The sequence below is a fragment of the Cupriavidus necator N-1 genome (assembly GCF_000219215.1).
GTDB classification, from domain to species: domain Bacteria; phylum Pseudomonadota; class Gammaproteobacteria; order Burkholderiales; family Burkholderiaceae; genus Cupriavidus; species Cupriavidus necator.
In genome coordinates, this window is record NC_015726.1 from 949,792 (window position 1) to 1,006,143 (window position 56,352).

The 56,352-nt window shown below is 66.8% G+C and carries 50 protein-coding genes, 1 tRNA gene and 1 riboswitch (2 of these 52 cut by a window edge); of the genes, 22 read left to right on the forward strand and 29 right to left on the reverse strand.

Going from position 1 to position 56,352, the window contains the following annotated elements; all coding sequences use genetic code 11:
- The 3 genes in view from CNE_RS04520 to CNE_RS04530 are tightly spaced (each overlapping or abutting the next) and all read left to right on the forward strand, a layout consistent with a single transcriptional unit that may run on beyond the window.
- A protein-coding gene (locus CNE_RS04520) for an OmpA family protein (RefSeq protein WP_013955958.1) crosses the window boundary here: on the forward strand, positions 1 to 1,246 show its 3' portion. The gene continues 125 nt to the left of window position 1, outside the view; 1,246 of the gene's 1,371 nt are visible here — the last part of the coding sequence; its start codon lies beyond the left edge, outside the window; its stop codon occupies positions 1,244 to 1,246.
- On the forward strand, positions 1,246 to 2,010 hold the full coding sequence (locus CNE_RS04525) for a lytic transglycosylase domain-containing protein (protein WP_013955959.1): 765 nt from the start codon (positions 1,246 to 1,248) through the stop codon (positions 2,008 to 2,010). Before CNE_RS04520 ends, CNE_RS04525 begins: the two co-directional genes overlap by 1 nt.
- Entirely contained in the window at positions 2,007 to 2,348 is a 342-nt protein-coding gene (locus CNE_RS04530; protein ID WP_013955960.1) for a hypothetical protein, read from the forward strand. The genes CNE_RS04525 and CNE_RS04530 overlap by 4 nt, the downstream gene beginning before the upstream one ends.
- 390 nt (positions 2,349 to 2,738) lie before the next feature.
- Here CNE_RS04530 and CNE_RS04535 read toward each other — a convergent pair whose 3' ends face one another.
- A complete protein-coding gene (locus CNE_RS04535) occupies positions 2,739 to 3,875 on the reverse strand; it encodes an IS110 family RNA-guided transposase (protein ID WP_013951806.1) in 1,137 nt (378 codons plus the stop codon).
- A 99-nt stretch (positions 3,876 to 3,974) separates the two neighbouring features.
- On the opposite strand from CNE_RS04535, the gene CNE_RS04540 reads away from it, so the two are divergent.
- From CNE_RS04540 to CNE_RS41685, 3 genes are all read left to right on the forward strand, one after another.
- Complete coding sequence (locus CNE_RS04540; RefSeq protein ID WP_013955961.1) at positions 3,975 to 4,781, forward strand: hypothetical protein; 807 nt, start codon at positions 3,975 to 3,977, stop codon at positions 4,779 to 4,781.
- Between the two features lie 140 nt (positions 4,782 to 4,921).
- Positions 4,922 to 6,535, forward strand: a complete 1,614-nt coding sequence (locus tag CNE_RS04545) for a DUF342 domain-containing protein (protein ID WP_013955962.1) — start codon at positions 4,922 to 4,924, stop codon at positions 6,533 to 6,535.
- Between the two features lie 255 nt (positions 6,536 to 6,790).
- Positions 6,791 to 6,946 carry a hypothetical protein gene (locus CNE_RS41685; protein WP_013955963.1) on the forward strand — a complete coding sequence of 52 codons (156 nt, stop codon included), beginning with the start codon at positions 6,791 to 6,793 and terminating at the stop codon, positions 6,944 to 6,946.
- Positions 6,947 to 7,007: 61 nt separating this feature from the next.
- On the opposite strand, the gene CNE_RS04550 is transcribed toward CNE_RS41685, so the two are convergent.
- On the reverse strand, positions 7,008 to 8,120 hold the full coding sequence (locus tag CNE_RS04550; protein WP_238553044.1) for a CapA family protein: 1,113 nt from the start codon (positions 8,118 to 8,120) through the stop codon (positions 7,008 to 7,010).
- A gap of 245 nt (positions 8,121 to 8,365) precedes the next feature.
- Between CNE_RS04550 and CNE_RS04555 the strand changes: the two genes are divergently transcribed.
- Together CNE_RS04555 and ppk2 are read left to right on the forward strand one after the other, a co-directional pair.
- Positions 8,366 to 9,754, forward strand: a complete 1,389-nt coding sequence (locus CNE_RS04555) for an FAD-binding oxidoreductase (RefSeq protein WP_013955965.1) — start codon at positions 8,366 to 8,368, stop codon at positions 9,752 to 9,754.
- A gap of 130 nt (positions 9,755 to 9,884) precedes the next feature.
- Positions 9,885 to 10,802 carry a polyphosphate kinase 2 gene (ppk2, locus tag CNE_RS04560; protein WP_013955966.1) on the forward strand — a complete coding sequence of 306 codons (918 nt, stop codon included), beginning with the start codon at positions 9,885 to 9,887 and terminating at the stop codon, positions 10,800 to 10,802.
- Positions 10,803 to 11,144: 342 nt separating this feature from the next.
- On the opposite strand, the gene CNE_RS04565 is transcribed toward ppk2, so the two are convergent.
- The 3 genes from CNE_RS04565 to pepN all read right to left on the reverse strand — a co-directional run bounded on the left by CNE_RS04565 (position 11,145) and on the right by pepN (position 15,181).
- Positions 11,145 to 11,220 (reverse strand) — tRNA-Thr (locus CNE_RS04565).
- A 150-nt stretch (positions 11,221 to 11,370) separates the two neighbouring features.
- Positions 11,371 to 12,387 carry a class 1 fructose-bisphosphatase gene (locus CNE_RS04570; RefSeq protein WP_013955968.1) on the reverse strand — a complete coding sequence of 339 codons (1,017 nt, stop codon included), beginning with the start codon at positions 12,385 to 12,387 and terminating at the stop codon, positions 11,371 to 11,373.
- A 97-nt stretch (positions 12,388 to 12,484) separates the two neighbouring features.
- Positions 12,485 to 15,181, reverse strand: a complete 2,697-nt coding sequence (pepN, locus tag CNE_RS04575) for an aminopeptidase N (protein ID WP_013955969.1) — start codon at positions 15,179 to 15,181, stop codon at positions 12,485 to 12,487.
- A 270-nt stretch (positions 15,182 to 15,451) separates the two neighbouring features.
- Here pepN and CNE_RS04580 point away from each other — a divergent pair, with 270 nt between their 5' ends.
- Positions 15,452 to 16,075: a DUF4136 domain-containing protein gene (locus CNE_RS04580; protein ID WP_013955970.1), complete on the forward strand. Its 624-nt coding sequence runs from the start codon at positions 15,452 to 15,454 to the stop codon at positions 16,073 to 16,075.
- 342 nt (positions 16,076 to 16,417) lie between these two features.
- Positions 16,418 to 18,739: an NADP-dependent malic enzyme gene (locus CNE_RS04585; protein ID WP_013955971.1), complete on the forward strand. Its 2,322-nt coding sequence runs from the start codon at positions 16,418 to 16,420 to the stop codon at positions 18,737 to 18,739.
- Between the two features lie 110 nt (positions 18,740 to 18,849).
- On the opposite strand, the gene CNE_RS04590 is transcribed toward CNE_RS04585, so the two are convergent.
- From CNE_RS04590 to CNE_RS04615, 6 genes are all read right to left on the reverse strand, one after another.
- Positions 18,850 to 19,095, reverse strand: coding sequence for a hypothetical protein (locus tag CNE_RS04590; protein ID WP_013955972.1), 246 nt, complete (start codon positions 19,093 to 19,095; stop codon positions 18,850 to 18,852).
- A 240-nt stretch (positions 19,096 to 19,335) separates the two neighbouring features.
- On the reverse strand, positions 19,336 to 20,400 hold the full coding sequence (locus CNE_RS04595; protein WP_013955973.1) for a porin: 1,065 nt from the start codon (positions 20,398 to 20,400) through the stop codon (positions 19,336 to 19,338).
- 183 nt (positions 20,401 to 20,583) lie between these two features.
- Entirely contained in the window at positions 20,584 to 21,102 is a 519-nt protein-coding gene (uraD, locus tag CNE_RS04600; RefSeq protein WP_013955974.1) for a 2-oxo-4-hydroxy-4-carboxy-5-ureidoimidazoline decarboxylase, read from the reverse strand.
- Positions 21,099 to 22,049: an allantoinase PuuE gene (puuE, locus tag CNE_RS04605; protein WP_013955975.1), complete on the reverse strand. Its 951-nt coding sequence runs from the start codon at positions 22,047 to 22,049 to the stop codon at positions 21,099 to 21,101. Before puuE ends, uraD begins: the two co-directional genes overlap by 4 nt.
- Positions 22,050 to 22,174: 125 nt before the next feature.
- Entirely contained in the window at positions 22,175 to 23,581 is a 1,407-nt protein-coding gene (locus CNE_RS04610; protein ID WP_013955976.1) for a nucleobase:cation symporter-2 family protein, read from the reverse strand.
- Positions 23,582 to 23,760: 179 nt separating this feature from the next.
- The gene (locus tag CNE_RS04615; RefSeq protein ID WP_013955977.1) at positions 23,761 to 24,531 is read right to left on the reverse strand and encodes a GntR family transcriptional regulator; all 771 of its coding nucleotides are present in this window, start codon (positions 24,529 to 24,531) and stop codon (positions 23,761 to 23,763) included.
- Between the two features lie 297 nt (positions 24,532 to 24,828).
- Between CNE_RS04615 and uraH the strand changes: the two genes are divergently transcribed.
- Both uraH and CNE_RS04625 read left to right on the forward strand, forming a co-directional pair.
- Positions 24,829 to 25,182, forward strand: a complete 354-nt coding sequence (gene uraH, locus CNE_RS04620) for a hydroxyisourate hydrolase (RefSeq protein WP_013955978.1) — start codon at positions 24,829 to 24,831, stop codon at positions 25,180 to 25,182.
- 31 nt (positions 25,183 to 25,213) lie between these two features.
- Positions 25,214 to 26,425, forward strand: coding sequence for a urate hydroxylase PuuD (locus tag CNE_RS04625; protein ID WP_013955979.1), 1,212 nt, complete (start codon positions 25,214 to 25,216; stop codon positions 26,423 to 26,425).
- Between the two features lie 162 nt (positions 26,426 to 26,587).
- On the opposite strand, the gene CNE_RS04630 is transcribed toward CNE_RS04625, so the two are convergent.
- The 7 genes from CNE_RS04630 to xdhA form a co-directional block, all read right to left on the reverse strand.
- Positions 26,588 to 27,163, reverse strand: a complete 576-nt coding sequence (locus tag CNE_RS04630; protein ID WP_035819898.1) for a TMEM165/GDT1 family protein — start codon at positions 27,161 to 27,163, stop codon at positions 26,588 to 26,590.
- Positions 27,164 to 27,277: 114 nt separating this feature from the next.
- A riboswitch (yybP-ykoY riboswitch) is annotated at positions 27,278 to 27,438 on the reverse strand.
- Positions 27,439 to 27,485: 47 nt separating this feature from the next.
- Positions 27,486 to 28,661, reverse strand: a complete 1,176-nt coding sequence (locus tag CNE_RS04635) for a fatty acid desaturase (RefSeq protein ID WP_013955981.1) — start codon at positions 28,659 to 28,661, stop codon at positions 27,486 to 27,488.
- Between the two features lie 193 nt (positions 28,662 to 28,854).
- Positions 28,855 to 30,177, reverse strand: coding sequence for a guanine deaminase (gene guaD, locus CNE_RS04640; protein WP_013955982.1), 1,323 nt, complete (start codon positions 30,175 to 30,177; stop codon positions 28,855 to 28,857).
- Positions 30,178 to 30,253: 76 nt separating this feature from the next.
- Positions 30,254 to 31,309, reverse strand: coding sequence for an adenosine deaminase (locus tag CNE_RS04645; RefSeq protein ID WP_013955983.1), 1,056 nt, complete (start codon positions 31,307 to 31,309; stop codon positions 30,254 to 30,256).
- A gap of 55 nt (positions 31,310 to 31,364) precedes the next feature.
- Complete coding sequence (xdhC, locus tag CNE_RS04650; protein ID WP_013955984.1) at positions 31,365 to 32,354, reverse strand: xanthine dehydrogenase accessory protein XdhC; 990 nt, start codon at positions 32,352 to 32,354, stop codon at positions 31,365 to 31,367.
- A 181-nt stretch (positions 32,355 to 32,535) separates the two neighbouring features.
- Positions 32,536 to 34,884 (reverse strand): xanthine dehydrogenase molybdopterin binding subunit, encoded by a 2,349-nt coding sequence (gene xdhB, locus CNE_RS04655; RefSeq protein ID WP_013955985.1) that lies wholly within the window; start codon positions 34,882 to 34,884, stop codon positions 32,536 to 32,538.
- A 25-nt stretch (positions 34,885 to 34,909) separates the two neighbouring features.
- Positions 34,910 to 36,412 (reverse strand): xanthine dehydrogenase small subunit, encoded by a 1,503-nt coding sequence (gene xdhA / locus CNE_RS04660; RefSeq protein ID WP_013955986.1) that lies wholly within the window; start codon positions 36,410 to 36,412, stop codon positions 34,910 to 34,912.
- A gap of 232 nt (positions 36,413 to 36,644) precedes the next feature.
- Here xdhA and CNE_RS04665 point away from each other — a divergent pair, with 232 nt between their 5' ends.
- Positions 36,645 to 37,592 carry a LysR substrate-binding domain-containing protein gene (locus CNE_RS04665; protein ID WP_010809162.1) on the forward strand — a complete coding sequence of 316 codons (948 nt, stop codon included), beginning with the start codon at positions 36,645 to 36,647 and terminating at the stop codon, positions 37,590 to 37,592.
- A gap of 26 nt (positions 37,593 to 37,618) precedes the next feature.
- Here the strand turns inward: CNE_RS04665 and CNE_RS04670 are convergent, their stop codons facing one another.
- Positions 37,619 to 38,461, reverse strand: coding sequence for a substrate-binding domain-containing protein (locus CNE_RS04670; RefSeq protein ID WP_013955987.1), 843 nt, complete (start codon positions 38,459 to 38,461; stop codon positions 37,619 to 37,621).
- 145 nt (positions 38,462 to 38,606) lie between these two features.
- Here CNE_RS04670 and CNE_RS04675 point away from each other — a divergent pair, with 145 nt between their 5' ends.
- From CNE_RS04675 to CNE_RS04695, 5 genes are all read left to right on the forward strand, one after another.
- On the forward strand, positions 38,607 to 39,704 hold the full coding sequence (locus CNE_RS04675; RefSeq protein ID WP_013955988.1) for a substrate-binding domain-containing protein: 1,098 nt from the start codon (positions 38,607 to 38,609) through the stop codon (positions 39,702 to 39,704).
- A 121-nt stretch (positions 39,705 to 39,825) separates the two neighbouring features.
- Complete coding sequence (locus CNE_RS04680; protein ID WP_013955989.1) at positions 39,826 to 40,428, forward strand: DUF4126 domain-containing protein; 603 nt, start codon at positions 39,826 to 39,828, stop codon at positions 40,426 to 40,428.
- 76 nt (positions 40,429 to 40,504) lie between these two features.
- Positions 40,505 to 43,111 (forward strand): ABC transporter permease, encoded by a 2,607-nt coding sequence (locus CNE_RS04685; protein ID WP_013955990.1) that lies wholly within the window; start codon positions 40,505 to 40,507, stop codon positions 43,109 to 43,111.
- Between the two features lie 24 nt (positions 43,112 to 43,135).
- The gene (locus CNE_RS04690; RefSeq protein ID WP_010809157.1) at positions 43,136 to 43,552 is read left to right on the forward strand and encodes a group II truncated hemoglobin; all 417 of its coding nucleotides are present in this window, start codon (positions 43,136 to 43,138) and stop codon (positions 43,550 to 43,552) included.
- Between the two features lie 43 nt (positions 43,553 to 43,595).
- A complete protein-coding gene (locus CNE_RS04695) occupies positions 43,596 to 44,192 on the forward strand; it encodes a DUF924 family protein (RefSeq protein WP_013955991.1) in 597 nt (198 codons plus the stop codon).
- A 24-nt stretch (positions 44,193 to 44,216) separates the two neighbouring features.
- Here CNE_RS04695 and CNE_RS04700 read toward each other — a convergent pair whose 3' ends face one another.
- The 10 genes from CNE_RS04700 to CNE_RS04745 all read right to left on the reverse strand — a co-directional run bounded on the left by CNE_RS04700 (position 44,217) and on the right by CNE_RS04745 (position 51,701).
- A complete protein-coding gene (locus tag CNE_RS04700) occupies positions 44,217 to 44,801 on the reverse strand; it encodes an LOG family protein (protein ID WP_013955992.1) in 585 nt (194 codons plus the stop codon).
- The gene (locus tag CNE_RS04705) at positions 44,798 to 45,499 is read right to left on the reverse strand and encodes a TetR/AcrR family transcriptional regulator (RefSeq protein ID WP_013955993.1); all 702 of its coding nucleotides are present in this window, start codon (positions 45,497 to 45,499) and stop codon (positions 44,798 to 44,800) included. The genes CNE_RS04700 and CNE_RS04705 overlap by 4 nt, the downstream gene beginning before the upstream one ends.
- A gap of 103 nt (positions 45,500 to 45,602) precedes the next feature.
- Positions 45,603 to 46,088, reverse strand: coding sequence for a diacylglycerol kinase (locus CNE_RS04710; protein ID WP_013955994.1), 486 nt, complete (start codon positions 46,086 to 46,088; stop codon positions 45,603 to 45,605).
- A complete protein-coding gene (locus CNE_RS04715) occupies positions 46,015 to 47,136 on the reverse strand; it encodes a glycosyltransferase family 4 protein (protein ID WP_013955995.1) in 1,122 nt (373 codons plus the stop codon). Before CNE_RS04715 ends, CNE_RS04710 begins: the two co-directional genes overlap by 74 nt.
- Before the next feature lie 61 nt (positions 47,137 to 47,197).
- Positions 47,198 to 48,175, reverse strand: coding sequence for a UDP-2,3-diacylglucosamine diphosphatase (locus tag CNE_RS04720; RefSeq protein WP_013955996.1), 978 nt, complete (start codon positions 48,173 to 48,175; stop codon positions 47,198 to 47,200).
- 113 nt (positions 48,176 to 48,288) lie between these two features.
- Positions 48,289 to 49,269 carry an esterase/lipase family protein gene (locus CNE_RS04725; protein WP_013955997.1) on the reverse strand — a complete coding sequence of 327 codons (981 nt, stop codon included), beginning with the start codon at positions 49,267 to 49,269 and terminating at the stop codon, positions 48,289 to 48,291.
- Positions 49,266 to 49,802, reverse strand: coding sequence for an RDD family protein (locus CNE_RS04730; RefSeq protein WP_013955998.1), 537 nt, complete (start codon positions 49,800 to 49,802; stop codon positions 49,266 to 49,268). The genes CNE_RS04725 and CNE_RS04730 overlap by 4 nt, the downstream gene beginning before the upstream one ends.
- Positions 49,803 to 49,922: 120 nt before the next feature.
- Complete coding sequence (locus tag CNE_RS04735; RefSeq protein WP_013955999.1) at positions 49,923 to 50,705, reverse strand: DUF3106 domain-containing protein; 783 nt, start codon at positions 50,703 to 50,705, stop codon at positions 49,923 to 49,925.
- Position 50,706: 1 nt separating this feature from the next.
- Entirely contained in the window at positions 50,707 to 51,138 is a 432-nt protein-coding gene (locus tag CNE_RS04740; protein ID WP_013956000.1) for a DUF3619 family protein, read from the reverse strand.
- Positions 51,135 to 51,701 (reverse strand): RNA polymerase sigma factor, encoded by a 567-nt coding sequence (locus CNE_RS04745; protein WP_013956001.1) that lies wholly within the window; start codon positions 51,699 to 51,701, stop codon positions 51,135 to 51,137. Before CNE_RS04745 ends, CNE_RS04740 begins: the two co-directional genes overlap by 4 nt.
- A gap of 379 nt (positions 51,702 to 52,080) precedes the next feature.
- On the opposite strand from CNE_RS04745, the gene CNE_RS04750 reads away from it, so the two are divergent.
- The 4 genes from CNE_RS04750 to CNE_RS04765 all read left to right on the forward strand — a co-directional run.
- Entirely contained in the window at positions 52,081 to 53,844 is a 1,764-nt protein-coding gene (locus CNE_RS04750; RefSeq protein ID WP_013956002.1) for an acetolactate synthase 3 catalytic subunit, read from the forward strand.
- Entirely contained in the window at positions 53,844 to 54,335 is a 492-nt protein-coding gene (ilvN, locus tag CNE_RS04755) for an acetolactate synthase small subunit (RefSeq protein WP_010809144.1), read from the forward strand. Before CNE_RS04750 ends, ilvN begins: the two co-directional genes overlap by 1 nt.
- A 123-nt stretch (positions 54,336 to 54,458) precedes the next feature.
- Positions 54,459 to 55,475 (forward strand): ketol-acid reductoisomerase, encoded by a 1,017-nt coding sequence (gene ilvC, locus CNE_RS04760; protein WP_013956003.1) that lies wholly within the window; start codon positions 54,459 to 54,461, stop codon positions 55,473 to 55,475.
- Positions 55,476 to 55,722: 247 nt separating this feature from the next.
- A protein-coding gene (locus tag CNE_RS04765; protein WP_013956004.1) for a phosphatidylserine decarboxylase crosses the window boundary here: on the forward strand, positions 55,723 to 56,352 show its 5' portion. The gene runs 21 nt beyond the window's last position; the window shows 630 of its 651 coding nt (coding positions 1-630); it begins with the start codon at positions 55,723 to 55,725; the stop codon falls past the right edge of the window.

Below are 56,352 nucleotides of genomic sequence, written 5' to 3' on the forward strand. Positions count from 1 at the left end.
GCCCGCAGCGGCCTCGGCCCAACCCGCGGCATCGGCGCCGGCGACGCCCGCGCAAACCAACGTTGCCGGCCTGTGGTCCGGTGCATTCGTGGTCAACCGCGACAAGGAAGACCGCTCGTGGTATCCGCTGCTCAATGAGATTCCGGACCATGCCGGCTTTATGCGCAACGGCAGCCGGCAGGAGCTGGTGATTGCGCTGGCGCAGGCGTCATCTGTCGACGTGCTGCGCTTTCGCGGCCTGTCCGATGCCGGGGCGCGCAGCAATGCGCGCCATGCCCGCGTCGAAGCCTCCGCCGGCGGCACGCAAGGCCCCTGGACCGTGATCTACGATGCGGACCTGCCGGGGCAGGATGGCTACGATACCCGCGTGCCGCTGGCTCAGCCCGTCAAGGCCGGGGCACTGCGCCTGACGCTTACCGGCAACCGCTGGTCGGGCGACCAGGACGAGGGCCAGATCGGCCTGCAGCAGTTCATGGCCTATGGCAAGCCCGAGGCCGCGGCCGACAAGGTGCGCCAGGTGGGCGGCATCTACCAGTTCCCGGTGGAATTCGGTTCGTCCGGCTACGTGCTGCTTCACCAGGACGGCGCGGCGGTGGAAGGCTGCTATGTGGAAGGCGACTACAGCAACAAGCAGATGAAGATCACGCAGGTGCTGGGCACGATTTCCGGCGGGCTGGAAAACGGCGCCCTGCTGGCCTTCCGGCGCACCACCGAGGGCGCGCCGGAGAAGGGCGCAATGGCATTCAGCCCGGACGGCAGCCATGCCTACGCCGCGCTGGTGAAGGGCGATGCGCGCACCTTCGACAGCGTGCGCGAAGCCGGCGGCTGGCGCCTGGCGGACCAGGCGCCGCCGTGCTTCCCGAAGGCCGAGGCCGCCCCCGATCCCATCGGCCAGGCCCTTGAAGGCGCAGGCCGCGTGCAACTCTACGGCGTCAACTTCGAAACCGATTCCGACGTGCTGAGCGCGGCGGCCCGGCCGCTGCTGGACCGTGCCGCCAAGGCGGTGCTGGCGCATCCCGACTGGCGCCTGCGCGTGGAGGGGCATACCGACAGCACCGGTGGCGACGCGCGCAACCAGCCGCTGTCCGAGCGCCGCGCCGCCGCCGTCAAGCGCTACCTGGAAAGCGCCGGCGTGCCCGCCGACCGCCTCGATGCCAAGGGCTATGGCGCCACCCATCCGCTAATGCCCAACGACACGCCATTCGGCCGCGCGCAGAACCGCCGCGTGGAGCTGGCCAAGCAGTGATGCCAGCGCTTGTGGCCGCGCCGGCGCGCGGTGTGGTGGCGGCAATGCTGCTGGCGGGCGCGGTGCCGGCCGGCGCCGAGATCGTCATGCATGCCGACCGCGGCAGCGGCGTGACCTTCCTCACGTCGCGCAGCGCCGGGACGGCAGAAGTGGCTCCCACTGCGGCGCCCGCTGCGTTGCCGGCGCGGGCGTTTATTGGGCTGCCGACGCAGCCGGTGGCAAAGGCTGCCGTCGTCGCTGGCAAATCCCCACCCTCTGAGCTGGTTGCCCTCGCGCATCGCGCGGCGCAGGCCGCGGCAGTGGACCCGCATCTGCTGATGGCCATGGTGGAGGTGGAGTCAGGCTGGAACCCGCAAGCTACTTCCGTCAAGGGTGCCATCGGCCTGAGGCAGCTGATGCCGGCCACGGCACGCATGCTGGGCGTGACCGATGCCTATGATCCGGCCCAGAACCTGCAGGGCGGTGCGTCCTACCTGGGCGGCTTGTTGTCGCGCTTCAACGGCGACACCAGCCTGGCCCTGGCGGCCTACAACGCGGGCGAAGGCGCGGTGCTGCGCCACGGGTCGCGCATCCCTCCGTTTGCCGAGACCCAGGCCTACGTGCCGCAGGTGCTGGGTCGCTATGCGCGCTTGCGCAGCGGCCAGGACGACAGCGCTGCAGCGCCCTTGCGCCAGCCGGCGGCGCCGGCGCAGCGAAGCGGCCTGGTCATTGTCTCGTTCCAGAAAACCCCCGCCTCCGTGGTGAAGAAAAAGGAGAAATCATGAAGTCGTACTGGATCCCGCGTGCCTGCCTGCCGGTCATGCTGGCGCTGGCCGTTGCCAGCTGTGGCAAGGAAGAAGGGCGTTCCGCCGCGGCCAGCGATGCCTTGCCGAAAGCCTGCCAGGAAGTCGAGGCCGCGCAACGCGCCTGCACCGAGAACATGGCGGCCAAGCTCGACAAGTCGGGGCAGGCCGCGGCCGCCCAGACCCTGCGCGACGGGCTGCCCGGCGAGCTGGAATCGATCCGCACGCGCTGGGCCGGCGTCTCCGACAAGGATGGCCTGGCGCAGTCCTGTGCGACGGTGCGCGACAGCTTCCGCGACATGCCGCAGTGCAAGGATTGACGCCTGTCCGCCGCAGCGCCAGCGTGCCGGCGCCTTGTTGAACAGACCCTTCTATGAGGGCGAGGATGTCAAGCTCCTCCGGGATTGAATTTCCATAGACATGACTGGCGCGATGCTTTCTCCTTGCAAGCCTCGAATCTTCGTGGGCTGACACGGCGTGAAACCGAGGTCGGGGTTACTTAAGGCCGGGACCCAGCCCCGGTCTACCTTCTATCCGTGCCCGGCGCAAGGCCGGGTCACCACATACCGCATGCGCGAAGCGCTGGAACACCCCTGTTACCTGCGCGCGCCCCATCTAGAAGAACGGCTACCCGCTGGGGGCAGCCCGAGTCTGTTACGGGCGCGCTGACCTGCGATCGTTACCGCTTAGCCTTCCATACTCAGGCGGCATCACGTTGCGACTGGTTTGAAGCTGGCCTGGACTGGAATCTCGCCGTACTCGAGATAGCGCCACAGGCCAATAGCCAATCGCCGTGCCAGTGCCACAATACCGATGCGCCGCATGCGCTTGCCACCTGGCGCAAAGCGCTCATTGAACCATTGGGTGAGCTGACTTGCAGGCTGGTAGCGTAACCAGCTCCACGCCAGTTCAATCATCAGCCAGCGGGCTCGTTTGTTGCCAGCCTTGCTGATGCCTTGCTCGACCTGGCTTTCGCCGCTGCTGTAGGGCGTCGGCGCCAAGCCCAGGGAGCTGGCGACTTCGCGTCGGTTGTGAAAGTTCCGCCAGCCAAACAGTTCCTTGACCAGGATCCAGGCACTGCCGACGCCAATCCCGCGCAGCCGCGCGAGCAGGGCGATCGCCGGCTGCGCGCCGGTCTTTACGGTCGCGTGCTGCTGGGCTTCGATCGTCCTGATCTGCGTAACCGCCAGTGACAGTCGCGCGACACTGCGCTCGATCTCGGCGCGCAGCCCCACAGGCAGTTGCGCGCCATGATCGTTCCACCAGTGCGCCCAGGAACGGCCGCCGACGTGGGCGACCCGCAGGTTGTGCAATACCAGCAGCGAGCGAATTCGGTTGCTGAGGGCGGTGCGTTCCTGCCTGAGTCGCCCCAGTTCCCGGTGCAACCGCCGCTCGTCTTCTTGCTCCGGGGTGGGAACCCGCGCGACGCCCCACACGCGTCGCTCCCCCGCGTGATAACGCAGCAGCATCGAGAGCAGCTTGTCGCCGTCGAGCCGGTCGGTCTTGGCACGTCGTGCACGCCGGTTGACTTCGATACTGGACGAGTCCACCACCAGGTTATCAATGCCTTGTTCGGTCAGCCAGCGGTGCAGCCAGAAGCCATCGCGGCCAGCCTCGTAACAGCTGCGGACCGGCACCTGCGATGTCAGTCCGCAGCGTGCTTTGGCCTTGGCAATCGCTCGCAGGACCGCGTCCTTGTCACCGGCCGCCACCGTATACCGGCTCGGCCCGCGTACGCCGTCGCCAAGCGACAGCTTCCAACTCTTCTCGCCCAGTTCGAAGGCCATATACAGTCGACCAATAACTGCCCTATCCTGTCCTTGAAGGGCTGTGTCAGGCGCATTCATTTGCAGGCTCCTTTCGTAAAACGGGTTCGTGAAGCTTCGTTTTACTCCAGGGGGCTTATCTGTCCAGCCCTTCCATAGTATCTAATGGAGAGGCGACAGATGCCGAAGAAATCCGACCGCGCGACCGCGCGTCAATCCCTCGACCGCCGCACGGCGCTTGGCGCAAGCCTGGCCCTGGCTGCGCTGCTGCTCCCGGCAGCCGCTGCGGCCGGCGTCTGCGATGCGCCGTGGATGCATGACGGCGGCGAGATCCGCATGACCATGCAGGGCGGTGCGCCGGGCACGGCGACCATGTCCGTGTCCGGCGTGCGCAAGTCGGGCAAGGGCCAGTGCAATGCCAATATCAGCGTCGTGTCGAATGTGGCCGCGGCCGGCTCAGCCAACGAGACGCGGCTGGACTACACCATGGCGGTGATCGAAGACCGCCTGACCATCTCGCGCGGCGGCGCGCCGGGCAAGGTCGAGGGCAAGAGCGCCGCCGGCACGGCATCGGGCATGCTCGACAGCAGCGCGGTCGGCACGCTGGCCTACGGCGGCGTCATTGAAGCGGAAGGGCAGCGGCTGCCGGGCGAGTCGCAGACCGTGCGCATGGACCTGCAGATGACCGCCGCCGGCCAGAGCGCCGGCCAGGCCAAGATCCCGTCCGCCAAGGTCACCATCGGCGGCAAGGTCGTCGGCAAGCGCGCGACCATTCCCACCCGCCTCGGCCAGAAATCCTGCTGGCCGGTCCGCTACGAGCGCAGCACGACCATGGCGCCGGTCACCGTGGCGGGCCACACCGTGTCGGTGCCGCCGGCGACCGCCAGCGTCACGGACTGGTACTGCCCCGACATGGGCCTGGTCATGAAGCAGGAGGTCGTGCAGAACGGCCAGACCGGCACCATCGAGGTGGTCTCGGTCAGATAACCCGGGCATCGTCCGGATCATCCCCCCACGCGGGGTGCTGTGCGCTAAAGTTCTCCGCGCGGCTGCCGTTGGTTATGGATCGATAACAAGCGGAGCGCCGGCACCCGCCGCGCGGCTCCACAAGACGATTCAGGGGACGCATGACGCATGAGTCGGGTTTGCGCCTGGAACTTGCCGAGCCAGGCGAGCAGGTGCATGCGCGCTACACGCCGCAGCCGGGCAGGCTGCCGCCGGACCAGGCCAGCCTGCGCCAATGCCTGGACAGCCTGGGCTGGGCCGGCGCGCGGCTGGATGCGCGCGCGGTGGCGCAGTTCCTGGCGCAATGCCAGCGGGCCGAGCATGAGATCGATGCCACCATCGGTGCGCTGATCGACGGCGCCTTCGAGCTCGACATCACCGCCGACGGCCTGGCCGTGCGGCTGACGCTGCTGCCAGCCGAAGGCGGCCGCCCGGTCAGCGCGGAGGACATCCGTCGCGCCGTGGCCGAACGCGGCGTGGTGGCACCGGTCCAGACCCTGGCATTGGACGCCGCGCTGGCCGAAGGCCGTTGCGAGCTGCGCACCATTGCCGCCGGCGTCGCGCCGCGCCAGGGTGAGCCGGCGCGCTTTATCAACCTGCTCGAACCGCGCAAGCCGGCGCAGCCTGACGACGAGGCCGGCAAGGTCGACCTGCGCGACCTGGGCAACCTGCTGCTGGTCAGCCCCGGCACGCCGCTGATGCGGCGCATCCCGGCAGTGCATGGCAATGACGGCATCGACGTATTCGGCAAGCCCGTCGCCGCCGATCCGGTCGATGATCCGCCCTTTGCCGAAGGCCTGACCGGCGCTGCCGCCGATGCCGACGATCCGGAGCTGCTGCGCGCGGTGATCGCAGGATCGCCGGTGGTGGGCGTGCACGGCATCTCGGTCAGCCCGGTGGTGCAGGTGGACTCGGTCGACCTGCACTCAGGCAACGTGGCGTTCGACGGCACGCTGCGCGTGTCGGGCGATATCCGCACCGGCATGTCGGTCAATGTCAGCGGCGACGTGGTGGTCGAGGGCACCATCGAAGCCGCCAACGTCGAGGCCGGCGGCAATGTCATCGTCAAGGGCGGCATCATCGGCAAGGCCGACACCGGCCGCGCCGAAGGCGGCATCAGCCGTGCCAGCGTGCGCTGCAAGGGCGCGGTGAAGGCACGCTTTATCGAGAACGCCGTGGTCGAGGCCGGCACCGCGGTCAACGTCGAAAGCGGCATCCGGCAGAGCGATGTTGCTGCCGGCGAGCGCATCGTGGTGGGCGGCACCGGCGCGCAGGGTAGCATCAGCGGCGGCCGCAGCCGTGCCTTGCTGGCGGTGCGCGCCGCGGTGCTGGGCGCACCGGCCGGCACCGCCACCAGCATCCAGGTCGGCCTGAATCCATTTGCCGACGCACAGCGCGCCGCGCTGGAAGCCGAGCGCCGCCGCATGCTGGCAGAGCAGAACAAGGTCAAACAGCTGGTGGATTTCTTTGCCAAGCATCCCGAGAAGGCCGTGGGTGACCTGCGCGAAAAGGCGCGCGCGACACTGTTCAAGCTGTCGCGCGACCTGTTCGAGCTGGAGGCACGCCTGACCGAACTGGGGCAGCAGATGCAGCCGGCCGCCGAGGCCGTGATCGACGCCGCGCGCCGCATCCATGGCGGCGTCACGCTGCAAGTAGGCAGCCGCGTGCTCAAAGTGATGGAAGACAAGCCTGGCGGCCAGATCCGCCTGGTCGACGACCGCATCGTCGTCAGCTGAACGCGCGCTGTTATCCGCGGGGATTTGTACTATGCTGCAGTTATGTCCTGGGGTGCCGCAGGATGGGCGAGAGAGCTAGAGTCGGGCAGTGAATGAAGAAGCGGATCAGCACTCTGCGGAAGCGTTACACGGAACCAACTCACGTGGCACTGGAATAACCGGAAGGCCAGCCATCAAGGCTGGCCTTTCTGTTTTCCGTGATGGCTGCCAGGCGAACTACACTGAAGGTGCAACCATTATCCAAAGGAGGTTGCTATGGCCGCCACCTTGATTACCGCGCTGGTCCTGATCGCCCTTGTTGCGTGCGCCGCATTTACCATCTGGATGTTGCGGGAAAAGAACCCGACGCTGCTGCAGCAGCAGGAGCAGTCAGTGCGCACATGGTTTGATCACATGATCCATCGCCACTGACGCCTGGCGATTCGATTTCGTGCAGCCCGCCGCCACGGCGGGCTTTTTCATGGACTGAGGCTCATGCGGCCCACAAGCGCAGTTCATGCAATCCGCTGCGCTCCACCCGGGTGCCGAGTGCCCGTCCCTCGTCTTCAAACATGGCCTGCAGCCACGTCATATCCACTTCGCGCGCGTAGGCCAGACGGAAATGGCTGCGCCGCAACGGCACCAGCCGCAGGTCGGCGCTGCCGCCGGCATCGAAGCTGACGAAGGCCATCAGCGCCAGGTCCGGCCGGTATTCGTCGTAGCCACCGATGCCTTCGTAATCGTTGATGAAATCGCCGCAGCCATACAGGATCGGCTTGCCGGCATGCAGCTCAATCCCCAGCGGATGATGCGAGGAATGTCCGTGCACGATGTCGATTCCGCCGCTTTCCACCAGCTCGCGGGCAAAGGCGCGTTGCGCGGGGTCGATGTGGTAGCCCCAGTTCGGGCCCCAGTGGATCGATACCACCACGACGTCGCTGGCACGCCTGAGCTTGCGCACCTGTGCGGCAATGCGTTCGCGCGAGGCAACGGACCAGTCTTCCAGCAGGTTCACGCCGGAATGTCCGGCGCTGGCGCGCCACGCCGCCGGGGTGCCGGCATTTTCCATGGCGAGGGCCAGCACCAGCACGCGGCCGCCGCCGGGCAGCGGCAGCTGTACGGCGTGCGCCGCGCTCGCCTCGTCGGGGCCGGCGCCGGCATGCGCGATATGCGCGCCGTCGAGCGCCGCCAGCGTATCCGTCAGGCCCGCGCGGCCCCAGTCCATCACATGGTTGTTGGCCAGCACCGCACAGTCGATGCCGGCGGCCTGCAGGCAGGCGATATTGCCCGGATGCATGCGATAGTGCACCGCCTTGCCGGGCCAGGCATCGTCGCTGGTGGTGATGGCGGTTTCCAGGTTGACGATGCGCGGCCGCGCAGCGCGGCTTTCCAGTTCGGCCAGGGCATCGCCCCACGGGTATTCCGGCGAGGCGGGGCGCGCGATCGGGCCGGCCTTGTGCTCGGCCAGGCGCACGTAGTCGAGCGCGGAATGCACATACGATTCATGCAGCAGCGGCAGGCTGGGATGCGCCAGGATCTGGTCGATGCCGCGCCCGGTCATTACGTCGCCGCACAGGAACAGGGGAGGGTGGCTGGCTGTGTTCATGGCGCAGACGGACGGCGCGAGGGCGCCGTGCCGGCTGTTCATTCATGATAGGCCGGCAGGGTGGCGGCGCGGCATGATCGCGTTGCGGCACTTGCCATGGAGATTGTGCGCGTGGGGCCAGAGGCCCATTTACATTCGGGCGGTGCCTGCCTTAAATGATGTAGTCATCGGTCCTCGTGGCCATTTCCCTGCACCCAGACGCCGCGCGCCGTCCGATGTTTCCAACCAGCATCGGGAGGCACACTATGGCCCAGCCATCGCAGGAACACATTGAGGCACTCAAGGCGCAACTGCGCGGGCGCCTGCTGCAGCCGAACGACAGCGGCTACGACGAAGCGCGCCGCATCTGGAACGCGATGATCGACCGCCGTCCGCCGCTGATCGTGCAGGCCGCGGGCGCCGCCGACGTGATCGCCGCGGTCAACTTCGCGCGCGACCATGGCGTGCTGCTGTCGATACGCGGCGGCGGCCACAATATCGGCGGGCTGGCAATCTGCGAGGATGGCATGGTGCTGGACCTGTCGCAGATGAAATCCGTGCGCATCGATCCCCACGCGCAACGTGGCTTCGTGGAGCCTGGCGCCACACTGCGCGATTTCGACCATGAAGCGCAGGCCTTTGGCCTCGCCACGCCACTGGGCATCAACTCCACCACCGGCGTGGCCGGGCTGACGCTCGGCGGCGGCTTCGGCTGGCTCAGCCGCAAGTTCGGCACCACCGTCGACAACCTGGTGTCGGCACAGGTCGTGACTGCCGACGGCAAGCTGGTGCGCGCCAGCGCCGACGAGAACGCCGACCTGTTCTGGGCGCTACGCGGCGGCGGCGGCAACTTCGGCGTGGTGACGATGTTCGAGTTCCGGCTGCACCCGGTCGGCCCCGAGGTCTATGGCGGGCTGATCGTCTATCCGCTCGAACAGGCAGCCGCGGTGCTGCCGGCCTACCGCGAGCTGTTCAAGTCGATGCCGGACGAACTGACCGTCTGGGTGGTGCTGCGCCAGGCGCCGCCGCTGCCGTTCCTGCCGCCCGAGGCGCATGGCAAGCCGATCGCGGCACTGGCAATCTGCTATATCGGCCCGCCTGACAAAGGCCCCGAACTGGTCGAGCCGTTGCGCAAGCTCGGCACGCCCTATGGCGAGCATGTCGGTCCCATGCCGCTCACGGCATGGCAGCAGGCGTTCGATCCCTTGCTGACGCCGGGCGCGCGCAATTACTGGAAATCGCACAACTTCGCCGGGCTGGACGACGGCCTGATCACGATGCTGATCGAGCAGATCGGCAAGCTGCCCTCGCCGCAATGCGAGGTCTTTATCGGCGCCATGGGCGGGCAGACCAACCGCGTCGCGCCTGACGCGACTGCCTACGCCAGCCGCGATGCCAACTTCATCATGAACCTGCACGGGCGCTGGGACGCGCCCGCTGACGACGACAAATGCATCAGCTGGGCCCGTGAAGTCTTCCGTGCAGCAGCACCCTTCGCGCTGGGCAGCGTCTATGTGAACTTCCTGACGCAGGAAGAAACCGACCGCATTGGCGCGGCCTACGGGCCCAACTACGACCGGCTGGTCGAGGTGAAGCGGCGCTACGATCCGGGCAACCTGTTCCGCCACAACCACAACATCAATCCAGCGGCGTAACTGGCGTAACCTGCAGGAACAGGCAGGAAGGCGGGGCAGGGCGGGTGGCCTGCCCCGTTTTCACGCGGCTGCAATACTGGCATGCGAGTATCGCCGCGACCGCGTTGTATCGACAGGGAGGGCAGATCAGATGAGACCGGGCGAAGCAGAGTTGGTGCGGCGCATCCACAACGAGGTGGCCGACTACTACGACGAAGAGATCGAACTGGAACTGGACGACCGCGAAGCCAGCGAGGCCTTCGGCGATCCGGTGCACCTGGACGACGAGGCCGAGCAGGACAGCCGCCGCCACTATTTCCGCGAGCTGTTCCGCCTGCAGGGCGAACTGGTGCGGCTGCAGAGCTGGGTGGCCGCCACCGGGCACAAGATCGTCATCATCTTCGAAGGACGCGACGCCGCCGGCAAAGGCGGCGTGATCAAGCGCATCACGCAGCGCCTGAACCCGCGCGTCTGCCGCGTGGCGGCGCTGCCCGCGCCCAACGACCGCGAACGCACCCAGTGGTACTTCCAGCGCTACGTGGCGCACTTGCCCGCCGCCGGCGAGATCGTGCTGTTCGATCGCAGCTGGTACAACCGCGCCGGCGTCGAGCGCGTGATGGGCTTCTGCTCCGACGAGCAGTACGAAGAGTTCTTCCGCTCCGTGCCCGAGTTCGAGAAGATGCTGGTGCGCTCCGGCATCCAGGTGATCAAGTACTGGTTCTCGATCACGCACGACGAACAGCGCCTGCGCTTCCTGAGCCGCATCCACGATCCGCTCAAGCAGTGGAAGCTGAGCCCGATGGACCTGGAATCGCAGCGCCGCTGGGAGGACTACACCAAGGCTAAGGAAATCATGCTCGAGCGCACGCATATTGCCGAAGCGCCGTGGTGGGTAGTGCAGGCCGACGACAAGAAGCGCGCACGGCTGAACTGCATCCATCACCTGCTGAGCCAGGTGCCCTATGCGGAGGTAGAGGCGCCCAGCGTGGTGCTGCCGGGGCGCGAACGGCATGAGGACTATGTGCGGCAACCGGTGCCGAAGGAGATGATCGTGCCGGATGTGTATTGAGGAATCAGACCCTAGGGTTTGCACGGGTGCGCCATCGTCCCCCTGCGGTAGACGGCTACCTATAATGAAAACAGCCACCTGTAAATCCAAGGGTGGCCGTTATCGTGGAACTGCTAGTTTTTTGGGCGGCCATGCTTGCTGCCTACCTTCTGATGAAGCGTGCCGGCTGCTTCAGCCAGCCCGTGCTTTATCCCGATCTCGATCATCCCTTCCGCTACTGGTGGGCGCAACGGCTGGGGCGCCCGCTGCCACCGCCGGCTTTGCCCGATCACAGGCAACAAAAAACCCGGAGAGCGTGACGCTGTCCGGGTTGGCTTGCGTGGGCGATGCCCTGGAATTCTGTGGTGCCGAAGAGAGGAATCGAACCCCCGACCTTCTCATTACGAATGAGCTGCTCTACCGACTGAGCTACTTCGGCAACATGTTCCGGTGAACTGGAACAGCCCGCAATAGTAGCAGCGTTTTTCCGCCTTGTGAACCCCTTTTGTGTCGCCCGTGCCATCCGGCCGGGGCCAAAAGAAAACGGAGCGCCACCTGGGCGCCCCGTGCTATTGCGGCACGTCCGGAATCAGGCCTTGCCTTCGGCTTCCAGGTGGTAGCGGGTGACGCGTTCCACTTCGTTCTTGGAGCCCAGGATCACGGAGACGCGCTGGTGCAGTTTTTCTGGCTGCACGTCCATGATGCGCTGGTGGCCGTTGGTGGCGGCGCCGCCGGCCTGTTCGACCAGCATGGCCATCGGGTTGGCTTCGTACATCAGGCGCAGCTTGCCCGGTTTTTCCGGCTCGCGCTTGTCCCACGGGTACATGAAGACGCCGCCGCGGGTCAGGATGCGGTGCACGTCCGCAACCATCGAGGCGACCCAGCGCATGTTGAAGTTCTTGCCGCGCGGTCCTTCTTCGCCGGCCAGGCATTCGTCGATATAGCGGCGCACGGGCGGGGCCCAGTGGCGCATGTTCGACATGTTGATGGCGAATTCCTTGGTGTCGTCCGGGATCGTCACGTTGGAGTGCGTCAGCACGAAGCTGCCTGCCTCGCGGTCGAGCGTGAACATGTGCACGCCGTTGCCGACGGTCAGCACCAGCGTGGTCTGCGGGCCGTATACGGCGTAGCCGGCGGCGACCTGGTGGGTGCCGGGCTGCATGAAGTCGGCCTCGGTCACGGTCTGGCCCGGCTTGGGCATGTGCAGCACCGAGAAGATGGTGCCGATCGAGACATTGACGTCAATGTTCGACGAGCCGTCCAGCGGGTCGAACATCAGCAGGTATTCGCCCTTCGGGTAGCGGTTGGGAATCTCGTAGAACGATTCCATTTCTTCCGACGCCATGGCGGCGAGGTGGCCGCCCCATTCGTTGGCGTCGAGCAGCACTTCATTGGCGATCACGTCCAGCTTCTGCTGGGTTTCGCCCTGGACGTTGCCGGTGCCGGCCGAGCCCAGCACGCCGGCGAGGGCGCCCTTGCTGACGGCGTTGGAAATGGCCTTGCAGGCGCGCGCGACCACTTCGATCAGCAGCCGCAGTTCGGGCTGGATCGTGTTGTGCTTGCGCTGCTCCTCGACCAGGTAGCGGGTGAGGCTGATGCGAGTCATGGTTGGTTCTCCTTGGATGGCCGCAATTCTACATGCCCGGCCGCGCTTGGCCGGGCAAAGGGGGCGTGGGCGGGCCTCCCTGTGTCGTTCCCGCCGCTCAGGCGGCGAGCGCCTTGCCGACGATCTCGCGCACGTCGCGCGACAGCGTGCTGCTGGCGGCGACGCGTTCCAGTTCGGCGCGCATGCGGTCGCGCAGCGCCAGTTCGTATTTCTGCCAGCGGTCCATCACCCGCGCCAGGCGCGCGGCCACTTGCGGGTTGATGGCATCGAGCGCCAGCACCTGGTCGGCCCAGAAACGGTAGCCCGAGCCGTCCTGGGCGTGGAACTGCGCCGGGTTGCCGGAGCAGAAGCTGAAGATCAGCGAACGCGCGCGGTTGGGGTTGCGCAGGTTGAAGGCGGGGTGCTCCATCAGCGCGAGCACGGTGTCGATGGTGCGCTTGCCGGCGTGCGGGCCGACTTCACCGCGCTGCATGCCTTGCAGCGAGAACCATTTGTCGATCACCAGCGGGTCGTCCTCGAAGCGCTCGTAGAAGTCCGCCAGCGCATGCTCGCGCCCGGGGGCGAAACTGTTGACCAGCGCCGACAGCGCGGCGAAGCGGTCAGTCATGTTGTCGGCGTTCTGGTACTGCTGCTCGGCCACCGCCTGCATCGCGGCGTCGCCGCTGTCGGCCAGGTAGCCGAGCGCAAGGTTGCGCAGTGCGCGCCTGGCGGCGGATGTGGCATCGGGCGAGTAGTTGCCCGGCGTGGCGTTGCCCTCGTAGGCGGCGAGCCAGTCGGCCTGCAGCGCGCGCGCCAGGCCTTCGCGCATGAACTGGCGGGCGCGGTGGATGGCGGCGGGATCGGCCACGCCCATGCGCTCAGCCAGGTAGGCCTCGGCGGGCAGCACCAGCGCCTGTTCGCGGAAGGCGGGATTGAGCGTGTCGTCGGTCAGCACGGCGCCCATGGCCTGCACCAGCGCGGGCTCGAGCTTGAGCTCGCGCCCGGCCTGCACGTCTGCCACCATCTGCAGCAGCGCGCGCGTGGCCAGGCGCTGGCCGGCTTCCCAGCGGTTGAAGGCGTCGCTGTCGTGCGACAGCTGGAAGGTCAGCTGTGCGTCGGTGTACTCGGCATCGACGATCACCGGCGCCGAGAAGTTGCGCAGCAGCGAGGGCAGCGGGGCACTGGCGCCGCGCGGCAGGTTGATGAAGCGGAAGCGCTGCTCGGCCTGCGTGAAGTCGAGCACGCGCGTGGTCGCTCCGGGCGTGCTTTCGCCTTCGAGCTGCAGCGGCAGGTCCTTGCCGTCTGCGCCAAGCAGTCCGAGCGCGAACGGGATATGGAAGGGCTGCTTCTCGGGCGTGCCGGCGCGGGTCTCGATGCCGACCTTGGGGCAGCGCTGCGACAGCGTCAGCGTCAGGCTGCCGTCGTCGCCGTTCCAGTCCGTGCGCGCCGTCACCACCGGGGTGCCGGCCTGGCTGTACCACAGGCCGAACTGGCTCAGGTCGCGGCCGTTGGCATCGGCCATTGCCGCACGGAAGTCGTCGCAGGTGACGGCCTGGCCGTCATGGCGCTGGAAGTACAGGTCCATGCCCTTGCGGAAGCCCTCGCGGCCGAGCAGGGTCTGGTACATGCGCACGACTTCGGCGCCTTTCTCGTACACGGTGACCGTGTAGAAGTTGTTGATCTCTTCATAGCTGTCGGGGCGCACCGGGTGCGCCATCGGGCCGGCGTCCTCGGGGAACTGCACCTGGCGCAGCACGCGCACGTCCTCGATGCGCTTGACCGCGCGGCCGGATTCCGAGCCCATCATGTCGGCCGAGAACTCCTGGTCGCGGAACACCGTCAGGCCTTCCTTGAGCGAAAGCTGGAACCAGTCGCGGCAGGTCACGCGGTTGCCGGTCCAGTTGTGGAAGTACTCATGGCCGACCACCGCCTCGATATTGGCGAAGTCCGTGTCGGTGGCGGTCTGCGCGTTGGCCAGCACGTACTTGGTGTTGAAGATGTTCAGGCCCTTGTTCTCCATCGCGCCCATGTTGAAGTCGCCCACGGCGACGATCATGAAGCGATCCAGGTCAAGTTCCAGCCCGAAGCGGCGCTCGTCCCAGCGGATCGAATGGATCAGCGAATCCATGGCGTGGCGGGTCTTGTCGAGGTCGCGCGCCTCGACCCAGACCTGCAGCAGCTTGTCCTTGCCGGAGGCGGACTGGATCCGTTCCTCGATGCATTCGAGCTTGCCCGCGACCAGCGCGAACAGGTAGGCCGGCTTGCGGAAGGGGTCTTCCCACACGGCTTCGTGGCGGCCGTCGGGCAGTTCGAGCTGGCTCACCAGGTTGCCGTTGGACAGCAGCACCGGATAGGCGGCGCGGTCGGCGCGCAGCGTGACGCGGTAGGTCGCCATCACGTCGGGGCGGTCCAGGAAGTAGGTGATGCGGCGAAAGCCCTCGGCTTCGCACTGGGTGAAGAAGTTGCCGTTGGACACGTACAGGCCCGACAGCGTGGTATTGGCCGCGGGCTGGCACGCCGTGGTGATCTCCAGCGTGCCCTGCGCCGGCAGGCCGGGGATGGTCAGCGTGCCGGCATCCTGGGTCGCGTTGGCGACCGGCTTGCCCTCCAGGCTGACGCCGATCAGTTCGAGTTCCTCGCCGGCCAGCACCAGCGGTGCGTCGGGCGCGCCGGCCTGGCGCGCGAAGCGCAGCGTGCTGGTGACCACGGTGCGCTGGGGATCGAGGTCCAGCACCAGCTCGGCGTGGTCGATGGCGAACGGCGGCGGGGTATAGTCCTTGCGATAGACGGTAACGGGCGTGTCGGTGCGCAGCATGGAAAGATCCTGTCTTCGGAAGACCGTTAGGAAAGGGGGCGGGCCATGCGCGCGGCAGCGAAGCATGGCGCTGAAGTCCTCATTGTAGCCAAGGGGTCGGGGCGCGGCCCGGCGCAGCACGGCATCGGCATGCTGCGGGGAATTCCGCGCCGGCGGCGTGGTCTCAGAGACACGTGGGTATTCAGAGGAAAGCGAGGTAGCACTATGTGGCAGCGCGCAGGCGGTGTCGGCAATGCAGGAGCGGCGGGGCCGCGCAGGTGGTGGGGGGCGATGGCGTTGCTGGCGGCGCTGTTGCTGTCAGGGTGCGCCAGCACGGTGGTGACCGATGTCACGGCGTTCCGCCAGCCCGGGTGGCAGAACGATGCGCCGCGCACCTACAGCTTCGAGCGCAGCGCCGAGCAGGCGGCGCAGCTGGACCACCAGACCTATGAGCAGTGGCTGGCCGCGGCGCTGGCGGGGATCGGCTTCGAGCAGGTGCCGGCGAAACAGGCGCGCTATCGCGTCAGCATGGACTTCGATGCCGCGCCCGGCATCGTGCGCGTGGCCGAGACCGTCTACTCGGACCCGTGGTACGGCCCGTGGGGCCCATACTGGGGGCCCGGCTACTACCGCCCCTACGGGCCCTGGGGTCCGTGGGGCCCATGGGGGCCGGGCTACTGGCCGCCGCAGACCGTGGTGCGCGACGTGCCGGTGACGTTCTCCAGCCTGCGGGTGTATTTCAGGGATGCGGCCAGCGGCAAGCGGATCTACCAGGTCACCGCGCAGAACCAGACCGAAAACGGCAGCCTGCCGGCGGTCATGCCCTACCTGATCCGCAGCGCCTTTACCGACTTCCCGGCCGAGAGCGGCCGTCCGCGCCGGGTGACGCTGGAGGTCGAGAAAAACGCAAAGTAGGGCAGCCGGGGGCCGGCCGCGCGGTCCTGGCCAGGCGATGCGTGCGGATGCATGCAGGGGCATGCGTCTGCACCTGCATTGCATACGCAATGGTAAAAGCTGTTTAACTGGAATAATCCACTCAAAAAACGGCCTGCAGGCGGGCTGTGGTGGTACTTTGCGCGGACACGTGGGCTAGAATGGTTGCTCGATTTTTCCGGCCTGTCTGCCGGAATCGCCAGTTTCGCTGCCAGGCGTTGTCATTCGCTGCCGGCCCGTATCCTGAGACTTCTCGATCGGGCCCGAGCCGGTTCTTGGCGGGAGAGGGGCGCTTCCGGTCCGGGCCATTTTCCGGACGAGCCAATGAGCAGCAAGATTAGCGGTGATGCACCGCAACATGCCCCGAACAGTCCTGAAGCGCAGCTGCGCCTCGCTGCGCTGGAATACCACCGCAGCCCCACCAAGGGAAAGATCCAGGTAACCGCGACCAAGGCGCTGTCCAACCAGCGCGACCTGTCGCTGGCCTACTCGCCGGGCGTGGCCTATGCCTGCGAGGAAATCGCCAAGGACCCCGCTACCGCCGCCGAGTACACCTCGCGCGCCAACCTGGTGGCCGTGATCACCAACGGCACCGCCGTGCTGGGCCTGGGCGATATCGGCCCGCTGGCCGGCAAGCCGGTGATGGAGGGCAAGGGCTGCCTGTTCAAGAAGTTCGCCGGCATCGACGTGTTCGACATCGAGCTCGACGCGCGCGACCCGGACAAGATCGTCGAGATCGTTGCCGCGCTCGAGCCCACGCTGGGCGGCGTGAACCTGGAAGACATCAAGGCGCCGGAATGCTTCTACATCGAGCAGAAGCTGCGCGAGCGCATGAACATCCCCGTCTTCCACGACGACCAGCACGGCACCGCCATCATTTCGACCGCGGCGCTGCTCAATGGCCTGAAGGTGGTCGGCAAGGACGTCGGCAAGGTGAAACTGGCCGTGTCCGGCGCCGGCGCGGCTGCCATTGCCTGTCTGGACACCATGGTCAGCCTGGGCGTGAAGCGCGAGAACATCTCGGTGGTGGACTCCAAGGGCGTGATCTACGTTGGCCGCGACGTCAACATGGAAGCCAACAAGGCGCGCTACGCACAGGACACCTCGGCGCGCACGCTGGCTGACATCGTCAAGGACGCCGACGTCTTCCTGGGTTGCTCGACCGCCGGCGTGCTGACCGCCGAGATGGTCAAGACCATGGCCGACAAGCCCATCATCCTGGCGCTGGCCAACCCCGAGCCGGAAATCCGCCCGGAAGTGGCCAAGGCCGCGCGCCCGGACTGCATCATCGCCACCGGCCGTTCGGACTACCCGAACCAGGTCAACAACGTGCTGTGCTTCCCGTACATCTTCCGCGGCGCACTGGATTGCGGCGCGACCAAGATCACGGAAGCGATGAAACTGGCCTGCGTCAAGGCCATCGCCGAGCTGGCCGAGGCCGAGCTGAACGACGCCGTTGCCGCCGCCTACGGCGGCCGTGAGCTGAAGTTCGGCCCGGACTACATCATCCCGACCCCGTTCGACCAGCGCCTGATCGAGAAGATCGCGCCGGCGGTGGCCAAGGCCGCGGAGGAATCCGGTGTGGCCACGCGCCCGATCAAGGACCTCGAAGCGTATCGCCAGCAGCTGTCCACCTATGTCTATCACACCGGCCTGATCATGAAGCCGGTGTTCTCGGCCGCCAAGGCCGCGCCCAAGCGCGTGGCCTACGCCGAGGGCGAGGAAGAGCGCGTGCTGCGTGCCGTGCAGACCGTGGTGGACGAAGGGCTGGCGCGCCCCACCCTGATCGGCCGCCCGCACGTGATCCAGATGCGCATCGAGAAGGCCGGCCTGCGCCTCAAGGCCGGGGTGGACTTCGACCTGGTCAATCCGGAAGAAGACCCGCGCTACCGCGCCTACCACGAGGCCTACCACGCGCTGCGCGGTCGCGACGGCGTGACGCCGGACATGGCCAAGGTGGCGCTGCGCCGCTCCAACACGCTGATCGGCACGATGCTGATGCACATGGGCGATGCCGATGCGCTGCTGTGCGGCACGGTCGGCCGCTTCGAGGCTCACCTCGAGCACGTGCGTGACGTGATCGGCCTGGCGCCTGGCGCCAAGGTGTTCGCCGCGATGAACGCGCTGATGTTGGAGAAGCACACGCTGTTTATCACTGACACCTTCGTCAATGACGATCCCTCCGCCGAGGAACTGGCCGCGATCGCACAACTGGCCGCTGAGGAAATCGCGCGTTTCGGCCTGGTCCCCAAGGCCGCGTTGATGTCGCATTCGATGTTCGGTTCCTCGACCCGTCCGTCGGCGCGCAAGATGCGCGAGGCTGCGGCTATCCTGGCCAAGGTGGCACCGCACCTGGAAGTGGAAGGCGAGATGCAGGGCGACGCAGCACTGGACGAAGACGTGCGCCGCCACTTCCTGCCGTCGACCAAGCTGGCCGGCAGCGCCAACCTGCTGGTGATGCCGACGCTGGACGCGGCCAATATCGCCTTCAACCTGCTCAAGATCACGGGCGGGCAGGGCGTGACGGTGGGCCCGATCCTGCTGGGCGCGGCCAGGCCGGTGCACATCCTGAACCCGCAGGCGACCACACGCCGTATCGTCAACATGACGGCGGTGGCCGTGGCGGAGAGCGGCGCGGTGCGCTGATGCGCTGAAAACGAAGTCAGCAAGAATGCAAAAAGCCGGGTCGTCCGACCCGGCTTTTTGTTTGATGCTGCCCCGCGGCAATTGCGGGGGGAAGGCACTTGACGTGGTTGCTATTGCAGCACGTTGTACTGCTCGCGCATCACGACGATGATCGACTTGGCCGCGGCCAACTGCGTGTCGAGGTTTTCAACATATTCCTGCGGGAAATCGACCTCGGCGCTCCAGTTGCATCCGGTATGGTCAGGCTGGTGCATTCGCACCGCGTGCAGTTCGCATTCGCCGCACTCGGGGTTGTTGTCGAGGCACTGGTTCAGGATGGCCATCAGTTCGGAACGGGTCTTCGGGTAGCGCCGCATGAATCACCTCTCTCAATGTCGTTTTGAGGGTCCGGAACACCAATCTAGGAAGCGTGAAGGGGGGCTTCCAATTGAATCCATCTATGAAATGCTGGCTTTCGATCCGTATTGCCTGACGGCATGCGATGGCGCGGCGCAGCATTGCGGTGGCAGATTTCCGCACAGTGTGATGCGAACGCGGCAATGAAAAAGCCCGCCGGAAGGGCGGGCTGCAGGACTGCCGGTGAGACGGTTACGTCATCAGAACTTGTGACGCACGCCCACGCCGAAGGTATCGCCGTGCTCGATGCCGGTGATCTTGTCGTAGTAGTAGGCGGCGTACACGTCGGTGCGCTTGGACAGGTTGTAGTCGTAGGCGACGGCAAACGTGTTGCGCTTGAAGTCACCGATTGCGTTCTCGGTCTTGCCATAGGCGTAGGACGCCAGCACGTTGCCGGCACCGATCGGCACCGAGGCGCCGACCTGACCGTTGGTGTGCTTGATGTCGCCGCTGGCGGCCGTGCTGGCCTTGGTCTTGATGTACTGGCCCTGGGCGAACAGCTTGACCACCTTGAAGTCGTATGTGATGCCGCCCAGGACGGCGTCCTGGCGGCTGAAGCCCGCGCTCGACAGGTCGTCGGGAACCGCGTTGAAGCGGACCTGCTGGTACGCGACGGTCGCGGCGAACGGCCCGTTGAAATACATCAGGTTGCCGCCCCACTTGTTCTGGCCCGCGGCACCTGCCTTCTCGCCTGCCGAGTAGATCAGGTTCGCGCTCAGGCCGCCGAAGTTCGGGGTGGAGTACAGCACCGAGTTGTTCCAGCCCGAGTCGCCGATGATGCCCGGGTCCACCACGCCATTGCTGGCGGCACCGAAGTAGGTGTGGAAGATGGTCGGCGAGAACACGTACGAGTCGACCAGCGGGTTGAACAGGATGGTCGAGATGAAGTACGGGGTCGTGTTGCGGCCCAGCTTCAACGTGCCCAGCTTGTCATTCTGCAGGCCGACGTACGCATTGCGGCTGAACATCGAATCCCCGTTGAAGCGGCCGCTGTTGCCGCTGTCCGTGCGGAAGAACCCGTTCAGGTCGAAGATGGCCTTGGTGCCGCCGCCCAGGTCTTCGGTGCCCTTGATGCCCCAGTAGGACGTCTGCATACCGCCCGAGTTGGCCACCCATGCGCGCTCGCCCGAACCCGGGCTCTTGACGCCGCCGACGAACATGTCAGCCTGGCCGTACAGCGTGACGCTGGACTGGGCCATGGCCGCGCCGGAAAAAAGGGTAGCCGCTACCGCCAGCTTTAGTGCCGGCTTGTACTGCTTCTGCATTGTTAGACCTCCGTGGTTTGATCGATCCTGCTTGGAACGTTGTGTACTGGGTCCCTGTCGGGTTCTTCTAATGTCTTGGTGCTTTTATTCGTGCCGCCTGGCCTGGCTCGGTGGTGGGTGGTGCATGGGGTGCCGGCGGCATCGGGTACAGCGTTTTTTGTTATACAGGTGACGCTTTTTTGCTCAGGCGGATACTAAGTCGTCAAGCCGGAACTGCGCAATGTGATGGATCTGGTTGATGCAAGTTTGCAACTCGTGCTGCGGCGTGTTTTCCAGGCGGCGCGCAAACTCCGCGATGATCCCGTGGCGGTCGTAGCCGCGCACGGCCAGGATGAACGGGAAGCCGAATTTCTGGTTGTAGGCCGCGTTGAGCGACTGCAGGCGGTCGAACTCCTCTGGCGTGCACAGGTTCAGGCCGGCGCCGCTTTGCTCGCGCGTGGATTCGGCGGTCAGCTCGCCGCGCACGGCGGCCTTGCCGGCCAGCTCCGGGTGAGCGCGCACCAGCTTGAGCTGGGCCGCCTCGCCGGCTTCATCGACGGCCTTGCGCAGTGCCTGCGCCAGCGCGGCACCGTCGGCGAAGGGCCGTTGCGCGGCAGCGGCCTCGGCAAACCACGGCGAATGTTCGTAGATGCCGCCCAGCACCTGCACGAACTCCGCGACAGGCATGGTGTTGAGTTGGGCGATGGTGTAGGTCTGGCTCATGCTTGGTTCCGGGGGGTGTAGGGGTGGGTATCGGCCCAGTGGCGGGCGATGTCGACACGGCGGCAGATCCACACCTTGTCGTGTCCCTGCACATAGTCGAGGAAGCGCTGCAGCGCGCGGAAGCGGCCCGGGCGGCCGAGCAGGCGGCAGTGCATGCCGACCGACAGCATCTTGGGGCTGTCCTGTCCGCTCGGGTCGCCTTCCTCGTACAGCACGTCGAACGCGTCCTTGAGGTACTGGAAGAATTGTTCGCCGGTATTGAAGCCCTGCGGCGTGGCAAAGCGCATGTCGTTGGAGTCGAGCGTGTACGGCACCACCAGGTGCGGCTTCTTCTCGCCGCCGGTGACTTCGACTTCGGTCCAGAAGGGCAGGTCGTCGCCGTAGTAGTCGGAGTCGTACAGCAGGCCGCCATGCTCCACCACCAGGCGGCGCGTGTTGGGGCTGTCGCGGCCGGTGTACCAGCCCAGCGGCAACTCGCCGGTCAGGTCCTTGATGATCTGCATGCCGATGCGCATATGCTCACGCTCGGTGGCTTCGTCGATGCCCTGGTAGTGGATCCAGCGCCAGCCGTGGCAGGCGATCTCATGGCCCAGTTCGACAAAGGCGCGGGTCAGTTCAGGATGGCGCTGCAGCGCCATCGACACGCCGAAGATGGTCAGCGGCAGGCCACGCTTCTCGAACTCGCGCAGCAGGCGCCAGACGCCGGCACGCGAGCCGTATTCGTAGATGCCCTCCATGCTCATGTGGCGGTCGGGGTAGGCCGCGGCGCCGACGATCTCGGAGAGGAACTGCTCGGAGGCGGCGTCGCCGTGCAGCACGCAGTTTTCGCCGCCTTCTTCGTAGTTGAGGACGAACTGCACCGCAACGCGCGCGCCGCCCGGCCAGCGGGCGTGCGGCGGCCGGGCACCGTATCCGATGAGATCGCGTGGATAGTTATCTTTGATCATGTGTCTTTGCTTGCTTCAGGAAAACTTCCGGCACCGCCGCGCCGCCCGCAAGCGCCGACCATCACGCAATGTACGTGCCAGTCGTGCCGGCGGCGGTGCCGGATACTTCGATACCGTTGCTTCGGTTACTCGGTGCCGTGCGAGTTGGCGGCGGCGTTGCGCATGGCCTCCTCGCGCGACTGGATGCCGTTGTAGAACAGGTTCAGCGCCACGGCCACGATGGTGCCCAGCACGATGCCGCTGTGGGTGAACGGACCGGTCCACTTCGGCAGGTACTGGAAGAAGGTCGGTGCCAGCGTCGGGATCATGCCGGCGCCGATTGAGATGGCGACGATGAACAGGTTGTAACGGTTGCGGTTGAAATCGCACGAGCCCAGGATGCGGATGCCGGTGGCGGCCACCATGCCGAACATCACGATGCCGGCGCCGCCCAGCACGAACTGCGGCACCGAGGCCACCACGTGGGCCATCTTGGGGAACAGGCCGAACGCGATCAGGATGATGCCGCCGGCAGCCGCCACGTAGCGCGAGCGCACGCCGGTCACTGTCACCAGGCCTACGTTCTGCGAGAACGAGGTGTACGGGAAGGTGTTGAAGATGCCGCCGATCACGGTGCCCAGGCCGTCGGCGCGCAGGCCGCGGGTCAGGTCCTCGTTGCTCAGCTTCTTGCCGGTGATGTCCGACAGCGCCAGGAACATGCCGGTGGATTCCACCAGCGTGATCAGCATGACGATGCACATCGACAGGATGGCGGTCACTTCGAAGGTCGGGATGCCGAAGTGCAGCGGGGTGATGACAGCCATGAAGCTGGCTTCATCCAGGCCTTCGAATGACACCTTGCCCATCGCCATCGCCACCAGCGTGCCGGCGATGATGCCCAGCAGCACTGCGCAGTTGGCCACCAGGCCGCGGCCGTACTTGGTCAGCAGCAGGATGATCAGCAGCGTCAGGCCGGCAATGCCGAGGTTGGCCAGGTCACCGTAGGCGAGGTTGGGCACCTCCTTGACCACGCCGTCGATCACGGCACGGGTGGTGGGCTGGCCGCCGGCCGCCCAGTTGATGCCCACGCGCATCAGCGACACGCCGATCAGCGTGATCACCGTGCCGGTCACCACCGGCGGGAACAGCCCCAGCATGCGCCCCATCATCGGCGCAATCAGGATGCCGAAAATCCCCGACGCAATCACCGCGCCATAGATGCCGAGCAGGCCGACATTGGGATCGGTGCCGATGGCGATCATCGGCGCCACCGAGGCGAAGGTCACGCCCATCATCACCGGCAGGCGGATGCCGAACTTCCAGAAACCAAAGGCCTGGATCAGCGTGGCCAGGCCCGCGGCGAACAGGTCGGCGTTGATCAGGAACGCCAGCTGGTCCTTGGGCAGCTTGAGCGCGCCACCCACGATCAGGGGCACGGCAACCGTGCCGGCGTACATCACCAGAACGTGCTGCAACCCGAGCGCGAGCAGGCGCCCGGAAGGCAAACGCTCGTTGGTGAGGTCCGTCGGGACCGTGGTGCTTGCGGAATTCATGGGTGCGTCTCCTCTCCTTTGGTTTGATGGGAACACCACTGCCATGGCCCCGGTTCTGGATCCCGGAAGGTCTCCGGACCGTTATCTGCCGGTCGTGTCAGCACTCTCGTCGGTGAGCCGGGTGCTGTTTGCCGACCGGGTCTGGCCTTGTATTTGGGGGCAGGGGCGGGAACACCGTGCTAGGTAGAGCGGCCTAGCACGCTGCGAAGATCAAAGTTGCCCGGCTCGTCCGGCTGCACGCGGTCGGCGCAGGCGCCAAGGTGGTGCGCCATGCGCGACTGGGCCAGCGCGGCATTGCCCTGTTCGAGTGCGTCGAGGATCTCTTCGTGTTCATCGAACGAGCAGGCGTTGTTGCCCGGGGCTTCCACGCTGGCGATCATCAGCGTGGTGCGCGACACCAGCCGGCGCATCATGTTGACGAGCAGCGCGTTGCCCGACAGTTCCGCCAGGGCCGTATGGAACTCGGCGGACAGGCGGATCCATTTGGGCCGGTCATGCGTGAGGAAGGCCTGGCGCTCGCTGGCCACCATCTGGCGCAGCGGCGCGATCACGGTCTTGACGTCGGGCATGCCGGCAAGCTTTTCCAGCACCGCGCGTTCCAGCATCTGGCGCAGCTCGAACATGTCGTGCGCTTCGTCGGTGGAGGGGCTGGCGATAAAGGCGCCGCGGTTGGGTTCGAGATCGACCATGCCGTCGGCGGCCAGGTGCGACAGCACCTTGCGCACCGTGTGTCGCGCGGTGGCATAGATCTCGCAAAGGGAATGCTCGGTCAGCTTGGTGCGCGGCGGCAGCCGGTGCTCCATGATCGCGTCGTAGATCTCGTGATACATGCGCTCTTCGACCGAGCCCTTGCGTGCGGGCTTGGCGGGCTTGCCCGCCTGGATTTCGGTCGGCTCGGCGTCGGCCTTGGTTTCGGCGTTGGCGGCAATCAGCTTCAGGCTCTTGGACATCGTGGCACCAGCAGTCAGGCGGGGCACCGCAAATCCTGGACATCAGGCAGCGGTGATCCAAAAATTGTTGACAATTATTTGGTTACTGCTTCAATATTGTCAACAAAACAGACTCAGGTTTTCGACAACTTAGGGAAATCCCTGAATTGCCAACCGGGTAGTGCAGGCGCATTGTCGCCACGCACCACCCAGCGCCGGGATGCGTTACCAGACGTACCGAGCGGGCACCATTCCCACAAATGGTGCTAGTGAAGGCAGCGGCGCCCCTCACAACCCAATCGCCTAAGGAAAAACACGATGGGACGCTTGACCACACACGTACTCGACACCGCTGCCGGCACGCCCGGCAAGGGCATGTCGGTTACTCTTCATAAGATTGTCGACAATCGTCGCGAAACCCTGAAGACAGTCATGACCAACCACGACGGCCGTTGCGACCAGCCGCTACTGGAAGGCGCGGACTTCGCCGTTGGCGTGTATGAGCTGGAATTCGCTGCGGGCGACTACTTCCGCGCGCAAGGCACGCAGCTGCCCGAGCCGGCTTTCCTGGACGTGGTGCCCCTGCGCTTCGGTATTGCCGATGTCAACGCGCACTACCACGTGCCCCTCCTGGTTTCGCCCTGGTCGTACTCGACCTACCGCGGCAGCTGAAGCGGTGGCATAGGGAAACAGGAGACAAGACATGGAAGGCTACATTCTCGACTGGGCCAATCTGCTGCTGCGCTGGGTGCACGTCATCACGGCGATCGCGTGGATCGGCTCCTCGTTTTATTTTGTCTGGCTCGACAACAGCCTGACCCGTCCCACCGATCCTGACCTGCAGGAGAAGGGTGTCGGCGGCGAGCTGTGGGCCGTGCACGGCGGCGGTTTCTACAACCCGCAGAAATACCTGACCGCGCCCAAGACGCTGCCTGAGAACCTGCACTGGTTCTACTGGGAGTCGTATTCCACCTGGATGACCGGCTTCGGCCTGCTGGTGGTGCTGTACCTGTTCAACGCCAGCACGTTCCTGATCGACAAGAACGTCTACGACATGTCGCCTGGCGCGGCGGTCGGCCTGGCGCTGTCCTACCTGGCCGCGGGCTGGGTGGTCTATGACGTGATCTGCCGCGTGTTCGGCAAGAGCGACAAGACCGTGGGCGTGCTGGTGGCGATCTACGTGGCCGTGGCTGCCTACGTGGCGTGCCACCTGTTCTCGGGCCGTGCGGCGTTCCTGCTGACCGGTGCGATGATCGCCACCATCATGAGCGCCAACGTGCTGGTATGGATCATCCCGGGCCAGCGCAAGGTGGTTGCCGCGCTGCGCGCAGGCCAGCCGGTCGATCCGGTCCATGGCAAGAACGCCAAGCAGCGCAGCGTGCACAACACGTACTTCACGCTGCCGGTGCTGTTCGCGATGCTGTCGAACCACTACAGCATGACCTACAGCTACAAGTACAACTGGGCCGCGCTGATCCTGATCATGCTGGCCGGTGTGCTGATCCGCCAGTTCTTCATCCTCAAGCACAAGGGCAAGATCAACGTGGCCTGGCCCGCAGCCGGCGTTGCCGTGCTGGCCGTGGTCGCCGTGCTGATCGCGCCGCAACCGCGCCCGGCCGTGGCCAAGGCAGAAGGCGGTGACGCCGCCGCTGCCACCGTCAGCTTTGCCAAGGTGCAGGAAGTGCTGAACGCGCGCTGCGTGCAGTGCCACGCCGCGCAGCCGAAGATGATGCCGACCGCAGCCAAGGGCATCAAGCTCGACACCGCGGAAGACATCAAGGCCCACGCCCAGCTGATCTACCAGCAGGCCGTGCAGCAGAAGGCGATGCCGCTGGGCAACGTGACGCAGATCACCGACGACGAACGCGCCCTGCTGGGCCAGTGGTTCGAAGGCGGTGCCAAGACCACTAACTAAGGGTGGCTTGATCTGAAAAGCATCAGGGCCGGCGCGTGCAGCCGGCCCGTGAAATCCGAGCATCGGTGATCGACGGTCCGGAGGGTTGTGCAGTTGGCAACCGTCAGTACCGGACCGGCGAGGGTTTGAACGGGGCCTTGCGCCCCGTTTTTTTTCGGCGACTTATCCGCCGATATTTAGCAACGCCAACACCCCCAGCACCAGGAAAATCCCTGCCGCGATCTTGTGCACCAGCGCGATCGGCATCTTGTTGGCAAACTTGTCGCCAAGCAGGACCGCCGGCGCATTGGCGACCATCATGCCGAAGGTGGTGCCGGCCACCACGGCAATCACCGCATCGCTGAAGCGCGCGGCCAGCGCCACGGTGGCGATCTGGGTCTTGTCGCCCATCTCGGCAAAGAAGAACGCCACGATGGTGGTGCCGAGGATGCCGAGGGCGCCCTTGACCGGCTTGGCCTGTTCGGCGTCGTCGAGCTTGTCGGGGATCAGCATCCATCCCGCCATCGCGATAAAGCCCAGGCCCAGGATCCAGCGCAGCAGGCTTTCGCCCAGCACATGCGTGATCCAGCCGCCGAGCGCGCCGGCAAAGCCATGGTTGAACAGCGTGGCGATCAGGATGCCAAGGATGATGGGAACGGGCTTGCGGTAGCGCGCGGCCAGCACCAGCGACAGCAATTGCGTCTTGTCGCCCATTTCAGCTAGGGCGACGATGCCTGTGGAGACGAGGAAGGCTTCCATATTGGTCTTGTGGGGTAACCGGGCCGCAATGCATCGCGAGATGCCAATGACGCACACCTTTCCCGGCCCGGCCAGAAAGGTATGGTCATCGGTCTCGCCAGGCTGGACGCTGCCGGGTCCGTATCAGTACACGGCCGGGCGGGTCCGGAGCTGCGCACGCCATAACCGCAAGCGGTCAAGTCTGTTGACGTGCGCCCCTGTCCCCCGGAATCCGCATTGCGCGGCGCGGTGAGAGCAGGGCGGCTACTCCCCAATGGGGGCGCCAATTATAACGGCAGCGGGGGCAGGCGTCCACCTGGCCCCCGCCACATGGCCTGCATCCTCAGGCGGGTACAGGCGCGTTGTCGCTGGTCTGGCGGCCGCGGAAATCGGTCCAGCACAGGGCCTTGAAGTCATAGAGCTTGCAGCGGCGCGCGGTGTCGAAATACCAGCGCCAGGAGAAGTTCTCGATGATGATGCGGCCCGGCAGCGCATGCTCCAGCAGCGCCTGGGCGCGCTTGAGGCGGTACAGCGGCACGCTCATGTCGACGTGGTGCGCGGTGTGTTCCATGATGTGGTGCAGCGCGGCGCCGATGCCGTGGCGGAAGCGCAGGTGCACGGTGGTCGAAACAAAGGGCTGCGCCTTGGCCCACATGGCCTTGGTGTCATACCAGGCCACGCTGGTATGGGTGTGGTGCACGTACAGCACGAAGCCGACGGTGACGTTCCAGACCAGGAAGGGCAGCACGAAGCCGGCACCGATGAGCATCCAGACGGACTGGTCCGTGGCCAGTGCCAGGCCAGCCAGCGCGCCGATCCAGGCCAGCCCGAAGGCGGCTACCAGCACACAGTCGCCGGTGAAGATCGGGCGGCGCGTGGCCATCTGGCGCTTGCTCGGGAAGAACATCTTGCACCACCAGATTTCCACCAGGTAGTACAGGCCCGGGCCGAAGCCGGTGCGGTAGATGCGCTCCATCACGCGGCGCCAGCGCGGCAGCGCGTTGAATTCTTCCAGCGAGTAGGGCGCCCAGACGAAGTCGAAGCCCTTCAGGTTGGTGTAGCCGTGGTGCACCACGTTGTGGCCGACTTCCCACAGGCTGTAGGGCGTCAGCGAGGGCAGGAAGGTGAGCCGGCCCAGCCACTTGTTCAGGCCGCGGCGCGGGGTCAGGCTCTGGTGGCAGGCATCGTGGCCGATGATAAACAGGCGCGCGATGATCAGCCCGGCCAGCACGCCCAGCGCCAGCTTGGCGGCCCAGTGCTGCGCCAGCACCACGCCGGCCAGCACGGCGCCGAACAGCAGGTAGTCGAAGGCGAACAGCAGCAGTGCGCGCGGGGTACTGCGCTGGCCCAGCGGGATCAGCCAGCCGCGGATGATCTTGCGCGAGGGCAGCGGGGCGTCCGGTGCGATCGGCGCCGGAAGCGGGGCGTGGTTGGGCGCACCCTTGCGCGCGGCATGGGGCACGTCATGCGGGCCATGGGCGCGCTCAGGGGCGTGAGCGGCGGATTGGGATGCGGTCATGCAGAACCTTCTGATTGCGGTCGGATGGGTATGGGCGCACGGCACGCAGAACGGCCGCGGCGGAACCGCAAGGTTAGAAGGCTTTGTCGGAGACGGTCTTGACGCTCGTCAAGCCGGAGGCGGGGGCGAAGCGGTAAAAGGGTAAAAGCGCGCCCGCCGCATGGCGGCGGGCGGCTGCTGGCCAGGTGACGGATCAGGCGGCCGGCACGTGGGCGGCCTCGCCCATCACATAGACGCTGTCGATGAGGCGGTCGTCGCCCAGCATGGCAAAGGCGAACAGCTCCTCTTCCAGCGTTTCCGAGCGGTTGCTGCGGCGGGCGATCAGCGGCGTGGCCTTGGGGTCCAGCACGATGAAGTCGGCCTCGCAGCCAACGCCAAAGCTGCCGACGCGGTCGGTCCAGCCCAGCGCCTCGGCCGCGGCGCGCGTGGCCAGGTAGAACATGCGCAGGGCGGTCAGGTAGTAGCCGCCCATGCGCGCCACCTTGTGCGCGGCGTTCATGGTGCGGAACATCGAGAACGAAGTGCCGCCGCCGACGTCGGTGGCCAGCGTCACATTCAGGCGGTTGGCGTCGGACTGGTGGAAGTCATAGAAGCCGCTGCCCAGGAACAGGTTGGAGGTGGGGCAATGCGCCACCGCGGCACCGCTGTCGGCCAGGCGCCGGCGGTCGTCCTGGTCCAGGTAGATGGCGTGGCCGTACATCGCGCCCGGGCGCAGCAGGCCGTAGCGGTCGTACACGTCCAGGTAGCTGCGCGCGTCCGGGAACAGCTCGGCGACCCATTTGACCTCGTCGCGGTTCTCGGCCACGTGGGTCTGGATAAAGGCGTCCGGGTAGGCGCGCGCCAGCTCGCCGCAGGCGGCCAGCTGCGCCTCGGTCGAGGTCGGGGCAAAGCGCGGCGTGATGGCGTAGGCCAGGCGTCCCTTGTTATGCCAGCGCGACAGCAGGTCGGCGGAGTCCCGGGCGCCGGTCTCGGCCGTATCGCGCAGGAATTCCGGGCAGTTGCGGTCCATCATCACCTTGCCCGTGACCATGCGCAGGTTGCGCGCCTCGCTTTCGGCAAAGAGGGCCTCGGCCGAGGCCTTGTGCACCGTGCTCCAGACCACCGCGCTGGTGGTGCCGTTGCGCAGCAGTTCCTCGGTGAAGAAGCCGGCCACGCCGCGCGCGTAGTCGGGGTCGGCAAAGCGGCGCTCTTCGGGGAAGGTGTAGGTGTCGAGCCAGTGCAGCAGGCCCGGCGACGGCGACGCGATCATGTCGGTCTGCGGGTAGTGCACGTGGGTGTCGATAAAGCCGGGCACGATCAGTTTGCCGCGGTGGTCGACGATCTCGACGTCGGCCGGAATGCGCGCAGCCAGTTGCGTGTAGTCGCCTGCGGCGGCGATGCGCCCGTTGGTGACGATCAGCACCCCGTCGTCCCAATACTGATACGCGTCCTCATGGAATTGCGGATCGCGCAGGAAATGCAGCACGCGGCCGCGAATGGCACGGGTGAGGGAGTCAGTCTTGGGGTTGGTCGTCATGGTTTGTCTCTTGTGGCCGGCCCGCGCGGAACGGCATGGTTCAAGCAGCGGGCCGGGCTATTGGCATGCGCCGCGCTCAGGCCGCTGGGGCCGTTGCGGGCGGGGACTTGGGCGGGCTCGACCAGAATTGGTCGACTTCCGCCAGGAATTCGGCCTTCTGCATGGCAGGCAGGAAGGCCGCTTCAAAGCTGTTGCGGGCAAGCTTGTGGGCATCGGCCGCGTCCAGCGGCAGCGCGTCGAAGGTGGCTTCCCAGTTGGCGTTCATATAGCCGCCGAAGTAGGCCGGATCGTCCGAATGCAGCGTGATCACCACGCCGGCATCGAGCATGCGCTTGAGCGGGTGGTCGCGCAGGTCCGGGTAGACCTTGAGCTTGACGTTGGACAGCGGGCACACGGTCAGCGCCACGCGCTCGCGCGCCAGGCGTTCCACCAGCGCCGGATCGTCGATGGCGCGCACGCCGTGGTCGATGCGCTGTACCTTGAGGATGTCGAGGGCGTCGGTGACGTATTGCGCCGGACCTTCCTCGCCCGCGTGGGCCACCAGGTGCAGGCCCAGCTCGCGCGCCTTGGCGAATACGCGCGCGAACTTCTCGGGCGGATTGCCTTGCTCGGACGAATCCAGGCCCACGCCGACAAAGCGGTCGCGGTAGGGCAGCGCCGCTTCCAGCGTCGCGAAGGCGTCTTCCTCCGGCAGATGGCGCAGGAAGCACAGGATCAGGCTGCTGGAGAAGTCATATTCGGTGCGCGCCTGGGCCAGGGCATCGGCGATGCCGTCGATCACCACGCCGATGGGAACGCCGCGCGCGGTATGGGTCTGCGGATCGAAGAAGATCTCGGCGTGGCGGACGTTGTCGGCGACGGCGCGCTTGACGTAGTCCATGGTCATGTCGAAGAAATCTTCCTCGGTCAGCAGCACGCTGGCGCCGGCGTAGTAGATGTCCAGGAACGACTGCAGGTCGGTAAAGGCGTAGGCGGCGCGCAGCGCCTCGACGCTGGGGTAGGGCAGCGCCACCTGGTTGCGCTGCGCCAGCCGGAAGATCAGTTCCGGTTCAAGCGTGCCTTCGATATGCACATGCAGTTCGGCCTTGGGAGTGCGGCGGATCTGTTCCGCGAGCGCGGCATCGATGGTCATGGGGGCCTCGTTTCTGGGCATTTCTGTGCCTGCCGGCGGGGCCGGCGGCACGGGTTCAGGGATGCACCGCCTCCGGGCGGCCCAGACGCAGCGCGGCAAGGCGCTGTTCGCGGACCTGGAGCAGCTGGGCGACGATGGCTACCGCAATCATAGCCGGAGCCTTGTCGGTAATCCCGGGAACCCCCATGGGGCATGTCATTTCCGCAAACCGGGCCGGGTCGATGCCGTGCTCGGCCATGCGGTGTTCAAAGCGCGCGCGCTTGGTCTTGGAACCGATCAGCCCGAAGTAGGCGAAGTCGGTGCGCTTGAGGATTTCCTCGCACAGGGTCTGGTCCAGCGCGTGGCTGTGCGTCATGACCAGGAAGTAGCTGCCCGCGGGCGCCTGCGCCACTACCGCCTCGGGCGTGTCGCTGGCCTCGGCCTCGACATTGTCGGGCAGCCCGCCGGGGAAGAGCGTGTCGCGCTCGTCGACCCAGTGCACGCGGCACGGCAGCGTGGCCAGCACCTTGACCAGCGCATGACCGACATGGCCGGCGCCGAACAGCACCACGTGCATGGTGTCGGGCACCAGCGTATCGGTCCAGCTGCCGTCGGCGTGCAGCGTTACGCCTGGGATCACGGCATGGCTGTCGCCATGGGTGATCGCGCCGGTGGCCGGCACCTGCCGCTGCAGTGCCTTGCCGGCAGTGAAATTGCGTTCGACCGCGTCAAGCCAGTGCAGGTCGGTTTTGCCAAGGACCTCGAACGCCAGCTGCACCACGCCGCCGCAGCACTGGCCCAGCGCCGGCCCGAGCGGAATGCGCTCGATCCGGCGTTGTTCACCGCGCACCAGCATCTCGCGCCCGATATCCATGCCGCGCCACTCCAGGTGGCCGCCGCCGATGGTGCCGACCAGGTCGTCGGCGCTGACCAGCATGCGGATGCCGGCCTCGCGCGGGGCCGAGCCCTTGACCTCGACGATGGTGACCATTGCCACCGGCACGCCGGCGCGCACCATGCGGGCGGCGTCGGCGAAGCGGAAGGGTTTGAGCGGTGCGTCCTGCATGTCGGGGGCCTTGTCGGTATTGCCTGGTTGCTGCTTGATGCTGTGGTGCTGCCTGCGCCATGTCATCGCAAGGGTGGCGCGCGCCTGCTTCTTCCACCGGCCCCTTGCCCGTCAATGCGGGCAAGGGGGGAAAGTCCGGGGGCGCCAGCAGGCGCGCGCTTCCTGCGATCGTTCAGCCGGCTCAGGCTGGCTGTGCCGCGGCTTCGCGCACGGCGTCGACGGCATCCAGGATCGCCTCGCTGGTGGCCGGGGCCTTCAGCGGCGGGTTGATGCGGTAGTCGCCAACGGCAGCCACGGCGTCGCGGATCGCGAAGAACACCGAGAACGGCAGCAGCAGCGGCGGCTCGCCCACGGCCTTGGAGCGGTGGATGCTGTCCTCGACGTTGCGGTTCTGGAACAGGCGCACGTTGAATTCCTCCGGGCAGTCGTTGACCGTCGGGATCTTGTACGTGGACGGGGCGTACGTCATCAGCTTGCCGTCCTTGTTCCACCACAGTTCCTCGGTGGTCAGCCAGCCCATTCCCTGGATAAAGGCGCCTTCGACCTGGCCGATGTCGATCGCCGGGTTCAGCGAGCGGCCGGCGTCGTGCAGCGCGTCGGCGCGCAGCAGCTTCCATTCGCCGGTGAGCGTGTCGACCAGCACCTCGGAGCACGCGGCACCGTAGGCGAAGTAGTAGAACGGGCGGCCTTGCAGCTTGCTCTGGTCCCAGTGCAGCTTGGGCGTGGTGTAGAAGCCGTCGGACCACAGCTGCACGCGCGCCACGTAGGCTTCGCGCGCCAGCTCGCCGAACGCCAGGCGCAGCTCGCCGGCGCTGACCAGGTCATCGTTGAAGCGCACCTCGGACGGCTCCACGCCGGCCTTGCGCGCGGCAAACACGGCCAGGCGCTCGCGGATCTGGCGGGCGGCGTCCTGCGCGGCCTTGCCGTTCAGGTCGGCACCGGTGGAAGCTGCGGTGGCCGAGGTATTGGCCACCTTGCTGGTATCGGTCGCGGTCACGCGCACGCGTTCCATGCGGATGCCCAGCTCATGCGCCACCACCATCGCCACCTTGGTGTTCAGGCCCTGGCCCATCTCGGTGCCGCCGTGGTTCACCAGCACCGAGCCGTCGTTGTAGACGTGCACCAGCGCGCCGGCCTGGTTGAAGTGGGCCACGTTGAACGAGATGCCGAACTTCACCGGGGTGATGGCGATGCCCTTCTTCAGTACCGGGCTGGTGGCGTTGAAGGCGCGCGTGGCTTCGCGGCGGGAGCGGTATTCGCTGCTGGCCACCAGTTCGTCGATCAGCTCGTGGATGACGTTGTCTTCAACGGTCTGGCCGTAGGGCGTGACGTTGTTCTCGGTCTTGCCGTAGAAATTGGCGCGGCGCACGTCCAGCGAATCCTTGCCGACCGTGCGGGCGACATTGTCCAGGATGTACTCGACCGCGAACGCGCCCTGCGGGCCGCCGAAGCCGCGGAAGGCGGTGTTGCTCTGCGTGTTGGTCTTGCCGCAGTAGCCGTCGATCTGCACGTTCGGCAGCCAGTAGGCATTGTCGAAGTGGCAGATGGCGCGGGTCATCACCGGGCCCGACAGGTCGGCCGAGAAGCCGGCGCGCGACACCATTTCGACCTTCACGCCCTCGATATGGCCTTCGTCGTCGTGGCCCACGGTGTAGTCGAACACGAAGTCATGGCGCTTGCCGGTGATCATCATGTCGTCGTCTCGGTCCGGGCGGAGCTTGACCGGGCACATCAGCTTCCAGGCGGCCAGCGCCGCGCAGCAGGCGAACAGCGCCGACTGCGACTCCTTGCCGCCAAAGCCGCCGCCCATGCGGCGGCATTCGACCAGCACCTGGTGCGCTTGCCAGCCGAGCATATGGCACACCGCGTGCTGCATCTCGGTCGGGTGCTGGGTCGAGCACCACACTTGCATGCCGTCGTTCTCGCGCGGCGCGGCGTACGAGATCTGGCCTTCCAGGTAGAACTGCTCCTGGCCGCCCAGGTGGATCTTGCCGCTGTCCTGGTGGGCCGCGCCGGCAATGCGCGCGGCGGGCTCGCCGCGCGTCAGGTGCATCGGCGGCAGCACATAGCTGCCGGCCTCGTGCGCCGCTTGCGGCGACAGCACCGGGGGCAGGTCTTCGTAGTCGATCTCGCCCAGGCGGGCGGCGCGGCGGGCGGCGTCATGCGAGGTCGCCACCACGATAAAGATCGGCTGGCCGATGAACTGGACCACGTCGCGTGCCAGGATCGGGTCGTCGTGGATGATCGGGCCGCAGTCGTTGGTGCCCGGGATGTCGTCCACCGTCAGCACGTCGACCACGCCAGGCGCGGCGCGCACCTTGTCGAGCGAGACCGACTTGATGCGGGCGTGCGCGCGGGTGCTCATGCCGAGCGCGGCGTGCAGCGTGCCGGCCAGCTCGGGGATGTCATCCGTGTAGGTGGCGGTGCCGGCCACGTGCAGGTGGGCGGATTCATGCGGACGCGAGATGCCGACCTGCGGGACCTGTTCGGCGGTGGCGTCGAGCAGGAAGGGTTCGGTTTGCTTGTTCATGCCGATGCTTTCCTATTTCTCTGGCTCAGGCCGTGGCGGTTTCAGTGGCGCCGGCGCCGATGGCGCGGACGTTGACGGCTGCCGCGGGTAGCGCTTCGGCGCGGGTCTCCAGCCAGAAGCGGTACAGCAGGTTGGCGGCACCGCGGCTGCGGTACGACGCGGTCGCGCGCATGTCGGACAGCGGCGTGTAGTCCTGCGCCAGCGCGGCCATGCCGGCGCGGGCGGTGGCTTCATTCCACGGCTGGCCGGTCAGGGCCGCCTCGGTGGCGGCGGCGCGCTTGGGCGTGGCGGCCATGCCGCCGAAGGCGATGCGGGCCTGCGTGACGATGCCGTCCTGCACGGTGATGCCGAATGCAGCACACACGGCGGAAATATCCTCATCAAAGCGTTTGGACAGCTTGTAGGTGCGGAAGTGCTGCGGGCCGGCCACCGGCACGCGCAGCGCGGCGACGAATTCGCCCGGCTGCATCGCGGTCTTCTGGTAGGCCAGGTACAGGTCTTCCAGCGGCAGCGTGCGGCGCGTTTCGCCGTGCTGCAGCACCACTTCCGTGCCCAGCGCGATCAGCGCCGGCATCGAATCGCCGATCGGCGAACCGTTGGCGATATTGCCGCCCAGCGTGCCGGCATTGCGGATCGGCAGCGAGGCAAAGCGCTTCCACATCTCTTCCAGCTCGGGGTGCGCGGTGTTGAGTGCGGCGTAGGCCTTTTCCAGCGTCACGGCGGCGCCAATCTCGACCATGCCGTCGCGCTCCTCAATGTGGTTCAGGTCTTCCACCTGGCCCACGTAGAGCAGGTTGCCCAGCTCGCGGAACTGCTTGGTCACCCACAGGCCCACGTCGGTGCTGCCGGCCAGGATACGGATATCGGGCTGTGCCGCCTTGATCGCGCCGAACTCGGCCGCGGTGCGCGGGGCAAAGAATTCCTGGCCCTGGGCGCGGTATCGGAAGGTCTCGCCGCGCTTGAGGTTGCGCAGGGTGTCGGCGATCTGCTTCGGGTTGAGCTTGTCCGCGGTGGGGGCGGGCAGGGCCATCATGCGCTCGCCGGCGTCGATGATCGGGCGATAGCCGGTGCAGCGGCACAGGTTGCCGGTCAGCGCGTCACAGATGGTCTGGCGCGGGGGCGCTTCGCCGCCCGGGGTGTGCTGCTGGTACAGGGCCCACAGCGACATCACGAAGCCGGGGGTGCAGAAGCCGCACTGCGAGCCGTGGCACTCGACCATGGCTTCCTGCACCGGGTGCAGGTTGCCGTCGGCCTGGCGCAGGTCTTCGACCGTGATCAGGGCCTTGCCGTCGAGCGTGGGCAGAAACTGGATGCAGGCGTTGACCGCCTTGAATTCGACATCGCCGCCGTCCTGCAGCTCGCCGACCACGACGGTGCAGGCGCCGCAGTCGCCTTCGGCGCAGCCTTCCTTGGTGCCGGTGCAGCGCGCGTCTTCACGCAGGTACTGCAGCACGGTGCGGGTAATGGGGGCGTCGGATACTTCCGTGACCTGGCCGCGGTGGAAAAAGCGGATGGTTTGCGTCTCCATGGTCTTCTCTCTCTTGGTGATGGCGGAAACATAGCACCCTGGGCTTTCATGCAATATTCGGCCCAGGTGATATGCCCCATCAGCGCGCGGCCCCGATTGGTGCCCCGCCGCACCGGCGGGCGCCCCCCTGGAGGAGGTGATTTGACCGTTTGTGGGGCGCCTGTCATACACTATGCGCCGTTCCCATCCCCCACGCCACCCATCCGGCCCCCGCCGGAGGGCCGCCATCGCCATGCACGGACGCGACCATCTCGATACATATTTGCTGCGGGTGCTTCACACCCTGCTGACCGAGCAGAGCGTGACCCGCACGGCCGTGCGTTTAGGCCAGTCCCAGCCCGCCATCAGCAATACCCTGAAGCGCCTGCGGGAGATCACCGGCGATGCCATTTTGGTGCGGGGCAAAAACGGCATGGTGCCGACCGAGCGCGGCCGCGAACTGCTGGCGCTGGCCGAGCAGAGCTTGGCGGCGATGGACCGCATCGCGCGCCCGCCGCAGCAGTTCGACCCGGCCACCACTACACGCACCTTCCACCTGGGCGCGCCGGACTACCTGGATGCCTTCTTCCTGCCCAATATCGTCGAGCGCGTGCGCCGGCTGGCGCCGGGCGCCAAGCTGTTCGTGCATCCGATGACGTCGTCGTCGGACTTCCTGGACGACCTGGAGCAGGGGCAGCTGGATATCGTAGTCGGCAACTGGCTGTCGCCGCCGGAGCACCTGCATATCTCGCCGCTCTTCGACGACGAGGTGGTGTGCATGCTGGGCGCGCAGCATCCGCTGGCGCGCAAGGGGCTAACGCTCAAGCATTACCTGGAGATGCCGCACCTGGCCCCGGCGCCCTATGCGTCGATGCAGCGCAGCATGATCGACCAGGCGCTGGCCGAGCAGGGCTATAAGCGCAATATCCAGGTCACGCTGCCGTATTTCGGCTTGGTGCCATATGTGCTGATGAAGACCGATATGGTCTTTACCACCGGCCGGCAGTTTGCCGCGCACTACGCGCAGTACCTGCCGATCCGCATGGTGCCGTCGCCGGTGTCGTTCCCGCGCATGCGCTTCTACCAGCTGTGGCATGAGCGCTGCCACGCGGCGCCGGATGTGATGTGGATCCGGCGGATGATCGCCGAGGTGGCGGCGGATCTGCCGCAGCTGCCGCGGCTGGAGGCAGAGGCCGGCTGAGCAGGCCGGGGCAGCAGGCGAGGGGCTTACTTTGCCTTGTAGCTTGGGAAGAACAGCTGCTCGCCTTCCACCTTGTACCCGGCAATCGCGTCCTGTCCTTCCTTTGACGTGATCCACTCCACCAGCTTCATCGCATCCGTATGGTTGATGCCCGCATGCCTGGCGGGATTGACCGCGATGATCCCGTACGGGTTGAACATCTTCGGATCGCCTTCGATGGCGATGGCCAGGCCGGTCTTGGCGCGATAGGCGCCATAGGTGGCGCGGTCCGACAACGTATAGGCCGGCATCTGCGCGGCCATGGTCAGCACCTCGCCCATGCCCAGGCCGGCGTTGACGTACCACGGCTGGCCCTTGGGCTCGATGCCGAGCTGCTTCCAGTAGTCCTTCTCCATAACGTCGGTGCCGGAGTTGTCGCCGCGCGAGATGAACTTGCTGCCGCTGCCGGCAAGCTTGCGGAACCCCGCCAGCACGTCCTTGCCGCCCTGAGTGCTCCTGAGGCCTGCCGGGTCGGTGGCCGGGCCAACCACAATGAAATCGTTGTACATCACGTCGCGGCGGTTCACGCCGTAGCCGGCCGCGACAAAAGCGTCTTCCATCTTGCGCGCGTGCACCAGCAGCACGTCGACGTCGCCCATCTCGCCCATCTTCATGGCCTTGCCCGAGCCGACCGCGATCACCTTGACGCTGACGCCTGCCTTTTGCTCGAAGCGCGGCAGCAGGTACTTCAGCAGGCCCGAGTTCTCGGTGCTGGTGGTGGTGGCCAGCTTCAGTTCCCCGCCATGGGCCGCCGACAGCAGGCCTACGCAGGCAATCGCGACGAGATGGCGCACAGGGCGGCGCAGACGTTGGGCAAGGCGAGGCGACATGCAGTGGGCTCCTTTGTATTATGTTCTGTTGGACATAATTGCTTTTGCCTTTGGATCTCATGGAGAATGCGGCAAAAGAACGTAAAAATGGGGTATTCATTGTGGTCCAGCCGAGATCGACAAGTAAATATGCTGCGGAGGACATATGACCTTCCGCTTTGACCTGTTTCCCGTGATCGCGCCTGACGACAATCCGCGCGCCAACGGGAAGGTCTTCCAGTTGCTCAAGGCCGTGCGCGAGACCGGCTCGCTGCACCGCGCGGCGCGCGAGATCGGCCTGTCGTACCGGCACGCCTGGGGCGTGATGCGGACCTGGGAGGAAATGCTCGGGCGCAGCATGCTCGATATGGAGCGCGGCCGCGGCGCCTCGCTGACGCGCTTTGGCGAACGCCTGCTGCGCGCCGAACTGCGGCTGCGCGAATCGATCGAGCCGGTGGTGCAGAAGGCCATGGCGGATTTCATTGCCGAGCTGGACGATGCCCAGCAGCCGCAGTCGCAGGTGCATTTCACCGGCAGCCATGACCCCGCGGTGGAGGTGCTGGCCGCCGCGTTGGGCGTGGCAAGAACCCCGCTGCAGCTCGATACGGTGTTCTGCGGCAGCGTGGAGGGGCTGATCTGCCTGCAGGAGCGGCAGTCGGAATTGGCCGGCTTCTATGTCTCGCCGGTGCAGACCGCGGGCTCGGTCGCGCATGTGACGCTGCGCAAGTGGCTGCGGCCGGCCGCGGTTCGGCTGCTGCGGCTGGCCTGGCGCGAGCAGGGCCTGATCCTGGCGCCGGAGGTGGCGCGCGAGGTGCATGACCTGCGCGACCTGGCGCGCACCCAGGCGCGCTTCGTCAACCGGCAGCGCAGTTCGGGCACGCGCATGCTGTTCGACCAGCTGCTGGCCGCGCAGGGCCTGTACCCGGACCAGATCGCCGGCTACGACGAGACCGAGTTCAGCAACGAGAAGGTGGCCGAGGCCGTGCACGGCGGCCGCGCGCAGGTGGGCTTCGGGCTGCGCATGAATGCCGAAGCCCACGGGCTGGCCTTCGTGCCGCTGACGCGCGAGGCCTACTACCTGGCGCTGCGCAAGAACGACCAGACCGCCGGCTGGATGGCAGCACTGCTGGCGCTGCTGGCCGACCCGGCCTTTGCCCGGCGCATCGAGGCGCTGCCCGGCTACACCATGGCCGAGCCGGCCGGCATCCTGATGCCGCAGGAGGCGTTGCCGTGGTTCGGGCCGGACGGCAAGGAAGACAACTGAGGGCGAGCCAGGCGGCATGACGCCGACGGGCGCGCGGCTGCGCGGCCCGGTCCGTATTACACTCCCTGCCAGGCGCGCCGTGGTTTGCATCGGCTTGCGCCAGACTCTTGCAAGGAGCGCCATGCTGGAAACCGCCGCGCTGGCCGCGGGCATGTCCTGGGCCAGCGGCTTTCGCCTCTACCTTGCGGTGCTGGCCGCCGGCGTGCTGGCGCGCCTGGGCTGGCTGGACCTGCCGCCCGGGCTGCAGCCGCTGGAATCCTGGTGGGTCATCGGCGTGGCCGCCGTGCTGGCCGTGGCCGAATTCGTCGCCGACAAGGTGCCCGCATTCGATACCGTCTGGGACGGCATCCATACCTTCATCCGCATTCCCGCGGGCGCGATCCTGGCCGCCGCCGCCTTCGGCCAGCTGGATCCGCAGTGGATGGTGGCGGCAGGGCTGATCGGCGGCACGCTGGCCGGCACCGCGCATGCGGTCAAGGCCGGCACGCGCGCGCTGATCAATGTCTCGCCGGAACCGTTCTCCAATTGGACGGCCTCATTCACGGAAGACGTGACCGCGACCGGCAGCCTGCTGCTGGCGTTTTTCCTGCCGGTGGTGTTCCTGGTGCTGCTGGTGGTCTTCCTGCTGGTGTCGGTGTGGCTGCTGCCGAAATTGTGGCGCGGCGTGCGCCGGCTGCATGCGAGCCTGCGCGGCAGGACTGAGCGGCCTGGCACACCCCGCTAGCTTCCCGGCAATTCCTGCTTTGCTTTCGACTGACCCGAGGCGCGCCGCCGCCAGAAACCAGGAACCAAACCAACCGATGCCTCCCGAGTCCGCCATCGAAGCCCCGGCCACGGCCGCCAACCCCGCGGGCACGCGCCCCGCGCACGGCGGCCGCTTCTCCGCCTGGCGCCAGGCGCTGCGCATGGCGCGGCGCGACTGGATTGCCGGCGAGCTCTACTTGCTGCTTTTTGCGCTGGTGCTGGCCGTGGCCGCGCTGACCAGCGTGGGCTTCATGGCCGACCGCATGCGGCTGGGCCTGGAGCGCGACGCGCGCCAGATGATCGCGTCCGACGTGCTGCTGGTGGCTGACCAGCCCTTCGATGCCGCCTTTGCGCAGCGTGCGCAAGCGGCCGGGCTGGCCGTGGCGCAGACCGTCACCTTCCCGAGCATGGCTACCGCCAATGGCAAGGCGCCGTCCGGCGGTGACGCCCCCAGCCAGCTGGCCGCGCTCAAGGCGGTGACCGACGGCTACCCGCTGCGGGGCAAGCTCAAGGTGGCCAGTGCGGCGGGGGTACCGGATGCGCCCGCCGAAGGCATTCCCGCGCCGGGCACCGTTTGGGTCGACGAGGCGCTGCTGGGCGCACTGGGGGTTGCCGTGGGCGACACCCTGCAACTGGGCAGCCGCAGCTTCCGCATCGACCGCATCATCACGCAGGAGCTTGATCGCGGCACCGGTTTTATGAACTTCGCGCCGCGCGTGCTGATGCCGCTGTCAGACCTGGACAGCACCGGGCTGATCGGCTGGGGCAGCCGCGTGACCTACCGGCTGCTGGTGGCCGGCCCCGACGCCGCCGGCGCTGCCTTCCAGAAATGGGCGCAGGACGAGATCGGTCGCCGCAAGCTGCGCAATACCCGGGTCGAGTCGCTGGAATCGGGCCAGCCGCAGATGCGCGCCACGCTGGACCGCGCCGAGCGCTTCCTGTCGCTGGTGGCGGTGCTGTCGTCGATGATCGCGGCGGTGGCCATTGCCATGTCGGCGCGCCGCTATATGCAGCGCCACACCGATGCCTGCGCGGTCTACAAGTGCCTGGGGCTGTCGCGCGGGCAGATCCTGCGCACCTTCGGCCTGGAGTTCCTGGTGGTGGGGGCGGCGGGCGCGCTCGTCGGGGTGCTGCTCGGGTACCTGGCGCACTATGGCCTGCTGCTGTCGCTGGGCGGGCTGCTGCGGGTGTCGCTGCCGCAGCCGTCGTTGCTGCCGGCACTGGTGGGCGTGCTGGCCGGGCTGGTGCTGCTGGCCGGGTTTGCGCTGCCGCCGCTGCTGGCGCTGACACGGGTGGCGCCGCTGCGGGTGCTGCGCCGCGATATCGGGCTGCCGCCGGTGTCGGCCTGGGTGGCCTATGCGCTGGGCCTGGGCGCCTTTGTCGCGCTGCTGCTGGTGGCGGCGCGCGACCTGCGGCTGGGGCTGACCACGGCGGGCGGCTTTGTCGCCGCGGGCGTGGTCTTCGCGGTGCTGGCGCTGGGGCTGCTGACGCTGCTGTCGCGCCTGCTGCGGGGGCGCCTGCGCGGGCGCGCGGCGATGGGCTGGCGCTTTGCGCTGGCGGTGCTGGAACGTCGCCGGGCGGTCACGGTGCTGCAGACCGTGGCGCTGGCGGTGGGGCTGATGGCGCTGCTGCTGCTCGGCATGACCCGCAACGACCTGGTCGATTCCTGGCGCAAAGCCACGCCGGCTGATGCGCCCAACCGCTTCATCATCAATATCCAGCCGGACCAGCGCGAGCCGCTGCGCCAGATGCTGGCCGGCGCCGGCATCAACGACCTGCTCTACCCGATGGTGCGCGGGCGCCTGACCCATATCGGCGAGCGCGCCATCCGCGGCGACAGCTTCGAGGACGGGCGCGCGCGCAACCTGGTCGAGCGCGAATTCAACCTGTCCTATACCGATGCGCTGCCCGAGGGCAACCGCGTGATTGCCGGGCGCTGGTCCAACGGCCCGGACGCCGGCGCTTCGGTGGAAGAGGGCATCGCCAAGACGCTAGGCATCCGGCTTGGCGACACGCTGCGCTTTGACGTGGCCGGCCAGGCGGTGCAGGCCCGCGTGACCTCGCTGCGCAAGCTGGACTGGGGCTCGATGCGCGTCAATTTCTTCGTGATCCTGCCGCCGCAGGCGATGCAGGGGCTGCCGGAGACCTACATCACGTCGTTCCACCTGCCGCCCGCCAGCGCGGCGCTGGGCAACCGGCTGATCGCGGCCTTCCCCAACATCACCGTGGTCAATACCGACCTGATCCTGCGCCAGATCCAGGACATCCTGGACCAGGTGATCGCGGCGGTGGAGTTCCTCTTTGTGTTCACGCTGGCCGCCGGCGTGACCGTGCTGTACGCGGCGCTGTCCGGCGCGCGTGACGAGCGCATGCGCGACGCGGGCCTGCTCAAGGCGCTGGGCGCCTCGGCCGCGCTGGTGCGCGAGACCCAGTACGCCGAGTTCCTGGTGGTGGGCGGCCTGGCCGGATTCCTGGCCAGCCTGGGCGCGATCGCGGTGGGCTGGGGCCTGTCGCAGTTCGTCTTCGATTTCCCGTACCGCTTCAATGCCTGGATCGTGCCGGTGGGCGTGGTTTCTGGCATGCTGTGCGCTTTTGCCGGCGGCTGGCTGGGCCTGCGCGAAGTGCTGCGCCAGCCCGCGCTGGCGACTTTGCGTGATGCCTGAGTGGCTACGCTGTTTGAGTGTGTGATGAGTACTGAATCCAACGACAAGCCCGGCACGGCCGAGGTGACTGCATTTGAACTGGTGGGCGGCGAAGCGCGCGTGCGCGAGCTGGTCGACCGCTTCTACGACCTGATGGACCTGGAGACCCAGTTCGCCGGGCTGCGCGCGCTGCACCCGCCCTCGCTGGAGGGCTCGCGCGACAAGCTGTTCTGGTTCCTGTGCGGCTGGCTGGGCGGCCCCAACCACTTTATCGAGCGCTTCGGCCATCCGCGCCTGCGCGCGCGCCATATGCCGTTCGAGATCGGCGTGAGCGAGCGCGACCAGTGGATGCGCTGCATGGCGCTGGCGATGCAGGATATCGGCCTGTCTGAAGACCTGCAGCTGCGCCTGATGCAGGCCTTCTTCCAGACCGCCGACTGGATGCGCAACGTGGCGCGCTGAGGCGCCGCTGCTCCTTTCCTTCCACCGAAAGGTTTTCCAGCCCATGACAGACCAACTGCCTGAAGACGCCCTGCGCTTGCTCGATTTCTGGTTCGGACAGCCCGGTTCCGCCGCCTGGAATACCGAGCGCCCGCAATGGTTCACCAAGTCGGACACCTTCGATGCGCAGATCCGCACGAACTTCCTGTCCGACTGGCAGGTCGCCTGCGACGGGGCCCCGGACGACTGGTCGGTCACGCCCGAAGGCGCCTGCGCGCGCGTGGTGCTGCTGGACCAGTTCCCGCGCAACATGTTCCGCAACGATCCGTGCAGCTTTGGCAGCGATGCGCTGGCGCTGGCACTGGCCAGGCGCATCGTCGCCACCGGCATGGACCGCAAGCTGCCGACGGACTACCACCGCATGTTCTGCTACATGCCGTTCGAGCATTCCGAGGCGCTGGAGGACCAGGATGAGGCGGTGCGCCTGATGACGCAGCTGCGCGAGGCCAGCGGCGGGGTGGTGGATGTGGTGGAGTGGGCCGGGAAGCACCGCGCGATCATCGCGCGCTTTGGCCGCTTCCCGCACCGCAATGCGGTGCTGGGCAGGCAGAGCACTGAGCAGGAACTGGCGTTCCTGCGGCAGCCGGGCTCGTCGTTCTGAACCAGGCCGGCAGCAGGGGCGCGCTCAGGTCTTGTCGCGCGCCTCTTGCCACTTGTCGACGCGCACGCGCGGCGCGGCCGCCAACTGGCCGAGCAGGCCGGCGGGCGTGTCTGCCACATGCAGCAGGTCGGCATGCACCTGCTTCATGAAGCCTTCCTGCACCGCGTGCGCAAGGAAACCCAGCAGGCCGTCGTAGAACCCGGCGACATTCAGCAGGCCCACCGGCTTGTCGTGGTAGCCCAGCTGCAGCCAGGTGAAAGTCTCGAACAGCTCTTCGAAGGTGCCCACGCCGCCCGGCATGGCGATAAAGGCATCGGCACGGTCGGCCATCATCTGCTTGCGCTCGTGCATGTTGCGCACCACGTGCAGCTCGGTCAGGCCGCGGTGGCCGACTTCCTTCTGCATCAGCGCGTCGGGGATGATGCCGATGGCGCTGCCGCCGTGTTCCATCACGGCGTCGGCGACGATGCCCATCAGGCCCACCTTGCCGCCGCCGTACACCAGCGCCAGGCCGCTTTCGGCCAGGGTGCGGCCGAGCATGCGCGCGCCTTCGGCGTATTCAGGACGGTTGCCGGGGCTGGACCCGCAATACACGCAGACAGATTTCACTTTGCTTCCTTTGCCGCGTCGGCTGCGGCCTTGGCTGCCGCGTAGTCGCGCGCCAGCTGGTCGAATGCATCCCGGGCCCGGCCGCGCAGGTAGGGCGCCAGGATCGAGAAGATGTGGTAGCTCGATCCGTGCAGGTAACCGCGGATCTGCTCGGGGTCGTTGTACTGGCGCGGATGCTGCACGAACTGGAACGACAGCCAGTAGGTGGCGATCACCACCATGTTGGTGCAGATGGCCTCGACCTGATCGGGCGTGGCTTCCATCTCGCCGTCTTCGATGAACTGCCGGCAGATCTCGTGCGCAAAGCGCTTCTTCTGCTCGACGATGCGCTTGAAGTTGGTCTCCAGCATCCGGTTGCGCGCCAGCAGGTCGTTGATGTCGCGGTACAGGAAGCGGTAGTTCCACAGGAACTCGGACATGTACTGCAGGTAGCCCCAGCTTTCGTCCAGCGTGGCCTTGTGGTCGTCCGGCATCTTCAGGCGCCGCTCCATCTCCTGCTCGAAGCGCACGAAGATGGAGTTGATGATGTCGTCCTTGTTGCGGAAGTGGTAGTAGAGATTGCCGGGGCTGATCTCCATGGCTTCCGCAATCGTCGTGGTGGTGACGTTGGGTTCGCCGACTTCGTTGAACAGGCGCAGCGAGACGTCGAGGATGCGGTCCCTGGTGCGGCGGGGGCCGGTTTGCGGTTTCGGTTCCATGGGCGTCCGGGCGATCGGTGCGATCGGTAAGTCGGGGGGGCAGGGTAGCGATTATAAGCAATCGGCCCGGCCACCCCGTCCGGCATCCCCGGCGAGTGACGGATCAGCCCGCCAGCGTCCGCACCCAGTGCACCACGTGCGGCCCGGCGATGGCGGCCCAGGTGCCACCGCACAGCACCAGCGCCAGCATCACCGCGGCGCTGCCGAAATCCTTGGCGCGCTTGGACAGGTTGTGCCGCTCCAGCGAAATGCGGTCGATCGCCGCCTCGACGCTGGAGTTGAGCAGCTCCACGATCAGCACCACCAGCAGCGTGGCCAGCAGCAGGATGCGCTCGACCACCCCCACCGGCAGCAGGAACGCCCACGGCGCCAGGATTGCCACCAGCGTCAGCTCCTGGCGGAATGCGCTTTCCTCGAGCACCGCATAGCGCAGGCCCGACAGCGAATTGATGGCCGCATGCCAGGCGCGCGTCAGGCCGCGATTGCCCTTGTGGGGATTCTGCTCGATCGAATACTCAGCGCTCTGGACTGCCTGCGGCGGCCTCTGTAGAGGCGGGTCGGACGGCAGTTCCGGATGGGGTTTGGACATGGTTTTGCGGGGCGGATTGGGCCGCTGCGCTGTCCCGGCCTGGATTGCCGGGAGCGAACGGCCGAAGATGGGCCAGGAACTGCTCGGAGGCGGCGCGCCAGGAGAACCGCTCGGCGTGGGCACGGGCCGTGGCGCGGTCGATGCGCAGCGCTTCCAGGCAGGCTTCGCGCAGGTCTTCGTGCATCACGCCGGCGGGGCTGTCGCCCAGCACATCGATCGGGCCGGTGACCGGATAGGCGGCCACGGGCAGCCCGCTGGCCAGCGCTTCCAGCAGCACCAGCCCGAAGGTGTCGGTGCGGCTCGGGAACACGAACACATCAGCCGAAGCATACACCCGGGCCAGTTCGGGCTGGCTCAGCACGCCCAGGTAGTTGGCGCCCGGATAGCGCGCGCGCAGCCCCGACAGCGCCGGGCCGTCGCCGACCACCCACTTGGAGCCGGGCAGGTCCAGCGCCAGGAAGGCCTCGACGTTCTTTTCCACCGCCACGCGGCCCACGTAGAGGAAGATCGGGTGGGCGGTGTTGAGCACATTGGGACGCTGCAGCGTGAACACGTCCAGGTCCACGCCGCGCGTCCACAGCACGGCGTTGGTGATGCCATAGTGCCGCAGGTCGTCCAGCACCACCGGGGTGGGCGCCATCACTGCCCGGGCCGGGCCGTGGAACCAGCGCAGGAAGCGGTACGTCCATGCCAGCGGGATGCCGAAGCGTGCCTGCACATATTCCGGAAAGCGCGTGTGGTAGGCCGTGGTGAAGGGCAGCCGGCGGCGGATCGCGTGGCGCCGCGCGGCCAGGCCCAGCGGCCCTTCGGTGGCGATATGCAGGGCGTCCGGAGCGAAGGCTTCGATGCGGCGCTGCACGCGCGCCGCCGGCAACAGCGACAGGCGGATCTCGGGGTAGGTCGGGCACGGCACGGTGCGGAATTCCAGCGGCGTGATCATGTCGACCGTGTGGCCCATGGCCTCCAGTTCGCGGCGGGTGGACTTGAGCGTGCGCACCACGCCGTTGACCTGCGGTTCCCAGGCATCGGTGACGATCAGGATCTTCATGCAGCCTCCTCGGGCGCGGTGGAAGGGCAATGCGGATGGGGCAAAGGGTGGCAGGCCGGAATCAGCCCGCCACAGCGGCGCGGCGACGGCGGCGCGTGGCCGGGGCCGGCGCGTCCAGCAGCGTGGTCCAGTAGACGATCTTCAGCTCGCCTTCGATGGTCTCGACGAGCGCCGACAGGCTTTCGACCCAGTCGCCGTCGTTGCAGTAGAGCTGACCGTTGACCTCGCGGATCTCGGCCTTGTGGATATGGCCGCAGACCACGCCGTCGCAGCCGCGGCGGCGCGCTTCATCGACCATCGCGCTCTCGAAGGCGCCGATGTAGTTGACCGCGTTCTTGACCTGGTGCTTGAGGAACTGCGACAGCGACCAGTACGGGAAGCCCAGGCGCGCGCGCAGCCGGTTGAAGTGGCGGTTCAACGCCAGGATCACCGTGTACAGCGAATCGCCCAGGTAGGCCAGCCAGCGCGCGTGCTGCACCACGCCGTCGAACAGGTCGCCGTGCACCACCCACAGCCGGCGCCCGGTGGCGGTGACGTGCACCGCTTCTTCGCGCACGGTGATGTCGCCGAAGGCCATGCCGTCGAACTGGCGCGCGGCCTCGTCGTGGTTGCCGGGCACGTAGATCACTTCAGTGCCCTTGCGCGCCTTGCGCAGCAGCTTCTGCACCACGTCGTTGTGGCTTTGCGGCCAGTACCAGCCGCGGCGCAGCTGCCAGCCGTCGATGATGTCGCCGACCAGGTAGAGCTGCTCGGACTCGTTGTGCTTGAGGAAGTCCAGCAGGTAGTTGGCCTGGCATCCGGGCGTGCCCAAGTGGATGTCCGACAGCCAGATGGCGCGGTAGCGCTGGATCGGGTGCGGCTCGGGCGGGTAGGTCTGCTGCTGTTCGCGCTGGGGCGCCAGCGCGGCGGCATCGAGGGCCGGCGCCATAAAGGCGGTCAGCGGCGCGGCGCTGCCGCTCTCAGGGCTGCGGCGCAGCCATTGCGTCAGTTGCGCGGTCTTCGACAGATACCCGCGGGCAGATCGGATTGCTTGCACCATGGCAGTCCCGGTTGCGGCGATGGCTGCATTCAGCCAGCCTGCGATGACGGTGCCGTGACGGAAACATGACTGACATATGAATCGTGGCGGAAGTGGAACAGCCCGGGCTAGTGTCAGTGCCCGCGGGCGGACAGCTCTGCGAGGGCGTCGAGTACCGCACGCACGGCCGCGGGATGGCGCAGCAGCGTGACGTGGCCAATGCCGGCCAGCGGGATATGCCCGGCGCCATCGAGCCAGCCGGTGCAGGGCGGCCCGGCGATCGAGTCATGCCAGCTGAAGATCGAGATCATGCGCGCGCGGCGGCGCGGGGTTTCCGCGGCGGCGAGCGCGCGCAGCCAGGCGCTGCCGCAACGCATCTGGCGCGCATTGGGGCCGCCGCCAAAGCGCGCCAGCGCGCTGCCGTGGTGGGGGCTGCCCAGCGTCACCACGCCGGCGCAGACGTCTTCGTCGCCCGCCAGCTGCAGCGCGGCGCGCGCGGCCAGGCCGCCCATGCTGTGGCAGACCAGCAGCGGCGGGCGCCCGGCTTCGGCTGTGATGCGCCGCATGGCGGCCAGCAGCGCGCGTGCGTAGTCGTCGATATCGCCGAACACCGGCTTGAGCTCGATCCCTTCGCAGCGGTAGCCGGCGGCGGCCAGCGCCGGCTGCATGTCGAGCCAGATGGCCTGCCCGCAGGCGTAGCCATGCACCAGCAGCACCGGCGGGGCGTCGCGGCCAGGCAGGGCGTCAAGCGGTGCGGCAAAGGGCGCGTGCGCGCGGAATGGCTGCAGCCAGTCGAACATGCGCAGGACGGCCACGCACTCGGCCGCAAAGCAGCGCAACGCCTCAGGCAGGCGCAGCGGCCGGCGCGTGGCGGCGAGTTCAACCGGTGGTGCGGGCGGGTGATTGCCGCGCCCGACCCACAGACCGCGCCCGCTCAGGGCGAAAGCGAAGGCAATGCCGCAGGCGAAGCTGCCGAGGATGGCCGCCACGCCGGCGGCGACCGCGCCGGGCCATGGCCAGCCGCCCAGCCGCACCAGCCCGGCGGCGATGCCCAGCGCGGCGGCTGCCTGCAAGGTCACCGCAAGGCGGCGGATGCCGGCAGCCGACAGGCTCATGGCTTGGGCGGGCGCAGGTCGGTCAGCCGCGTGCCGGCCAGGCGGTCGTGCAGGAACTGGCGGCGCGGATCCAGCCACGCCAGCAGGACCCAGACCAGCAGGCCGGCGCACAGCACCCCTACGAACGGCCCCTTGACCAGCCCCAGCAGATGGCCGACCGCCGCCGATGGCGGCAGCCACAGCCATGCCAGCACGTAGCGCAGCGCCGCCTGTGGCCAGCGCGGCGGCACGCCGGCAGCGTTTTCGACGCGCATGCGCCAGGTCTGCATGGCCAGGGTCTGGCCGTTGCGTTGCCAGAACCAGGTGAAATACAGGCCCATCACCAGGAAGCTCCACACCTGGATCACGAGCGGCCCGTCCACGCCAAGCTTCTGCAGCAGCGGCCGCACCAGCAGGTAGGCCGCGGTCGAGGCGCTCAGCACGCCGAACAGCAGCACGCCTTCATAGAGCATGCAGGCGATGCGGCGGCGCAAGGGCGGGGCGGCGGGGCGGGCGGCTGCGGCGGGCTTGGGATCGAGGGTGGCAGCGGGCATGGAAGGCGAAGAAAGCTGGGCTGGCGCACGGGGGCATGGTGGTGCTGGCGCTGGTCAGTCGGGGCCGGCCTTGCTTCGCTGGCCGGCGTGAGACGGCCATTATGCCAAATGACTTGGGGATTACTGGCGCATGGTGGGGTCAGAAGCTGCGGCTGCCGCTTCGGTGGCGACCTCGGCTGCGGAGGCGGGTACGCCGAGCGCCGCAGGCGCCGAGGCGGCCGGGGCCGGGGCGGCGGTCACGGCAGCGGGCGCGGAGGCAGGTTGCGCCTGGGCTTCGCTGGCGGGCTTGCCGGCAGTGTGGCCACTGTGGCCCGCTGCGGCGCTGGCCGTTTTCGGCTCGCGGTGGAGCTGGCGGCTGGTGTCGCTGGGCAGGCGCTTGCCGCTGGGCAGCGCACTGACAGCGCCAGGCCGGCGCGGCACGTGATCGGTGGCGGCCAGCTTCTTTTTCTGCTCTTCAGGCAGCTGCTGGTACTTGTCCCAGGCCTCGGCCTTTTTCTCGGCCGGCAGCGAGCGGGTGATCTGGTAGTTCTCGCGCGCCAGCCGGCGTTGTTGCGGGGTCATCTTGACCCATTCCGACATGCGCGCCTGCAGCCGGGCCTGCTCGGCCGGGGAGAACTTCGGGTAGCGCTCGGCGATGCGCAGCCATTTGTGGCGGTTCAGCTCCGGCAGGCTGTCCCACAGCGGCTGCAGTGGGGCCAGGATGCGCTGGTTGACCGGGCTCAGGTCGGCCCAGGCTGGCCGGGCATTGGTTGCCTGCGCGGCGGCAGGCGCTGTCACCGCGGAAGCCCCCTGCGCATGCGCCGCGGGCGGCAGCAGGCCCCAGCAGGCGGCTGCGCCGGCGCCGGCCAGCAGCGCGGCCAGCCGGCGGCGCAAGGCGTCGGGGTGGAACATTGCACGCGCCATGCTATTGCCCGCGCTTCAGGAATACGTGGAAGCCCTCGTCGGCGTAGGCCGTGGGCGGCAGGTCGTCGAGCAGCATGGCGGCGTCGATATCGGCCAGTTCCTCGATGCGCTTCTGCTCCTGCCAGTGATAGATGCCCATCAGGCCGGCGGCCAGCGCCACCAGCGTCCAGATCAGGCTAAGGCGGCGCAGCCAGGCGCCGGCACGGTGCAGCGGCGAGCTGTCTTCATCGAACAGCGGGGCGTGCATGCCAGGCATGGCCAGCTGCGGGACCAGCACGGGTGCCTCGGCCTTCTTGCGGGCGACCGCCATCCGGCGCGCAGCGGCGAGCCGTTCGGTGATGTCGGTCGGCAGGTCGTCGGTGCCGGCATCAAGTGCCGCCCGAATCTCATGGGCAAACCGGCGTTCGTGGATTTCTTTGTCGTTTCTGCTCATAGTCGGACCCCCCGTGCGCGCAGGGCCTGCGCAAGGGTATGCGTGGCACGGGAACAGTGCGTCTTGACGCTGCCTTCGGAGCAGCCCATTACGGCGGCGGTTTCGGCGACGTCCATATCTTCCCAGTAACGCATCAGGAACGCCTCGCGTTGACGCGTCGGCAGGCGCTGGATTTCCTGCTCGATGATATGCATGACCTGGGCGCGCTCGACCTTGTCGGCGCTGCTTTCGGCCGATTCAGAGCCGGCCTGTGCCTCCAGCGTCTCCAGCAGGTCATTGTCGTCGCCGTCGCGGTCGGTGCGCAGGCTGGAAAACAGCGAGACCCAGGTGTTGCGCACCTTCTGGCGGCGGAACCAGTCGTGGATAGTGTTCTGTAGGATGCGCTGGAACAGCGGCGCCAGCTCGGCGGCGCCTTTGTCGCCGTACTTCTCGGCCAGCTTGATCATGGCGTCCTGGACAATATCCAGCGCGGCCTCGTCGTCGCGGACCGCAAATACGGCCTGCTTGAAGGCGCGGCGCTCGACGCTGGTAAGAAAATCGGACAGTTCCTGGTCGGTGGCCATTCAGGCGGTTGCGGCTCGTTGCTGCGGGACAAATGCCCGGTTCTGGTGAATGTGCTGCGTACGACCCGTGGCACATTCAAGGTGCTGCGATGCTAGCAAAAAAACGACCCCCTGTACCACCTTGTATTGCAGCAAATACATTGAGGTGCGCAAAAGACCCGCCGCAACTCCGGAAAATCCCTTACGCGCAGGCCAAAAACAACCGTAGACCGCGCTGGTGCATTGCAGTATCATCGCCGGTTCACACGACATCAGTGGTTGTCTCATCCGGCCGCTTATGAGGCGGTCTTCCATGTAGACGCGCAACGCTTGAACCCGTGCCACAAGCCCGGCAGAGAGCATCCAAACAATTTTTTGCCGAAAATTGCAAAGGACTGAAATGAACATGCCCAGCGCGGAATTCTCCCACGCAGACAGCAATTCATCTGCCGCACCCGAAATGATCGGGGCGGAGATTCTCGTTCACGCACTTGCCGAAGAAGGCGTCGAGTACGTCTGGGGCTACCCCGGCGGCGCAGTGCTGTATATCTACGACGAGCTCCACAAGCAAACCAAGTTCGAGCACATCCTGGTGCGCCACGAGCAGGCCGCGGTCCATGCCGCAGACGGCTATGCACGGGCAACCGGCAAGGTGGGCGTGGCGCTGGTGACCTCCGGTCCCGGCGTGACCAATGCCGTCACCGGCATTGCCACCGCGTACCTTGACTCGATCCCGATGGTGGTGATCACCGGCAACGTGCCGACCCACGCCATTGGCCAGGACGCCTTCCAGGAGTGCGACACCGTCGGCATTACCCGCCCGATCGTCAAGCACAACTTCCTGGTGAAGGACGTGCGCGACCTCGCCGCGACCATCAAGAAGGCGTTCTTCATTGCCTCGACCGGCCGTCCGGGCCCGGTGGTGGTGGACATCCCCAAGGATGTCTCGCGCAATGCCTGCAAGTACGAGTACCCCAAGTCGATCGACATGCGCTCGTACAACCCGGTGAACAAGGGTCACTCGGGCCAGATCCGCAAGGCCGTGGCGCTGCTGCAGGGCGCCGAGCGTCCGTACATCTACAGCGGCGGCGGCGTGGTGCTGGCCAATGCCAGCGATGAGCTGCGCCAGCTGGCGGCGCTGACCGGCCACCCGGTGACCAACACGCTGATGGGCCTGGGCGCGTTCCCCGGCACCAGCAAGCAGTTCGTCGGCATGCTTGGCATGCACGGCACGTATGAAGCCAATATGGCCATGCAGAACTGCGACGTGCTGATCGCCATCGGTGCCCGTTTCGACGACCGCGTGATCGGCAACCCGGCGCACTTCACCTCGCAGGCGCGCAAGATCATCCATATCGATATCGACCCGTCGTCGATCTCGAAGCGCGTCAAGGTCGACATCCCTATCGTCGGCAACGTCAAGGACGTGCTGCAGGAACTGATCGCCCAGATCAAGGCCAGCGACGTCAAGCCCAAGCGCGAGGCGCTTGCCAAATGGTGGGAGCAGATCGAGCAATGGCGCTCGGTGGACTGCCTGAAGTACGACCGCAGCTCCGAGATCATCAAGCCGCAGTACGTGGTGGAAAAGATCTGGGAACTGACTCACGGCGATGCCTTCATCTGCTCCGATGTCGGCCAGCACCAGATGTGGGCCGCGCAGTTCTACAAGTTCGACGAGCCGCGCCGCTGGATCAACTCCGGCGGCCTGGGCACGATGGGCGTGGGCCTGCCGTACGCAATGGGCATCAAGAAGGCGTTCCCGGAGAAGGAAGTCGTCACCATCACCGGTGAAGGCTCGATCCAGATGTGCATCCAGGAACTGTCGACCTGCCTGCAGTACGACACTCCGGTGAAAATCTGCTCGCTGAACAATGGCTACCTGGGCATGGTGCGCCAGTGGCAGGAGATCGAGTACGACAACCGCTACTCGCACTCCTACATGGACGCGCTGCCCGATTTCGTCAAGCTGGCCGAGGCCTACGGGCACATCGGCATGCGCGTCGAGAAGACGGCCGACGTCGAGCCGGCGCTGCGCGAAGCGTTCCGCCTGAAGGACCGTACCGTGTTCCTGGACTTCCAGACCGATCCCACCGAAAACGTCTGGCCGATGGTCCAGGCGGGCAAGGGCATTTCGGAAATGCTGCTCGGCGCGGAGGACCTGTAATGCGACACATCATTTCGGTCCTGCTGGAAAACGAACCGGGCGCGCTGTCGCGCGTGGTGGGCCTGTTCTCGGCCCGCGGCTATAACATCGAGACGCTGACCGTGGCACCCACCGAGGATGCCTCGCTGTCGCGCATGACCATTGTCACCTCCGGCTCGGATGACGTGATCGAACAGATCACCAAGCACCTGAACCGCCTGGTGGAAGTGGTCAAGGTGGTCGACCTGACCGAAGGCGCGCACATCGAACGCGAGCTGATGCTCGTCAAGGTGCGCGCGGTGGGCAAGGAGCGCGAGGAAATGAAGCGCACCGCCGACATCTTCCGCGGCCGCATCATCGATGTTACCGAGAAGACCTACACCATCGAGCTGACCGGCAACGGCGTCAAGCTCGATGCGTTCCTGGACGCCATCGACCGCACCGCCATCCTGGAGACCGTCCGTACCGGCGGCTCGGGCATCGGCCGCGGCGAGCGCATCCTGAAGGTCTGATCGGGCCCCGGTTCACCCGCACGGCTTCACGCAGTATCCCCGGGGCGGCGCGATCCGGGCGCACACGATGCGTCCGAGGATGCCGCCCCCCTCATACAAAAGACAGAGATTGAAGGAATCATCATGAAAGTGTTTTACGACAAGGACGCCGACCTCTCCCTGATCAAGGGCAAGAACGTCACCATCATCGGCTATGGCTCGCAGGGCCATGCCCACGCGCTGAACCTGAAGGATTCGGGCGTCAATGTGACGGTCGGCCTGCGCAAGAGCGGCGCGTCGTGGAACAAGGCCGTCAACGCCGGCCTGCAAGTGAAGGAAGTGGCCGAGGCCGTCAAGGGTGCGGACGTGGTCATGATCCTGCTGCCGGACGAGCAGATCGCCGACGTGTACAACAACGAAGTGCACGCCAACATCAAGGAAGGCGCAGCGCTGGCCTTTGCCCACGGCTTCAACGTGCACTACGGTGCCGTGATCCCGCGCGCCGACCTGGACGTGATCATGATCGCGCCGAAGGCCCCGGGCCACACCGTGCGCGCCACGTACGCACAAGGCGGCGGCGTGCCGCACCTGATCGCCGTGCACCAGAACAAGTCCGGCGCTGCCCGTGACATCGCGCTGTCGTACGCCACTGCCAACGGCGGCGGCCGTGCCGGCATCATCGAGACCAACTTCCGCGAAGAAACCGAAACCGACCTGTTCGGCGAGCAGGCCGTGCTGTGCGGCGGTACCGTCGAGCTGATCAAGGCTGGCTTCGAAACCCTGGTGGAAGCCGGCTACGCGCCGGAAATGGCCTACTTCGAGTGCCTGCACGAACTGAAGCTGATCGTCGACCTGATCTACGAAGGCGGCATCGCCAACATGAACTACTCGATCTCCAACAACGCGGAATATGGTGAGTACGTCACCGGCCCGCGCGTGGTGACCGAAGAGACCAAGAAGGCGATGAAGCAGTGCCTGACCGACATCCAGACCGGCGAATACGCCAAGAGCTTCCTGCTGGAAAACAAGGCCGGCGCCCCGACGCTGATCTCGCGCCGCCGCCTGACGGCCGAGCACCAGATCGAGGAAGTGGGTGCCAAGCTGCGCGCAATGATGCCGTGGATCGCCAAGAACAAGATGGTCGACCAGTCGAAGAACTAAGCTGCATCGCTGTCTGATGGCCCGCGCCGCACGGCGGCGGGCCGCACAGCCGTTCAGCGTTCCGTGCCACGCCCTTCTATCATCAGAGGGGAGGCGCGGGACCTGAACGGCTTTTTGTTATGCTTGTCAGACTTTGGGCAAGGCGTGCATTATCCTGCTCCGCGACCACGGGGCGCCGCCCGATGGTGGCTATCGCCGCCGCCGCGCTGCCTTGCCATGGTCTTGTATCCACCGACACCTGTACTGCATGAACTATCCTCATCCGCTGATCGCCCGTGAAGGCTGGCCATTCCTGGCCGGCGCCTTTGTCATCTCGCTGCTGGTGCACGCCAGCGCGGGCTTCTGGTGGGCGTTGCCGTTGTGGATCATCACGGTATTCGTGCTCCAGTTCTTCCGCGATCCGCCGCGCCCGATCCCGTCGCAGCCCAACGCGGTGCTGGCCCCCGCAGACGGCCGCATCGTCGTGGTCGAGAAGACCCAGGATCCGTACGCCGGCCGCGAGGCGCTGAAGATCAGCGTCTTCATGAACGTCTTCAACGTGCACTCGAACCGTGTCTCGGTCGATGGCGCGGTCGAGAAGGTCGAATATTTCCCCGGCAAGTTCGTCAACGCCGACCTGGACAAGGCCTCGGTCGAGAACGAGCGCAACGCCGTGCTGATCCGGCGTGTTGCGGACGGCCAGCTGGTGACGCTGGTGCAGGTGGCTGGCCTGGTGGCCCGCCGCATCCTGTGCTACACCAAGGTGGGCGACAACCTCTCGCGCGGCCAGCGCTACGGCTTTATCCGCTTCGGCTCGCGCGTGGACGTCTACCTGCCGCTCGATGCGCGCCCGCGCGTGACCATCGGCGAGAAGGTATCGGCCTCGTCGACCATCCTC

Bases quoted from the DNA above. Each gene is read 5' to 3' on its own strand.
- CNE_RS04665 (WP_010809162.1), top strand. From the start codon at position 36,645: ATGCACGGACGCGACCATCTCGATACATATTTGCTGCGGGTGCTTCAC.
- CNE_RS04540 (WP_013955961.1), top strand. From the start codon at position 3,975: ATGCCGAAGAAATCCGACCGCGCGACCGCGCGTCAATCCCTCGACCGC.
- xdhB (WP_013955985.1), bottom strand. From the start codon at position 34,884: ATGAACAAGCAAACCGAACCCTTCCTGCTCGACGCCACCGCCGAACAG.
- CNE_RS04615 (WP_013955977.1), bottom strand. From the start codon at position 24,531: ATGTCCAAGAGCCTGAAGCTGATTGCCGCCAACGCCGAAACCAAGGCC.
- CNE_RS04555 (WP_013955965.1), top strand. From the start codon at position 8,366: ATGGCCCAGCCATCGCAGGAACACATTGAGGCACTCAAGGCGCAACTG.
- uraH (WP_013955978.1), top strand. From the start codon at position 24,829: ATGGGACGCTTGACCACACACGTACTCGACACCGCTGCCGGCACGCCC.
- CNE_RS04695 (WP_013955991.1), top strand. From the start codon at position 43,596: ATGACAGACCAACTGCCTGAAGACGCCCTGCGCTTGCTCGATTTCTGG.
- CNE_RS04530 (WP_013955960.1), top strand. From the start codon at position 2,007: ATGAAGTCGTACTGGATCCCGCGTGCCTGCCTGCCGGTCATGCTGGCG.
- CNE_RS04570 (WP_013955968.1), bottom strand. From the start codon at position 12,387: ATGACTCGCATCAGCCTCACCCGCTACCTGGTCGAGGAGCAGCGCAAG.
- CNE_RS04675 (WP_013955988.1), top strand. From the start codon at position 38,607: ATGACCTTCCGCTTTGACCTGTTTCCCGTGATCGCGCCTGACGACAAT.
- CNE_RS04630 (WP_035819898.1), bottom strand. From the start codon at position 27,163: ATGGAAGCCTTCCTCGTCTCCACAGGCATCGTCGCCCTAGCTGAAATG.
- CNE_RS04745 (WP_013956001.1), bottom strand. From the start codon at position 51,701: ATGGCCACCGACCAGGAACTGTCCGATTTTCTTACCAGCGTCGAGCGC.
- xdhA (WP_013955986.1), bottom strand. From the start codon at position 36,412: ATGGAGACGCAAACCATCCGCTTTTTCCACCGCGGCCAGGTCACGGAA.
- CNE_RS04750 (WP_013956002.1), top strand. From the start codon at position 52,081: ATGAACATGCCCAGCGCGGAATTCTCCCACGCAGACAGCAATTCATCT.
- CNE_RS04705 (WP_013955993.1), bottom strand. From the start codon at position 45,499: ATGGAACCGAAACCGCAAACCGGCCCCCGCCGCACCAGGGACCGCATC.
- CNE_RS04680 (WP_013955989.1), top strand. From the start codon at position 39,826: ATGCTGGAAACCGCCGCGCTGGCCGCGGGCATGTCCTGGGCCAGCGGC.
- ilvN (WP_010809144.1), top strand. From the start codon at position 53,844: ATGCGACACATCATTTCGGTCCTGCTGGAAAACGAACCGGGCGCGCTG.
- ppk2 (WP_013955966.1), top strand. From the start codon at position 9,885: ATGAGACCGGGCGAAGCAGAGTTGGTGCGGCGCATCCACAACGAGGTG.
- CNE_RS04545 (WP_013955962.1), top strand. From the start codon at position 4,922: ATGACGCATGAGTCGGGTTTGCGCCTGGAACTTGCCGAGCCAGGCGAG.
- CNE_RS04715 (WP_013955995.1), bottom strand. From the start codon at position 47,136: ATGAAGATCCTGATCGTCACCGATGCCTGGGAACCGCAGGTCAACGGC.
- CNE_RS04690 (WP_010809157.1), top strand. From the start codon at position 43,136: ATGAGTACTGAATCCAACGACAAGCCCGGCACGGCCGAGGTGACTGCA.
- xdhC (WP_013955984.1), bottom strand. From the start codon at position 32,354: ATGCAGGACGCACCGCTCAAACCCTTCCGCTTCGCCGACGCCGCCCGC.
- CNE_RS04725 (WP_013955997.1), bottom strand. From the start codon at position 49,269: ATGAGCCTGTCGGCTGCCGGCATCCGCCGCCTTGCGGTGACCTTGCAG.
- CNE_RS41685 (WP_013955963.1), top strand. From the start codon at position 6,791: ATGGCCGCCACCTTGATTACCGCGCTGGTCCTGATCGCCCTTGTTGCG.
- uraD (WP_013955974.1), bottom strand. From the start codon at position 21,102: ATGAGCCAGACCTACACCATCGCCCAACTCAACACCATGCCTGTCGCG.
- CNE_RS04730 (WP_013955998.1), bottom strand. From the start codon at position 49,802: ATGCCCGCTGCCACCCTCGATCCCAAGCCCGCCGCAGCCGCCCGCCCC.
- CNE_RS04585 (WP_013955971.1), top strand. From the start codon at position 16,418: ATGAGCAGCAAGATTAGCGGTGATGCACCGCAACATGCCCCGAACAGT.
- CNE_RS04535 (WP_013951806.1), bottom strand. From the start codon at position 3,875: ATGAATGCGCCTGACACAGCCCTTCAAGGACAGGATAGGGCAGTTATT.
- pepN (WP_013955969.1), bottom strand. From the start codon at position 15,181: ATGCTGCGCACCGACACGCCCGTTACCGTCTATCGCAAGGACTATACC.
- CNE_RS04720 (WP_013955996.1), bottom strand. From the start codon at position 48,175: ATGGTGCAAGCAATCCGATCTGCCCGCGGGTATCTGTCGAAGACCGCG.
- CNE_RS04635 (WP_013955981.1), bottom strand. From the start codon at position 28,661: ATGACCGCATCCCAATCCGCCGCTCACGCCCCTGAGCGCGCCCATGGC.
- CNE_RS04670 (WP_013955987.1), bottom strand. From the start codon at position 38,461: ATGTCGCCTCGCCTTGCCCAACGTCTGCGCCGCCCTGTGCGCCATCTC.
- CNE_RS04590 (WP_013955972.1), bottom strand. From the start codon at position 19,095: ATGCGGCGCTACCCGAAGACCCGTTCCGAACTGATGGCCATCCTGAAC.
- CNE_RS04625 (WP_013955979.1), top strand. From the start codon at position 25,214: ATGGAAGGCTACATTCTCGACTGGGCCAATCTGCTGCTGCGCTGGGTG.
- CNE_RS04580 (WP_013955970.1), top strand. From the start codon at position 15,452: ATGGCGTTGCTGGCGGCGCTGTTGCTGTCAGGGTGCGCCAGCACGGTG.
- puuE (WP_013955975.1), bottom strand. From the start codon at position 22,049: ATGATCAAAGATAACTATCCACGCGATCTCATCGGATACGGTGCCCGG.
- guaD (WP_013955982.1), bottom strand. From the start codon at position 30,177: ATGACGACCAACCCCAAGACTGACTCCCTCACCCGTGCCATTCGCGGC.
- CNE_RS04595 (WP_013955973.1), bottom strand. From the start codon at position 20,400: ATGCAGAAGCAGTACAAGCCGGCACTAAAGCTGGCGGTAGCGGCTACC.
- CNE_RS04735 (WP_013955999.1), bottom strand. From the start codon at position 50,705: ATGGCGCGTGCAATGTTCCACCCCGACGCCTTGCGCCGCCGGCTGGCC.
- CNE_RS04740 (WP_013956000.1), bottom strand. From the start codon at position 51,138: ATGAGCAGAAACGACAAAGAAATCCACGAACGCCGGTTTGCCCATGAG.
- CNE_RS04610 (WP_013955976.1), bottom strand. From the start codon at position 23,581: ATGAATTCCGCAAGCACCACGGTCCCGACGGACCTCACCAACGAGCGT.
- CNE_RS04685 (WP_013955990.1), top strand. From the start codon at position 40,505: ATGCCTCCCGAGTCCGCCATCGAAGCCCCGGCCACGGCCGCCAACCCC.
- CNE_RS04710 (WP_013955994.1), bottom strand. From the start codon at position 46,088: ATGTCCAAACCCCATCCGGAACTGCCGTCCGACCCGCCTCTACAGAGG.
- ilvC (WP_013956003.1), top strand. From the start codon at position 54,459: ATGAAAGTGTTTTACGACAAGGACGCCGACCTCTCCCTGATCAAGGGC.
- CNE_RS04525 (WP_013955959.1), top strand. From the start codon at position 1,246: ATGCCAGCGCTTGTGGCCGCGCCGGCGCGCGGTGTGGTGGCGGCAATG.
- CNE_RS04550 (WP_238553044.1), bottom strand. From the start codon at position 8,120: ATGAACACAGCCAGCCACCCTCCCCTGTTCCTGTGCGGCGACGTAATG.
- CNE_RS04645 (WP_013955983.1), bottom strand. From the start codon at position 31,309: ATGACCATCGATGCCGCGCTCGCGGAACAGATCCGCCGCACTCCCAAG.